Source organism: Streptosporangium sp. NPDC000095 (assembly GCF_042899335.1).
In the GTDB taxonomy this organism is placed as follows: domain Bacteria; phylum Actinomycetota; class Actinomycetes; order Streptosporangiales; family Streptosporangiaceae; genus Streptosporangium.
This window is the reverse complement of record NZ_JBIAZS010000014.1, coordinates 115344-171942: the sequence shown is the minus strand read 5'-3', so window position 1 is coordinate 171942 and position 56599 is coordinate 115344. Positions and strand designations below refer to the sequence as shown.

Genomic DNA, 56599 nt, shown 5'->3' with positions numbered 1-56599 from the left:
CGAGCCGGCCTGGAGGTCCCGCAGTTCCACCGAGTGGTCCTGCGCCCAGCGGAGCAGGGTGTGCAGGTCCTTCTGCAGGCCGAAGGTCTCGATCAGGAACGTGCCTTCGGCGTCGCGGGCGGCCTGCAGCGGGAGCGGCGCCTCGGGAAGGGTGTCCGGCAGGGAGAAGCGGATGGTGGATGGGAGGGTACGCGTCAGTTCGGAGACGGTCCCCTCCCGCTGAAGGGTGCCCTGGTGCATGAGGCCGATGCGGTCCGCGTACTGCTGCGCCTCTTCCAGGTAGTGCGTGGTGAGAACGATGGTGGCGCCGTCTTCGCGCAGCTTGCCGACGGTCTTCCACAGGTCGTCCCTGGACTGGATGTCCAGGCCGGTGGTGGGCTCGTCCAGGAAGATCAGCTCAGGCGTTCCGTACACGGCGGTGGCGAAGTCCAGGCGTCGCTTCTCGCCGCCGGAGAGCTGGGCCACCTTGGTGCCAGCCTTGCGGGTGAGGTTCACGACGCCGAGGACGCGTTCGACCGTGTCCGTGCGCCGGGTGAGTTTTCCGATCAGCCGGATCGACTCCCGCACCGTCAGGTCCGGGGAGAAGCCGCTTTCCTGCAGCATGATGCCCATCCTGGGCCGTACGGCGTTCCTGTCGCTCGGGCTCTGCCCGAAGACCCGCACGGTGCCCGAGGTGGCCCTGCGGTGGCCTTCGACGGTCTCCAGGGTCGAGGTCTTCCCCGCCCCGTTCGTGCCGAGCAGCGCGTAGAGCTCTCCCTGCCGTACCTGGAGGGAGAGGTCCTTCACGGCGTGGAAGTCGCCGTAGGCGAGATTCAGACGTTCAACGTCGATAACCGGTGTCGAGGACATGCGTCGATCTCACCAGCCGCCGCGCTCATCGGGCAGTGCGACCACGTCATGAGCTTGTCATGACATTTATCGGGTGAACGTATGACGTGGCGTCACTGTCGCCGCCCCGGAATGTCTTCCTATTGTGATCGATCGGATGCGGTAGGTTACGGATCATCGTTCGGGAAGTCCTCGTGCGGCATGTGGCAGGAGACGATGGTGGACGAGACCCTTCTGCAGGTCAGCCGGGGTGAAAGATTCGCCTTCGGCCGCAACTGGAAGGCCTTCGTCGATCTTGTCGACGAGAGTCGCGTCCAACGCGCGATCGACTCGCTGCGGGCGACCCTGGAGGTCGAGGATCTCGCCGGGCGCACCTTCCTCGACGTGGGCTGCGGCAGTGGCCTGTTCTCACTCGCCGCACATCGCCTCGGTGCCCGCGTGCACTCCTTCGACTCCGACGCCGAGGCGGTGGAGTCCGCCGTGCGGCTACGGCACGCCTTCGCTCCCGACGGCTCCGGGGCCGTTGAAGGGGGAGCGACCGACGCCCCGCGGATGACCGAACGGGAAGCGGCCGACGCCTCCCAGACGGCCGAGGAAAGAGATGCCTCCTGGACGATCGAGCGGGGGTCGATTCTGGACGGCGGTTACCTCGCGGGGCTGGGGACCTTCGACGTGGTGTACGTCTGGGGAGTCCTGCACCACACCGGGGCCATGTGGCGGGCCTTCGACGCCACCGTCGGGCTCGTCGCCCCCGGCGGGCTGCTGTTCGTCTCGCTCTACAACGACCAGGGCAGGCAGAGCCGGGTCTGGACCGCCGTGAAGCGGCGCTACAACCGGTCGGGGCCGGTGACCCGCTGCGCCCTGGTCGCCGGGAGCGCGGCGTACATCTACCGGGCCTGGCCCCTGATCAAGGTCGCGCGGCTGCTCCGTGGCCGGGCCGATCCCACGGCCCCCCAGCCGCGGGGCATGTCGCGCCGGCACGACATGCTCGACTGGGTGGGCGGGTACCCGTTCGAGGTCTCCAGGCCCGAGCAGGTTCTCGCCCGTGCCCGCGCGCACGATCTCAGTCTCCTGCTCCTCAAGACGTGCGCGGGCGGGCTCGGCTGCAACGAGTACCTGCTCAAGCGACCGGCCGAACCAGCGCGATCAGCCGTGTCAGCCGTGTGAGCCGTGTGAGCCGAATCAGCCTGATCAGGCGGGTCGCCCCCGATCGGGCGGATCAGCCGACGCGCAGGAGTCCGCGGACCCGGTGGGCGATCTCGCGCACCTCGGCGGCACCCGGGCTCAACCTCCGCAGGGGCACTCCCGCCGATCGCGCGAACCAGACCAGTTGGGTCGCGGCGAGGGCCGTGTAGGCGATCGTGGACGCCAGGGCGCACCCGGCGACACCCGCTTCGGGGACGAGCAGGACGTTCAGCACGAGGTTCGCCGACAGCGCCGCGCCGTACATCAGCGAGGTGGCGAGCGGCAGGTCGAGGCGGAGCAGGTAGGCCGCCGCCGGGGCCGCGACCGCGGCGACGGCCACGCCCGGTGCGAGCACCAGCATCGGGACGACGCACCCGGCGAAGGCCGGACCGGCCGCGGCGACCACCAGGAACGGCCCCGTCAGGCAGAGGAGGACGAGTGACGAGGCGGCGAGGACGGCGGTGATCCGGATCGTCCGCGCCGTGTACGCGGCGGACGCCTCCCGGCTCGACTCCATCTGCCGGGGCAGGGCGACCTGAACCACCGCGCCGGTCATCGCCCGCAGGAGTTCGGCCGGTGTCACTGCCATGGAGTAGATCCCCACCGAGGCGGGCGTGCTCATCGCGTTCAGGATGAGGACGTCGAGCCGCAGCAGCAGGAAATGACAGACGTACCCCGGGTGGTAGCGCAGCCCGCACGACAGCGTACGGGCGGCCAGCCGCCCCTCGCGCGGGCGGCGTACGGGCAGGGGCGGCAGCAGGAGCAGCAGGTTCACCACGAAGGAGAGGGCCCAGACGATCACTACTCCCTCCACGGTGAGCCATCCGGGAAATCCCAGGGCCGCCAGGGCGAAGCACTGCAGGGCGGCTCCGGCCAGCGAGCCCCGGTTGACGACCCCTGTGCGGGCGCGCAGGACGTGCACGTTGTTGACGTAGACGATCGTCGTCATGACGGGTACCGCGGCCAGCCCCCAGACCAGCGTGGAACGGTCGGCGCCGACGCCCGGCAGGGGCGCGACCGTGAGGAAGGCGATCCCCGCCACCACCGCCCCCACGGCGAGCCCCAGCCACGGGCAGTTCGCCGCGATCGCGGGCCGATTCTCCTCCCGCGTCCACAGCGCCGTCTGTGACTTCTCCACCGACAGGTTTCCCATCGCCGCCGCCGTGGTCGCGATGGTGACGATCACCCAGTAGGCGCCACGGTCCCCCGGCCCCAGGGCGCGGGCCACGATCACGCTGGTGAGTCCTCCGGCGACGGTGAGCGTGAGGTGGGTGAGGAGCAGGTGGGCCAGGCGGGTGGCGGTCGCGTCTCCGCCGCGCCCCGTCGCGACCGTGGCACTCACGTGAGCCGCGGTCGCCGATGACGGTCCTCGGCCGGTTGTGCAGTGGGTTGTACGGCGGGCCGCACGGCCGGTTGCACAGCCGATCGTGCGGCTGACGGTACGGCGGGCTGTTCGGTCGATCGTGAGGCCGGTTGTACAGCGGGTCTCACGACCGGCTGCCCGGCCGACCGTGCGGCAGGTCGCGCGACGGACTGTTCGATCGATCGTGCGACCGGTTGTACGGCGGGTTGTTCCGGCAGGTGGGTTCGGTGCCAGAGCTCGAACTGCAGCAGGGCCCAGATGCGCTTCGAGTGGTCCCGCCCTGCGGCGTGCTCGGCGAGCAGGCGGGCGACGACCTTCGGATCGAAGATCCCCCGGTCCCGGGCGGTGGCGTCGGTGAGCAGGTCGTGGGCGAGGGGACGCAGCCCGCTCCTGAGCCAGGAGGCGAGCGGCACCCCGAACCCCATTTTCGGGCGCCTCAGCAGGTGGGCGGGCAACCAGCCGGCGAGGGCGTGCTTGAGGAGGTACTTCGTCGTACCGCCACGGACCTTCAGCTCCCCCGGCAGGCCCGCGGCCCATTCCATCAGGACGTGGTCCAGGAAGGGGGAACGCGCCTCAAGCGAGTAGGCCATCGTGCTGATGTCGGTCTTCACCAGCAGGTCGCCGGGCAGGTAGGTGTTGACGTCGACGTCCATGGCCCGGGTGAGGTCACAGCCCGCCGAGGACTCCTCGAAGGCCCGCTCGATGATGTCGCCGCTGTGGACGCCCGCCACCAGGCCACGCTGCCACGGGGTGTAGACCTGCCGCTTCTGTTCCTCGGTGAAGTAGGACATCAGGCGTGTGTATCCGCCTGCCGTCGGCAGTCCGGCCAGTTCCATGCCCCACCCCGCCTTGCGGAGCATCGATCCCGGGCGCGACAGGGCCTGCACGCTCCTGCCCGCCGCACCCAGCAGCGGTGACGCCGCCGACGGCATCCGCAGCCGGGAGATCCACCGCAGCAGCGTGTAACGGCGGTAGCCGCCGAAGGACTCGTCCCCGCCGTCCCCGTTGAGCACCACCGTCACCTCCCGGCCGCTCAGCCGGGCGACGAGGAGGCTGGGAATCGCCGAGGAGTCGGCGAACGGCTCGTCGAAGTGCCAGGCCAGGGTGGGGAACACGTCCAGCGGGGCGTCGGAGAGGACAAGCTCGGAGTGGTCGGTGCCGTAGAGGGCGGACACCTCCCCGGCGTGCGCGCGCTCGTCGAAGGCGGCCTCCTCGAAGCCGACACAGAAGGTGCGGACCGGCCGCGAGGACTGCCGTGCCATCGCCGCGACGACCGCGGAGGAGTCGACGCCCCCCGACAGGAAGGCTCCGATCGGGCGCTCGCCGGTCATCCGCAGCCGGGTCGCCTCCAGCAGCAGCTCGCGGAGCCGTTCGGCCTCCTCCTCGACGGCCGCCACCGGGCGGGGAGTGGCGTCCAGCCGCCAGTAGCGGTCGACGCGCACTCGGCCTTCCTGCCACACCAGGGTCGAGCCCGGCGGGAGCTTGCCAATCTCCTCGAAGATCGACCAGGGGGCGGGCACGTACTGGAACGTCAGATAGTGGTGCAGGGCGACCGGATCGATCTCGCCGCGCCGGTTCGGGTCGCGGACCAGTGCCTTCAGCTCGGAGGCGAAACGCAGCGAGCCCGACCTCGTCTCCCAGTAGAGCGGCTTCTTGCCGACCCGGTCGCGGGCGAGCAGCAACCTTCGCCTGCGCCCGTCCCACAGGGCGAAGGCGAACATGCCGCGCAGGCGGTGAACGAGGGCGTCGCCGTGTTCCTCGTACAGGTGGACCAGGCACTCGGAGTCGCCGTTCGCGGCGAGGCGGTGTCCCTTGGCCAGCAACTCGGCCCGTAGCTCGGCGAAGTTGTAGATCTCGCCGTTGAACACCGCGACGACGTGGCCGTCCTCGCTGTAGACGGGCTGGTCGCCACCGGCCACGTCGACGACGGCGAGACGGCGCGTCCCGAGCACGACCGAGTGCTCCACGTGCATGCCGCTGCCGTCGGGACCGCGGTGCACGAGTGTCTCGCACATGTCGCGGACCGTGTCCGGGTCCACCCCGTCGGGGCAGACGGCACCGGCTATCGCGCACATCGCTCCTCCAGAAGGCGCCGGTACAGCGTCAGATGTCGGTCGATCATGGAGTCCACGCGGAGGTTGTCCAGTGCCCAGGCGCGGGCGGCGGCGCCGAGGGACGCTCCCAGGCGAGGGTCGCGCAGCACGCGCTCCAAGGCGTCGGCCAGTGCCCGGGGATCCTGCGGGGGGACCAGCAGCCCGCGCCCGTTCAGCAGCTCGCGGGTGCCGCCCACCGCGGTGGCGACGATCGGCCTGCCCGCCGCCATCGCCTCCATGACCGCGTTGCTCATCCCCTCCTGGAGCGAGGCGAGCACCACCACCGACGCCCGGCGCACCAGGGCCTGGACATCCCTGCGAAGGCCCAGGAGGCGCAGGTCCACCCCCAGGCTCTCCGCCTGCGGTGTCAGGGCGTCGCGCTCAGGTCCCTCTCCCGCGAGCACCAACGTGCACGGCGTACCCCGGGCCGCCAGCAGCGCCATCGCCTCGACGAGGTAGCGGTGGCCCTTGTACGTCAGCAGGTTGGCGACGCAGCACACGACCGGCAGGTCGGTCGCGACCGACGCGGGCGTGATGGGCAGGAAGGCCGACTCGGGGAGCCCGTTGTAGATCACGCTGATCTTCTCCGGGGCGAGACCCTCCACCCTCCTGGCGTCCTCCGCCACGGCCACGGCGTTGGCCACCACGTGCCGCGTCAGCCGGACGGCGAGGCGCTCCAGCGCGTGGACCCCGTACGGGAGCCTCTTGAAGAGGCTCAGGCTGCGTCGTCCCGCCACGATGACGGGGACCCGGGCGAGCCAGGCGATCGGCGTGCCGACCACATAGGCGTGGTACAGGAAGGCGTGGAGCACGTCCGGCCTGAGCCGCCGTACCAACCTGACGAGGCGTACCGCCGCGAGCAGGTTGCGGGGAAGGGCGGTGATTCCCGTCGACAACGCCGTGAACCCGGCGTTGTGCACGGGGACGCCGGCGCGTTCGAGCGCGTCACCGTACGGACCTCCCGAGTGCAGGGTGACCACGTCGACCTTCACGCCGTCGCGGGCCAGGCCCGTGGCCAGGAGGAAGATCTGCTTCTCGGTGCCGCCGACTCTCAACTGCCCGGCCAGCAGCAGGACGCGACGAAGCCCGCCGGATGCCGCCGCCCGGCCCGAGATCACCCCGCGGCTACTCTTCACGTTCGCGATCTTACGTTCGGTAATCGCCAGCGTAAGGGAGATCGCCGTGGCCGGTGAGCGTGTCGCGGCCCGGCGGGCGAGGCCGGTCGCCCCGTCCACCCTCCGCTGCGCCGCCGACAGGAACGCCGTATCCACGCCGCCGACAGGCGCGTCGTCGGTCCGGCCCACTCGGCCCGGCTACGCGACCCGCCGCCCCTGACCGTTCGGATCAGGTACGCGGTCCCGGGGCTCGGCGGAAGGCGAAGGGCTGGCTCTCACGGCCGGGGACGACGAACCAGCACTCGCCGGTGCCGTCGCCGTCGAGCAGCCGGAAGAAGGTGTCGACGACGGACGAGACGTCGAGGATCGGGAAGCCGAGTCCCTCCAGCACCGCCTTGCTCTCACCGAGGATCGCGGTGTCGGCGAAGGACGGGCAGAGCGCCTGCACCCTGATGCCGTGCGGCCGGAGGTCCTCGCCGAGCGAGCGGACGAGTCCGACGACGGCGTGCTTGTTGGCGGCGTAGACGGGGTCGGAGGGGATGCCGACGATGCCCGCCATGCTCGCGGTCGCCACGATCGTGCCGCCGCCCGACGCCCGCAGGGCGGGGATCGCGGCGTGCGCCCCGAAGACGACGCCGTCGAGGTTCACACCCATCGCGAGGCGGTAGCGCCGGATGTCGAAGTCCTCCCCCAGGCCGCAGCCCGAGGCGATGCCCGCGTTGAGGAAGGCGAGGTCGAGCCTGCCGTACCGCTCGACCGCGGTCGCCACCGCCGTCTCGTTGTCCTCCAGCCGGGACACGTCGCAGTGGACGTACGTCGCTCCCAGCTCGTCCGCGAGCCTGCCGCCCGCGACGTCGTCGATGTCGGCGAGGACGACGCGGGCACCGCCCTCGGCCAGCCGCCGGGCCACTCCCGCGCCGATGCCGTTGCCGCCGCCGGTGACGAGGGCGACCCTGCCCTTCAGCTCGTCGGCGCGGACCACGTTGAACGCCTCCGCCGGGCTCGCCTGGCTCCCCGTTCCCAGCCCACTGAGCAGCCCGCCCCCGGTGAGGCCGACCTTCGCACCCGCGCCCGCCTTCTCCGGGCCCCCCGCCCCCGTCCCCGCGACCTCCACGCTCGTGTTCTCCGTGTTCACAGGGGCGGCCCTCCGGTGGCGGCGTTGGTCGAACCCGTACTCCGGTACGCCGCGATCGTACGCTCGGCGACACGGTCAGGGGAGGTTCACGCGGGTGCGACGGGGCTCAGGCGCCTGCGTGGGCCGCCTGGAAGGCGCCTCCCGCCGCATAGGTGACCAGCGTGGTCAGCACCTCCTTGACCGAGTCGCGTCTGCGCACGTCACAGAGGATGATCGGTGCCACGCCGTCCAGGCCCAGTGCCCGCCGCACCTTGATCGGGTCGTGCCGGCGCGCGCCGTCGAAGCAGTTGACCGCGACGACGAACGGGAGCCCGCGCTGCTCGAAGTAGTCCACGGCGGGGAAACAGTCCTGCAGGCGGCGGGTGTCGGCGAGGACGACCGCGCCGAGGGCGCCGACGGACAGCTCGTCCCACATGAACCAGAACCTGTCCTGGCCCGGGGTGCCGAACAGGTAGAGCCAGAGCCCGTCGCGGATGGTGATCCGGCCGAAGTCCAGCGCGACGGTCGTGGTGATCTTTGACTCCACGCCCGCGGTGTCGTCCACGTGGATGCCGCGCTCGCTCAGCAGTTCCTCGGTGTGCAGAGGCCTGATCTCGCTGATCGTGCCGACCATGGTCGTCTTGCCGACCCCGAAACCACCGGCGACAAGGATCTTGATGGCCATCGCGGGGGTGTCGCCCGGGGGCATGCCCGGCTCAGAGGCCGCGTATTCCATGCAGCACTTCCCTGTAGATGCGTTCGTCGATCGTCTTCCCCATCGGCCGGGGCTTGTCGATGGTGACCAGGCCCTCGCGTCGCAGCTCGCTGAGGAGTACGCGGGTGATGTTGAGTGGCAGCTTGAGATGCGCGGCGACGTCGGCCACGGTGGTGGGCCGACGGCACGCGTGCAGCACGTTGAGGTGTTCGGGCATCAGCCCGACCGGCTCGAAGGGCATCTCGACGGTCGTGACGATGGCCACCAGGTCGAAGCTCTCCCCGACCGGGCGCGCCCTGCCTCCGGTCACCCCGAAGAGCCTGACCAGAGGCCCGGGATCCTCCCCCATCACGTCCTCGTACCGTTCCAAGCGGGCGCTGGGGCGGCTCCCCTCGGCTGAGCGGACAGGTGCTCGCCGACGCGCTTGACCAGCAGCGCCATCTCGTAGGTCACCATGCCCAGTTCGGCGTCGCCCGCGGCGAGTACGGCCAGCCTGGCTCCCTGTCCCGCCGCGGTGACGAACAGGAAACCCCCCTCCATCTCGATGATGGTCTGCCGTACGCCGCCGAGGCCGAAGTGCCGCCCCGCACCCAGCGCGAGGCTGTGGCTTCCCGCCGAGATGGCGGACAGGTGTTCGGCGTCCTCCCGGGTCAGCCCTCGGGAGCCGCCCATCGCCAGGCCGTCGGCGGACAGCACGATGGCGTGCCGGATACCGGTGACCCGCTGGGTCAGGTCGTCGAGCAACCAGCTCAGTTCAGATCTGGGGTCGGGCATCGGAGTGGCCGTCCTTTCGCTTCCACATGTCCGTTTCCTGCTCCGCATGGCTGCGGCCCTGCTGCCAGCCTCGCTGCATGGAGGACATGAGGTGTGAGAGCTCCTCGGGGGTTCGCGCGGTGGTGTCGCGCGCTTCGGGGGAGCGTGTCTGGCGGAGCTGGGGGGCCAGATTAGCCTGCCGTACCCGCATCGGCAGCCCGTCCAGGTCGTCGTCGGTGTCCGGGATGAAGACGGCCCGCCGCACCGGTATCGAGGCGGGGACATCGGGAGCCTCGCGCCGCTCCTGAGTGGGGAACCAGCTCGACGTGGTCTCGGGAGTGTGGGTCGTCCCGTGGTCCTGGGCGCCGGAGAGCGCCCTGGGCCAGTCTTCCGCTGCCGCGCTCAGCGCCCGTGCCGGTCCACCCGGGTGCGCGCCGTCCTGACGCGCCCGGTTCGGCATGGTCTCGGCGGCGAGCGACTCGCAGGTGGCGAGCAGGCTCTGCGGCAGCAACACGATCGCGGTGGTGCCGTCGTACGGCGAGGGGCGCAGTACGACCTTGATCCCGTGCCGGGCGGCGAGCCTGGCCACGACGAACAGGCCGAGCCTGTCGCTGTCCGCCAGGTCGAACTCCGGCGGGTCGGCGAGCTTGGCGTTGAGCTCGTCGAGGTTGGCCTGGCTCAGTCCCAGGCCGCGGTCCTCGACTTCCAGCGCGAAGCCGTTCGCCGCGACCATGCTCCGCACGTGGACCGCGGTGTTCGGCGGCGAGAAGGTGGTGGCGTTCTCCACCAGCTCGGCGATCAGGTGGATCACGTCGGTGACCGCGGCGCCGACCAGCAGCGGCGCGTGCGGCATGGGGAGCACGGTGACGCGGGTGTAGTCCTCGACCTCCAGGATGGCGCTGCGCACCACGTCGAAGATGGGCACCGGGTCACGCCACCTGCGGGACGGAGCCGCGTCGGACAGGATGATCAGGTTCTCCGCGTGCCGCCGCATGCGGGTGGTCAGGTGGTCGAGCTTGAAGAGATCCTCCAGGATCTCCGGTTCTTCGACGCGGCGCTCCATCGTGTCGAGGAGCGTGAGCTGGCGGTGCAGCAGCGCCTGGTTGCGCCAGGCGAGGTTCAGGAAGACCAGGCCGACGCCCTTGCGGAGCGTCGCCTGGCCGACCGCGGCCTCCACCGCGGTGCGTCGCACGGCGGAGAACGCGTGCACGACGCGGTCGACCTCGGCGGTCCTCGCGGGGGCGAGCTCGGGGGCCTCGATCGCCGGGTTCACGTCGTCGCCCCTGCGCAGCCGCTCCACCAGCCGGGGCAACCGCTCCTCGGCCAGTTCCACGGCGGACGCCTGGAGCCGCTTCAGCTCGGCGATCAGGGAGCGGCCGAACCGGTAGGAGGCGAGGATCGAGACGACGATCGCGAGCAGGCCCAGTCCCAGGATCAGCCCGATCCGCAGGTAGGTGTCGTTCCTGAGCGCCTCGCCCCTGGTCGCCGAGCGGGCGAACTCCCGCACGCTCTGCTTGTTGACGGCGACCAGAACGGCCTCGGCGTCACGCTTCCACTCGGCGGCGTCCAGCGGGGGCTTACCGGCGAGGTTCCACGAGAAGATCCTGTCCTCGCCCGCGGTGAACCGCTGGTAGGCGGGGCTCTGCAGGAAGGCCTCGTGATCCGCTTTCAGGTCCGGGCTCATGTCCCGCTCCGCGTAGACCAGGTAGTTTCTCCGGCTGGTCATCGCCGAGACGAAGGCCGCGTGTTCCGCGGGCGTCATCGCGCCGCGCTTCAGCGCCGCGGTGAGGACGGCGTGCTCCCTGCTCGCGAACTCGGCGGTGGTGCTGTAGGCGCCCATGCCGCGGACGTTACGGAATGCCTCCAGGTCCGCGATCGCGGTGGCGTCACCGATCTGCCGGTTGGCGGCGCCGACGAACTCGTTGTAGCCGTCGGTCACCTGGACGGGGCTGAGCGCACCGCGGTCGGTGAGGGTACGGACCTGGCTGAGCCCTTCCATCGCCGCGATCAACGCCCGGATGTCCGTCGGGGCGTTGTCGGGCTCGTATGCCTCGGCGGACGCGACCGCCTGGCGTACCCGGTCCAGTTGGACGTTCGTGACCCGCCGTTGCTTGGAGAGTGTCTCGTTCTGGGCGGTGGCGCCGGCCGACTCGGCGGAGATCTGACGCTCCCGCTGGATCTCGAAGATCAGCTGCCGGATCGGTTCTCCGATCACCTGCCAGCGGCTCTGGGTCTGGGCGATGCCGGCGACCTGCGCGACGGTCGAGTAGGCGACGAATCCCCACAGGACGATCAGCGAGAGGATGGGAAGGAGCAGGATCGCGAGGATCTTCGAGCGAATCGGAGGGGGGTTGCTCATTCGGACTTTCCAATCCGCGGTTCCTGCGCCTGGCCGGCGCCCGCAGGCCGAACGGGCCCCGCGGTCGCACGCCGCGACTGGTGCGTGTGTGATTCGACACACTATGCCCATGGGACTTATCACGCTTCAAGTCACCAGAGCGAAGATTGAATATCAATGTTCCGGGTGGGTAGGGCGGTTTTTTATCAATAAAAAGTGGGTTTCTGGCGATCGCCCAGCTCACACCGGGTGCGGACCGCGAGTGAGCACTCTCCGCCGTCACCACTGATCGAGACGGTTTCGTCACCATCCGCCGACGGACCGCCGGTCAGGCGCCGGGCCCCTCCACTCCCTCGCGCAGTGGCGACGGCGGATCCGTCGTCGCCCGGGGCGGTGCCGGCCCCTCCGTTCCCTGCGGAGTGCTCGACACCGGATCCGTCGTCTCCCGGGTCTGAGCCGACCCTCGCGGAGCGCCCGGCACCGGATCCGTCGTCTCCCGGGGCGGTGCCGGCGCCCTTCCGCTCCCTCGCGGAGTGCTCAGTCGTCGGCCCTGCGGGCGAGGATCGAGTGGATCTCGAAGGAGGGGGCGCTGAAGCCCGGAGCCGACATGACCTCCCGGACCTCCCTGAGCTGCCCCGAGGTCATCCCCGCCGCCATCAGGTGCTCCTCCAGATGGTGGCTGTTGCTGATCAGGAGGCCGAGCCCGGCGGACCCGCGCTCCCACACCTCGGTCCAGCGCACCTGGTCGATGTCGACCAGGCCCGCCGCCGCGATGTCCCGCGCGGCCACACTCCCCCAGGTCGGATCGCTACCCGCCGCGCCCAGGACCCGGGCCATGGCCGTGACGTAGATCCCGTACACCTCCCCTTCGCGCCCGCCGGAGGCTGGGGGCGCCACCCAGCGGGTGATGTCGATCTCGTCGAGCTGCAGCCGGCCGCCGGGCCGCAGCGCGGCGCGCAGGCGCCTCAGGACCTGGCGACGCTGCGGCAGGTGGCTGAGCACGAGCCGGGCGTGGATCAGGTCGAACGCGTCCTGTGGCAGCGGGTCGACGACGATGTCGTGGCGGGCCACGGTCAGCCCCGGTCTGGACGGGATCAGGCCGGGCTTGATGTCGGTCGCCAGCACGTGTCCACCCGGCGTCACCCGTTCGGCCAGCCAGAGGGCCACGCTGCCACCGCCCGCCCCGACCTCCAGGCACCTCCAGCCGGGCCCGACACCGGTCAGGGCGAGACGCTCGAACGTGAGCGGGTCGAGAAGCCGGGCGAGGTAGTGGTGCTGGTCGGACGAGTGGTCCCCGTCGTTGTCGAAGACGTAGTCGGACGCGATCGCCGAGTTCTGCCCGGTCATCTGGCCCCTTCCGAGAGCGGTCACCTCGTCCGCATGGTAAGTAGGTTGACACGGAAAGTGACAGGCATCCGGCCGGACCTGGCCGTCTTCTCTGGAGAACCTATCCCTCCGGCTACACTCTGTACGCATAAAGAACTTTTGTTCGATATATGAACGATGATGGGTCGTGAGACACAAGTCCCCCCGACACGCGCCGTCCTGACTCTTCCCGGGCGATCCCGAGTGATCCGGCGAAATACGGTGAGGTACCCCGGTGACGCCGGACATGAGGGGGCACCATGGCGACCGTCGCCGAGCAGTTCATCGAGGTTCTCCGCCAGGCCGGGGTGGAACGGATCTACGGGGTGGTGGGCGACAGCCTCAACCCGGTGGTCGACGCCATCAGGAAGGCCGGTGACATCGAGTGGATCCACGTGCAGAACGAGGAGGCCGGGGCGTTCGCCGCCTCGGCCGAAGCACAGGTCACCGGGCGCCTCGCGGTCTGCGCGGGCAGTTGCGGGCCCGGCAACACCCATCTGCTCCAGGGCCTCTACGACGCCCACCGCAGCGGTGCCCCGGTGCTCGCGATCGCCTCGCACATCCCCTCCGCGCAGATCGGCACGGGCTTCTTCCAGGAGACCCACCCCGGACGACTGTTCGTGGAGTGCAGCCACTTCTGCGACATGATCAGCACACCCGAGCAGATGCCCCGGGTGCTGCGCACCGCCGTACAGCAGGCGCTCGGCCTCGGTGGCGTCTCCGTCGTGGTGCTTCCCGGTGACGTGGCGGAACTGTCCGCCGCCCACCCCACCGGCGAGCACGACTTCCTGACCACGACCGGCACGGTCGTACCCCCCGCCGACCAGGTGGCCGAGCTGGCGGCGGCGCTGAACCGCGCCGAGAAGGTGATGCTGTTCTGCGGCGCGGGGACACGTCACGCCCGCGACGAGGTCATGGCGCTGGCCGGGCGCGTCCTGGCACCGGTCGGGCACGCGCTGCGCGGCAAGGAGTGGATCCAGTACGACAACCCGTACGACGTGGGGATGAGCGGGCTGCTCGGGTACGGCGCCTGCCACGAGGCGATGCACGACGCCGATCTGGTGGTGCTGGCCGGGACCGACTTCCCGTACGACGACTTCCTGCCGGGCGCGCGGACGATCCAGATCGACCACGACGCGGGGCGGCTGGGCCGCAGGACCCCGCTGGAGCTGGCCGTGCACGGCGACGTCGGCGCGACGATCCGCGCGGTGCTGCCCCATGTCACCCAGAAGACGGACCGCCGCCATCTCGACAAGACGCTGCGCAAGCACCTGAAGGTGCTGGAGAACGTCGTGGAGGCGTACACCCACGACATCGAGCACCACCTGCCGATCCACCCCGAGTACGTCGCGAACCTGATCGACGAACTGGCCGCGGACGACGCCGTGTTCACCGTGGACACCGGGATGTGCTGCGTCTGGGCCGCCCGTTACCTCAGCCCCAACGGGCGCCGCCGCGTGATCGGCTCGTTCGTGCACGGGAGCATGGCCAACGCGCTCCCGCAGGCCGTCGGCGCCCAGTTCGCGGACCGGCGCCGCCAGGTCGTCTCGCTCTCCGGGGACGGCGGGCTCGCCATGCTCCTCGGGGAGCTTCTCACCGTCCGGCAGCACGATCTGCCGGTGAAGACGGTGGTGTTCAACAACTCCTCGCTCGGCATGGTGAAGCTGGAGATGATGGTGGAGGGGATGCCCGACTTCGGCACCGACCACGCCCCCGTCGACTACGCGGCGATCGCCGGCGCGGCCGGGATCGGGGCGTTGCGGGTGGAGAATCCCTCGGACGTACGGGAGGCCCTCGCCACGGCCTTCTCGACCCCCGGCCCCTTCCTGCTGGATGTGGTCACCGACCCGGACGTGCTCGCCATGCCGCCGAGCGTCAGCGGAGCGCAGGTGAAGGGGTTCGCCCTCGCCGCGAGCAAGATCGTGCTCAACGGCGGGGTGGGACGCATGATCGACATGGCGAAGGCGAACCTGCGCAACATCCCCCGTCCATGAAACCGACGGGTCGGGACATCCGGCCACCATCGTTCCGAGACGAAACCGACGGGTCCGGCCGTCCGGTCACGATCGTTTTGAGATCCGGACCGACCCGAAACCGGCCCGAGGCGAGGCCGAAGCCTGGCCGACCCGGGACGATCCCGGTGGATCCACACCGGCTCGGGGTGGAATCGTCGGCGCAGAGGTTCAGAATGGGCGCCATGGACAACTGGCGTGAGGTCCGCGAGACGCTGCGCGAGTTCGCGTTGCGCCTGCCGGAGACCTACGAGGACCACCCCTGGGACGACACGGTCGTCAAAGTCAACAAGAAGATCTTTCTCTTCCTCGGCGTCGAAGAGCCGACCGAGAAATGGAGACCGAGAGTCGGGATGAAGCTGCCGGAGTCGAGCGGCCACGCGTTGGCGTTCGACGGCGTCAAACCATCCGGCTACGGACTGGCCAAAACGGGATGGGTCTCGATCTCCCTGATGAACGCGAGCGCGCTCCTGGAGACCGAGATACTCCTCGACTGGGTCGAGGAGAGCTACCGCGCCGTCGCTCCCAAGAGGCTCGTCGCCACGCTCGACGCGCCCTCACAGATCGGCGACGAACCGTCGCCCGTGGACGATCGATCACTGTAGTTCCCTTCCGTGCACCCTTTCCTTTTCCAGTGGACTTGGTCTCGGCGTGTCATCACATGGCCCTCACGTGAGGCTGTAAGCATCGTCACTGTCACGATGAAGCGGCTCGGCGCACCGGTAAAAACCGCATTCCGGTCAGTGGATTGATCGCGACCACAGACCGTGTCTCGAAGGGAATGGTGTCTCCATGCTCACTCCCCACCCTCAAAAAAGCGCCGCAACCATACGTAAACGACGGAAAGGGTACTGGCCGAAGAAAGGGTCGGCGATGCCGGCCCTCACCGGATTCCTCTGTCTGGCCCTCACGGTCACCGTGCCCTCCGCCCTCCCCGCACCCGCCGCCGCGTCCACGCTCGGCGACCCGTCACCCGACTCCAATTCGTCCGCGCTCGGCGACCCGTCCTCCGACTCGTCCGCGCTCGGCGACCCGTCACCCGGCTCCGACTCGTCCATCACGTCGACCAGCACCTCCACCAGCGCCTCCCCCTCCTCCAGAGACAGAGACACCGACAACGGGGTCGGCACCGGAACCGGCAACACCGCGACGGGCACGGAAACCGGAAACGACACCGACGGTCCCCGCCACACGCTTCTGGATCAGGCGCGCAAGAAATGCAGGCCGAGGTCCTTCTTCAGGTTCCACTCCTTCAGGCCGAGGAATTTCTTCGTTCCCCGCACGCGCTTCATCGACGGCCCCGGCGGCACGATGACGGTTTCCGTCACCCGGCAGCACCGTGTCTACGCCGAGATGGAGCTGGAAAGGGAAAAACTCAGCGAGATCGACAGGGGCGAGTTGATCCGCCAGTTAAGAAACATGGTCAGTCCGCTGCTCGCCGAGGAATACATCGTCGAGACCGGGCACCAATACTCGCAGGAGATCACCGCCGGCAAGTACGGAAACATGTGGTATCGCGTTTTCGGCTACCGGGTGGGATTCTCCGCGTGGCGCCAGATCTACACCTGCCGGGTGCGCAAGATCGCCGCCGGAGTGGCCAACGTCCCCGCGCGGGTGGAGGGCTGGAAATACTGGGAGACCAACCACCCGATGTACAAGGGACGCCGCCTGAGCAGGCGCTGAGCCTCCCGGTCCCCCGGCGGCGCGTTCCTTCCGGACTTCGGCCCGGCGACCGGTCCCGCTCAGCGTCCGAGAAACCGGGTGGCGTTGCCGCCGAGCAGCTTGGCGCGGGCGGTGTCGGAGAGAAACCCCGCCCGGCGGATCAGCGAGCCCACCGGTGACTCGCCCAGCGGGTAGGGGAAGTCGGAGCCGAGCATCACCCCGTCCTCTCCCATCGTGTCGACCAGCAGCCGCAGCGCCCGCTCGTCGAACACGACCGAGTCCACGCTGAACCGGTCGAGATAGTGCGACGGAGGAAACTCCGAGACCCCGACCAGGTCGTTGCGACGGTGCCAGGCGTTCTCGAAGCGGCCGAGCCAGAAGGCGAACGAGCCGCCGCCGTGCGCGAAGCACAGGCGCAGCGTCTTCGGCACCCGGTCGAGGACGCCGCCCAGGATCAGGGCGAGCACCGACAGGTGCGTCTCGGCGGGCATGCCGACCAGCCACTGCGCCATCCAGCGCTCCAGCCGGGGACCACCCCCCATGTCCCAGGGGTGGACGAAGACAGGTGCCCCCACCGAGGCGCAGTGCTGGAGGAACTGGACGATTCCCTCGTCGTCGAGGTCGCGGTCGCCAACGTGGTTGCCGATCTCGACGCCCGCGTGACCAGCGGCGAGGCACCGGTCCAGCTCGGCGCAGGCCAGGTCGGGATCCTGGAGCGGCACCTGGCAGAACGGCACCAGCCGCTCGGACGCGCAGATCTCCAGCGCCAGGTCGTTGAACACCCTCGCGACCCGTACGGCCTCGGCCGCCGGGCGCTCATAGGAGAAGAAGACCGGCGTCGGGGAGACGACCTGGACGTCCACCCCGTCGGCGTCCATCCGTTCCAGGCGGACCGAGGGACTCCAGCAGTCGTCGGCGATCCGGCGGAACTCCCGATCCCCGAGCAGGATCACGGCCTCCCGCTCGGAGTCGACCCTGAGCCGGGGCGCCCCCGGCCAGCCTAGATCGGGCCAGCCCTTGGGGACGTGGTGCGTGTGAACGTCGATGATCAACGACTATCCCTTGCCGGAGTGGACGGTGCCGCAGTTCCCGCAGGTACGCGCCTTCTCGTCGTCGTAGAACGCCTGGAAGATCGGCGGCAGGTCGGTCACGATGTCACGGACCTGGAGTTCCACCTCGTGGACCACACCGCTGCATTGCGGGCAGTACCAGAGGAACTTCTCCAGCACGCCCTCCGGCCTGATCCGCTCCACCACCAGACCGATCGACCCCTCCTCGGGGCGCTGCGGCGAGTGCGGCGTGTTCCCCGGGAGCAGCCACATCTGGCCCTCGCGCACGTGCACGGTCTCCGGCCCCTCGGGGGTCATGATGTTGACGTGCATGTTCCCGCGGATCTGGTAGAAGAGCTCCTCGTACGGGTCGATGTGGAAATCGGTCCGCGCGTTCGGCCCTCCGACGACCATGACGATGAAGTCGCCGGTGTTCTCGAAGACCATCTTGTTGCCCACCGGCGGCTTGAGCAGGTGGGCGTGCTCGTCGATCCACTTGGTGAGGTCGATGGGGGCGGTCATGGGCGAACCTCCGGTCGATGGGCCACGGCCTGAATCTCGATGAGCAGGTGCGGGTGGGGCAGTTGGTGGACGGCCACGGTGGTGCGTGCCGGGCCGGTCTCGTCGAAGTACTCCGCGTAGACCGCGTTGTATCCGCCGAAGTCATTGATGTTCACCAGGTAGGTGGTGATCTGCACGAGATCGCTCAGGTCGGCTCCCGCCGCCTTGAGGATGTCTCCGATGTTCTCTATCACCGCCCTGGTCTGCTCGGCGATGTCGAGCTTCACCGTGCCGAACTCGTCGACCTCGGCTCCCACGATCGTGTTGTCGGGCCTGCGTGAGCTGGTCCCGGACACGTACAGGAGGTCTCCCGCACGCTTGACGTGCGGAAACCTTCCTCGCGGCGTCGCCTTTCCCTCGACGACGAGCCCTTCGCTCATGATTCCTCCCCAGAAGTGCCCGGTCTCTCCGAAGCCCCCTGTACCCCGGAAACCCCCGGCGTCTCCGCCGAGGCCCCCGGCGTCGTCGGACCGGGTGCGGAGGCGGATTCGGACGCGGAGGCGGATTCGGACGCGGAGGCGGATTCCGACACGGAGGCGGTGAACGAGACCGAGCCCAGGTGCTGGATCTCGGCCCGCACCCGCGCACCGGGCACCAGCGGCTCGGCGGGCGTGGCGGCACCGGCGAGCAGGACCCAGCCCGGCTCCAGGACCATCCCCGCCTGGAGGGCGAGGCGCACGGCCTCGGCGAGTGCCCTGCGCGGGTCGCCCAGGATCGCGCCGGTCGATCCGGTCTGGACCACGCGCCCGTCGATCTCCAGGACGACGCCCAGGTTCCAGCGCGACGGGTCGTACGGCTGCCAGGGGCCGACGACGTATCCGGCGGCCGAGGTGTTATCGGCGATCACGTCGGGCAGCGAGAACCTGAAGTCCTCGTAGCGCGAGTCGATCACCTCGATACCGGCCGCGACGGCTGCGACGGCGCCCGGCGCGAGCGCGTCGCCCGGCGACGCGATGCGCCGGCCGATGAGGTAGACGACCTCCGGCTCCACCCTCGGATGGATGAATCCAGAAATATCCGCGTACGAGCCGTCGAGGATGGCCGACGACTCCGGCACCCGGCCGAAGATGACGTCGTGCACCCCCATCTGGCGGCGCTTACCCTCGCTGGTGAAGCCCAGCTTCACCCCGGCGAGCCGGTCCCCGCGCTCCAGGCGGAGCCGGATCAGCTCCTCCTGGACCCGGTAGGCGTCGGCCACGCCGTAGTCCTGCTCGGGCCTCGGCACCGCGCGACCGGTGCGGGCGGCCTCGTCCAGGACGGCGGCGAGCTTGTGCAGGTCGGTCACTGGGACACCATCTTTCTCGCGGCCGCCACTGCGGCGCTCGGTGAAGGGACTCGGCGGGAGCCGGGAGACGGTGACATCGCTACAGCGCTCGGTGAAAGGGCCCGGCAGGAGCCCGAGGACGGTGACACCACTACGACGCTCGACGAAAAGGCTCGGCGGGAGCCGGGGAGAGCCGGGGGACCGCCCGTGTCACGACGGCTCCCCGGTCCGTGCCAGGTCCAGCGCGATGTCCACGATCATGTCCTCCTGGCCGCCCACCATCCGGCGGCGGCCCACCTCGGTGAGGATGGTCCGGGTGTCGACCCCGTAGCGCGCCGAGGCCGCCTCCGCGTGCCGCAGGAAGCTGGAGTAGACCCCCGCGTAGCCGAGCGTCAGCGTCTCCCTGTCCACCCGGACCGGCCGGTCCTGCAGCGGCCTGACCAGATCGTCGGCCGCGTCCATCAGGGCGTGCAGGTCACAGCCGTGCTCCCAGCCCATCAGGTCGGCCACCGCGACGAACACCTCGATCGGGCAGTTGCCCGCCCCCGCGCCCATCCCCGCCAGGGAGGCGTCCACCCGGTAGGTGCCGTTCTCCACCGCGACGACCGAGTTGGCCACGCCGAGGCCCAGGTTGTGGTGGGCGTGGATGCCGATCTCCGTACCCTCGTCGAGCACCGAGCGGTAGGCCCTGACCCGCTCCCGCACCCCGTCCATGGTCAACCGGCCGCCGGAGTCGGTCACGTAGACGCAGTGGGCGCCGTACGACTCCATGAGCGCCGCCTGCCGCGCCAGTTCGTCGGCGGAGGTCATGTGGGACATCATCAGGAACCCGGCCACGTCCATCCCGAGCTCACGCGCGGTGGAGATGTGCTGGGCGGAGATGTCGGCCTCGGTGCAGTGGGTGGCGACCCTGACCGAGGTGACACCGAGGGCGTGCGCGCGCCTGAGGTCGTCGATGGTGCCGATGCCGGGCAGCAGCAGGGTGGTCAGCTTCGCCCGCCGTACGGCACCGGCGACCGCCTCGATCCACTCGTCGTCGGTGTGCGCGCCCGCGCCGTAGTTGAAACTGCCCCCGGAGAGGCCGTCGCCGTGCGCGATCTCGATCGCCGCCACCCCGGCGGCGTCGAGGGCCGCGGCGATCTCGGCGGCCTGGGCGACGGTGTAGCGGTGCCGGATGGCGTGCATGCCGTCCCGCAGTGTCACGTCCTGCACGTAGAGCTTCACGCGCCCACCTCCGCGTCCGTACGAGCGGCCAGGTCCGTGCGGTCCCGGTCTTGCGTGCGGCCCGCGTCCGCGGCCCGCTCCGTCACCTCGGCGAGCCGCTCGGCGGTGCGCAGCGCGGCGGAGGTCATGATGTCGAGGTTGCCGGCGTAGGCGGGCAGGTAGTGGGCGGCGCCCTCCACCTCCAGGAAGACGGTCACCTTCACGCCGCCGTCGCGGGTGCCGTCGGGGAGCGGCTCCCCAGCCGGGATCGTCTCAAGCTGTATGTCCTGTTTGAGGCGGTAGCCCGGCACGTAGTCGTTGACCCGCGCCACCATCTCCAGCACGGCGTCCTTCACCTCCGCCACGGTCGCCTCGTCGCACTCGTCCACCAGGCAGTAGACCGTGTCCCGCATGATCAGCGGCGGCTCCGCCGGGTTGAGGATGATGATCGCCTTGCCCCTCGCCGCCCCGCCGACCCGCTCGATCGCCCGGGAGGTCGTCTCGGTGAACTCGTCGATGTTGGCCCGCGTGCCGGGCCCCGCCGACCGGGAGGAGATGGAGGCGACGATCTCCGCGTACCGGACGGGCACCCGCGAGGCGACCGCCGCGACGATCGGGATGGTGGCCTGCCCGCCGCAGGTGACCATGTTGAGGTTCGGTTCGGTGAGGTGGTCCTCCAGGTTGACCGGAGGCACCACGTAGGGGCCGATCGCGGCGGGGGTGAGGTCGATGACGCGCTTGCCGTGCGCCCTGAGCACCCGGTCGTTGTGCCGGTGCGCCCCGGCCGAGGTCGCGTCGAGAACGACGTCCACCTCGGCGAACCCGGGCAGCGCGACCAGTCCTTCGACACCCTCGTGGGTGGTGGCGACCCCGCGGCGGCGGGCGCGGGCCAGTCCGTCGGAGTCGGGGTCGATGCCCGCCATCGCGACGACCTCGACCTTCTTCGACAGCAGTGCCTTGAACATCAGGTCGGTGCCGATGTTCCCCGAACCGATGATGGCGATCTTCACAACAGGCCTGCTTTCACACGTCGTACGAGTTCCCCTGGTCCTTCGAGCTCTCCGAACTCCCCGAACTCCCAGGGCTTGCCGGACTCCCCGAGCTCTCCGGGATTGCCGACTCCCCAGGACTTGCCGGGCTCCCCGGGCTTCACGAGCCGGTCCGGTTCGTGGGCTCTCGCGAGAAGGTCGTGGGCGGCGGGGTGGCGGCCGACTCCCGGCTGAGGGCGAGGTTCGTGGGCTCTCACGAGAGGTTCGTGGGCTCTCACGAGAAGACCGTCCTGACCGAGCCGAGGCCCTCGATGTGGGCCTCGAACACGTCGCCCGGCTCGACGCCGACCATCGGGCCGAGCGCGCCGGTGAGCACGACGTCCCCGGCGCGCAACGGGAAGTCCGTACCGCCCAGCGCGTCGGCGAGCCAGACCGCGGCGTTGAGCGGATGCCCCAGGCAGGCCGCGCCCACCCCGGTGGAGACCTCCTCGCCGTGCCGGTTCATGGTCATCCCGGCGAGGCGCAGGTCCAGGCCGCGCAGGCTCACCGGGGTGTTGCCGAGGACGAACGCGCCGCTGGAGGCGTTGTCGGCGATCGTGTCGACGAGGGCGATGTCCCATCCCGCGACGCGGCTGTCGACGATCTCGATCGCGGGCAGCGCGAAGTCGACCGCCCGGATGACGTCGGCGACCGTGAACGGGCCACCCTCCAGGTCGCTCCCGAGGACGAGCGCGACCTCCGCCTCGACCTTGGGCTGCAGGAAACGGCCGGTCGGCACGGGCAGGCCGTCGAGATAGGCCATGTCGGCGAAGAGCATCCCGAAGTCCGGCTGGTCCACGCCGAGCTGGCGCTGGACCGCGGCGGAGGTGAGCCCGATCTTCCTGCCGACCAGCCTCCTGCCCTCGTCCAGCGCCCGCCTGGTGTTGATCTCCTGTACGGCGTAGCCGGTCTCGGCGCTCCCGCTCGGCAGCATCTCGCGCACCGGGGCGCACGGCTTGCCGCTCCTGGCCGCGTCGAGCAACCGGTCGGCCGCCTCCACCCGCACGTCGGTGGCCTCGCTCCACTCAGTCATGTCCAGGCTCCAGCTTGATGGTGATCGTGGTGGGCTCGGAGTAGAAGTCCAGCGAGCGCGTGCCGCCCTCGCGGCCGATGCCGGACAGCTTCACCCCGCCGAAGGGGGTGCGCAGGTCGCGCAGGTACCAGGTGTTGACCCAGACCAGCCCGGCCTCCAGCGACCTGGCGACCCGGTGGGCCCGGCTCAGGTTGGAGGTCCAGACGGTCGCCGCCAGGCCGTACTCGCTGTCGTTGGCGAGCCCGACCGCCTCGGCCTCGGTGTCGAACGGGGCGATGTGGCAGACGGGGCCGAAGATCTCCTCCCGGTTCACCCGGGAGTCCGGCGGCAGGCCGGTCAGCACGGTCGGTTCGACGTAGTAGCCGCCGTCGCGGTCGTCGCCGAAACTCGGCACCCCGCCACCCGCGCGGATCTCGGCGCCCTCGTGCTTGGCCAGCTCGTAGTAGGAGAGCACCTTGTCCCGGTGCTCGGCGGAGATCATCGGCATCATCGTGGCGTCCTCGTCGGAGGGGCGGCCGAACCGCAGGTCACCGGCGCGCCTGGCCAGCCGTGCGGTGAACTCCTCGAAGACGGGCCGCTCCACGTAGAGCCGCTCGGTGCACAGGCAGACCTGGCCGCCGTTGGTGAAGACCGACCGCACGCTTCCCTCGACGGCCGCGTCCAGGTCGGCGTCGGCGAAGACCAGCCCGGCGTTCTTGCCGCCCAGCTCGAACGAGACGGGCTTGACCCGGTCCGCGACCGCCTTCATGATCGTCGATCCGGTACGGCTCTCGCCGGTGAAGGTGACCGCGTCCACGCCGGGATGCTCCACCAGGAACTGGCCGGTGGAACCACCGCCGAAGCCGTTCACGACGTTGAGGACACCGGGCGGCAGACCGATCGAGGCGGCGATCTCCGCGAGCACCGCGACCGAGCCCGGCGTGTGCTCCGAGGGCTTGACCACGACGGTGTTGCCCGCGACGAGCGCGGGACCGAGCTTCCAGGTCGCCAGCAGGAACGGCAGGTTCCACGGCACGATCACCGCGACCACGCCGAGTGACTTGCGCACGGTGTAGCTCAGCACGTCCGTGAGGTGGAACGCGTCCTCCGGGTGCTGGGCCGCGATCTCGGCGAACGACCGGAAGTTCGCGGCTCCGCGCGGGATGTCCAGGGTGCGGGTCTGGGTGATCGACTTCCCCGTGTCGGCGATCTCCGCCGCCACCAGGTCCTCGAACCGCTCCTCGATCGCGTCGGCGAGGCGGCGCATCCAGGTGGCGCGCTCCGCCACCGGCAGCGCGGCCCATCCGGGCAGGGCCTCGCGGGCCGCGGCGACCGCCCTGTCGACGACGTCCCGGTCCGCCTCGCGGACCTCGCGCACCGGCCGGCCGGTCACCGGGTCATGGGTGGCGAACGTCGCGCCCTCGGCGACCGGCACCCCACCGATGAAGTGGTTCACCTGGTCAGACAAGTCTGCTCCTCGGGAAGGTACTCCTTCAGGTCACTACGTACGGGTATAGGGCCGCAAACGGCCGTAGGCAAGAATGGGTTCCGTGAAACGGAACCCCGACCGTCTGTCTCTGCTGGAGAAATCCTGGCTCGTACTCGACGCGTTCCGCCCCACGGGAGGACCGCTGCGGCTGGCCGACGTCGCCGAGCGCTGCCACCTGCCCAAGACCACCGCCTTCCGGCTGCTCACCGAACTGACCGCGATCGGCGCGATCACCCGCCGCCCCGACGGCTACTATCTCGGCCGCCGCCTCTTCGAGCTCGGGAGCATCGTGCCCCTGGAGCGCGACCTGAGACACGCGGCGCTCCCCTTCATGCACGACCTTTACGAGGCGACCCACGAGACCGTCCACCTCGGTGTGCGCGACGGCCTCGACGTCGTCTACGTCGAGAAGATCCGCGGCCAGGAGACCTTCGCCCTGCCCTCGCGCGTCGGCGGGCGCCTCCCGCTGACGTGCACCGGGATCGGCAAGGCCCTGCTCGCCTACTCGGGGCCCGACCTGATCGACGAGGTCCTCGGCCGCCCGCTGCGCCGGTTGACCCCGCACTCGATCGTCGACCCCCGGCGCCTGGAGGAGGCGATCGGCGAGATCCAGGCGGCGGGGCTCGCCTACGAGCGGGAGGAGGCCCAGCTGGGCGGCGCCTGCATCGCGGCCCCGGTGTTCGGCGACGGCGTGGCCGTGGCCGCGCTCTCGGTCTCGGTGCCGCTGGCCCGCTTCCAGCCCACCCGGCTCGCCCCGGCCGTCAAGGCCGCAGCCCTGGGCATCTCCCGCGCCCTGGCCAGGACCATCTGACAGGCGGTCGGCCGCGCCGAGGAAGCCCTCGAACGGCCTCACGCCCGGAATGCGAGGAAGGCGGGAAGACTAGACTTGTCCATAAGGTGAGAAGGAAGCCCTCCCATGGCCTCGCGACCGCCACCGTATCAGGCGGGGATCAGCTCGTGCAGCGTCCCGGGCGTGATCACCCGCGACCCCTCGGGGAGATCGGCCGGCGCCTGCAAACCGATGTACGTGGTGTGCCCACCCGACGTCCCCTTCCGCCGCAGCAGGTCGACCAGATGGCGGACGCGCAGGTAGTCACGTTCGACGATCGAGCGCACCAGCAGGGAGGTCGTGACGCGGTTGCCCTCGACCTGGTTGAAGCCGGCGCGCCCCCTCAGATAGAGGTGCAGCCACTTCACCCGCCAGGCGCCGTCGTCGCCGCGCAGGAAGACGAGCGGCAGCGCGACCCGCCCCGCGCCTCGCAGGTCGGACTTCATGCGCACGGTACGCGGCTCGAACGGCCTGCCCTCCTGCTCGGCATCCCGGCTCATGTAGCCGAAGAACGCCTCCGCGGCCTCGTCGAACGCCTCTCCGTCGTAGATGTTCACCTGCGGAATGATGATCGACCGCTTCGCCTCGGCGAGACGGATGTCGATGAACTCGCTCGCGCCGTCGGAGGCGTCGGTGATGTCGCCGGAGTAAACGGCGAAACTGTTGCGGTACTCCGTCCACGAGATGTGCTCGGCGTCGCCGTAGGAGGCGTCCAGCATCAGGGCCGACAGGTCGTAGTCGGTGGACCGCTCGGCCTGCCGCCAGTGGACGAAGAACCGCAGCAGCTCCCCGTCCACCGCCGACAGCGAGCCCCGCGGCAACATGCCCAGCCCGGGCGCGACGGCCTTACCCGACAGCGGCAGGGCGACGTCGAGCACCTCGGGATCGACGACCAGCTCGCCGAGGTCGGGAAGCCGCCGGGTGATCTCCTCGTCCAGGATGGCCACCGCCCGCGACACGACGGTCTCCTCGATCGGAGCGCGGGCGTCGGACGCCGCCCACGCCCTGCCGTTCCGGTTGACGAAGACCCGCCCGGCCGCGGAGGCGAGCCGGTTCTGCAGGTGTTCGCGCAACGACAGCAGGACCCGGCCGGAAGCGCCCGCCACGGCCTTTTCCGCGGCGTCCAGCACGGCCGAGACCGAGGTGCCGGACCGCAGCAGGTGGTCCAGACGGCGCAGCAACGCGCCGGGCGCCCTCTCCAGAAGCTCGACCGCCTCTCCGGTACGGCCTGCCGACAGCGCCGCCTCCACCCGGCTGTCGAGACCGGGCGCCTCGCGTACGCCTCGGGCCACCTCGAAGACGTGTGCGGCGCGCGGGAACCGCGGATACTCGCCGGGGTGGAGTCGTTCGCCGAGCCGCTTCCACTGCTCCCGGTGCCTTGAGACGTCGCCGAGCCTGGCCGGGGTGGCGACCGTGTCCAGGGCCTGCAGGAGAGCCCTGCGCCGAGCCCGCGGGAACGAGAGGAACCTGGTGGGGGTGGCCAGTGTGACGTCGCCGCCGAAGAGTCCGCAGGCGAGCCGCAGCACGTCGGTCACCGTGTCGACGAGCAGCGGGCGACCCGCGACCAGACGCGCCTGGTTGATGATGGCGCGGTTCTCCCGCACCGGGATACGGTCGGGTTCCTCGGCGCAGAACTCGGCCAGCGACCGCAGCGCCGCCAGGTCCTCCTCCGCCGGCGGCACCTCCGCGCCCGCCAGCGAGAAGTACCACTCGCGCGCCTCCGACTCCAGGCTCGCGCCCAACTCCAGCACGGTCACCCGGTCGCCGGCCGACGCGACGAGCTCGGCGTGCGCGCCCAGCAGGTCGGCGTAGGTGTGCCGGTAGCCGCCGTAACCGGGCAGGGTGAGCAGGTTGAGCGCCGGCGAGTGCTGGACGGAGGCGTCGGCGACCGGGTCGAGCATGGCCTGACGCAGCAGCCCGGCCCAGAACTCCACGGTGTCGGGCACGTTCTTCGGGAAGTCGATGAAGTACGCGTTGTGCCGGACATGGTCGCCCACCAGGTGTCGTACCGCCGCCAGGACCCGCACGCCGAGATCGACCACCGTCTCCCCGGGCAGGCGGGCCAGGCGTTCGAGCAGGGCCGGCGAACACGTGAAGCCGACGCTCAGCAGAGCGGCGTCGAGTTGGCGTGCGGCCACCTCTCCCCAGCCCGGGGTGGAGGCGGCGGGAGCGTCGACGGGAACTCGAAGCCGCCTGGTGATGACGAGGCTTTCCAGGGTGTCCACAGGCGCACCTTATCGGCGGAACACGTCCATACTCGGCGGGTTTTCCGGGCCTGCGCGACCAACCATCCGTTCTCCGGCAAAGGGGCCGATTCGATACCGCACATCTGTCCGCGTTCGGCGGGTATACGGTTCGCCGACCGTTCGTCCGTCATACGCCGGAACACCGGCGGTCGACACGCCAGCAGGAGGATCCCGTGGAAGTTCGCACCGAGACGGTCACCGTCGCCGACGGCTCGTTCGACCTGCACCTGTGGCTTCCCCCGAGCGGCCGGGGCCCGGTCATCCTGCTGGTCCAGGAGATCTACGGGGTGGGACCGTACATCAGGAAGGTCGCCGAGGACCTGGCCGCGCTCGGCTACGTCGTCGGCGCGCCGGACCTGTTCTGGCGGATCCGGCCCAACTGGGTGTCCGGCCACGACGACGCGGGAACGGCCCTGTCGGTCGAGATGGTCTCCACGTTCGACGTCCCCCAGGGGGTGGCCGACTCCGCCGTCGCCCTGACGCACCTGCGGGAACTGCCCGAGGCCGAGGGCGGGGCCGGGGTGGTCGGGTTCTGCCTCGGGGGTTCCATCGGCTACCTGCTCGCGGCCACGGTCGAGGTGGACGCGGTCCTGTCGTTCTACGGGTCCGCCGTCCCCGACGCCTCGGGCATGCTGGAGAAGATCACCTGCCCGCTGCTGCTCGTCTTCGGCGGTTCCGACCCCTACATCCCTCGGGAGCGGGTCGCCGTGGTGGAGGAGGCCGCGTCCGGCCGGCCGAACGTCAGGGTGTACGTCGCCGAGGAGGCCGGGCACGCCTTCCACAACCACGAGGCCCCCCAGTTCTACGACCAGGAGGCCGCGCGGGCCGCCTGGGACCAGGCCGTGCACTTCCTCGGACGCAACCTCCCGTTGCCCGCCCTTCCTTGAGGCGCATACCGCGCGGGGAGCCCCCTCCCCTGAGGCGCATCACCCGGGCACATGCCGCCCCGGCCTCCCTTCCCCGGGGTGCCTCCTCGGCTCGGGGCCTACGTACGCGCGAACGCGCCGACGACCTCTCCTCGCGCCCGGGCACCCTTTCGCCGTTCGGGGAGCCGCTCACGGGGACGAGAACGCCCCTTGCCTGGAGGTCACCTTCTCGTAACCTCGAAGGCCGCCCGAGGGGACTCCGCGCACCCCATCATTTGTCTTGTGCACCAGGCGTGGCAGCAGTGGGGGAATGTCGTTCTGGCGGCCTTGCTCGCGGTCCCCGCGGTCGTCGTCGCCGTCCGCCTGCTCACCCTCCGCCGCACCCGCTCCGGCCACCCCTTCCCGGCGCGCACCGCCCTGGCCGACGTGGTCGCGGTGGCAGGGACCGCGCCCTGGATCTGGATGATCCTCACCCCCGGAGCGGGGATCTCCGGCGTCAGTCTCGTTCCGTTCTCGGATCTGTGGGCGACACTTCACGGACCGGGGCAGACGGCGTTCGTGCAGGTCGGGGGGAACCTCATGGTCTTCGCCGCGCTCGGGGCGATGCTTCCCGTCCGTTCGGCGCGGTTCGCCTCGCTCACCAGGATCGCGACCGTGGCGGCCGGGGCGTCGCTCACCGTGGAGGTCCTCCAGTACGCCCTGCGCCTGGGGCGGGTCAGCTCCGTCGACGACGTGATCCTCAACGCGGCGGGGGCCGTGCTGGCCGCGGCCGTCACGCGCCGATGGTGGGCCGTACGAATACCGGTCAGGACCGTTCCACGGTAACGGACCGGGAAAACTCTTTAAGATCGCCACACGGGCACGATCCTCCCAAAAGAAGCACGATACCAACCTCCGTATCTGTGCGATCGTGGACAAGGCGGGGCAAGTTCTCTGGAGACGCCAAACCCGGTTGGTGACAGAGGGTGATCGAACGTGCAGCATTCCCCGGTACCTCCCGAGCCCCCGATCTATCGGCGCATCGCCGACGGGCTTCGCGAAGCGATCCTGTCCGGCGATCTCCGAGACGGGGATCGGCTTCCGGGCGAGAACGCCCTGATGGCCAGTCACGGCATAGCCCGTGCCACCGCCAGGCAGGCCCTGTCCGTACTAATCAACGAAGGCCTCGCCGTCCCCAAGCGCGGCTCAGGGGTGTACGTCAGGCAGTTCCGCCCCATCAGGCGGCACGGCTCCCGGCGGCTCTCCCGTGACCATTGGGAGCGCGGTGAGGCGATCTGGGACTCCGACACCAGGGGGCGCCCCTACACCGTGGACCAGGTGGACATCGACCGGGAGACCGCCGAGGACGCCGTGGCCAGAGTGCTGGGCAGCTCCGAGGTGTGGGTCCGCAGGCGACGCTACTCGGTGGACGAGCGGCCGGTGCAACTGTCGGTCTCCCACTTCCCCGCCCTCCTGGTGGACGGAACCGCGATCACGAGAGAGGACACGGGCCCCGGAGGCGTCTACGCGCGCCTCGGCGAGCTCGGCCACGCCCCGGCGCACTTCACCGAGGAGATCAGGGCCCGCATGCCCCATCCCCACGAGACCGTCCAGCTCGACCTGCCCGCGGGCACCCCGGTCATCGTGATCGCCCGGGTCGCCCGCACCGTGGACGGCGTCGCCGTCGAGGTGAACGAGATGACTCTCGACGCCGCCTCTTACGTACTTCAATACGACTTCGACTCATAGATCAAGACCATCCGTCAACCGATAGGTTGACCTGTCCCCCGCGATCATTGATTTCTCTAGAGAAGTGCCTCACCGTCAGAGGTGGAGCGTCGCACAGACGGGCCTGGGCGCGGGGAAGGTGCACAGATGTCTCTCGACCGACATCTCGCTGAGATCGCCCGGGAGTTTCCCGACTGGACGATCTGGCGGAGCGACGCGGGTCGGTGGTGGGCAACCCGCCACCACCCGCTGACCTCCGCCCAGCGTGATGTCGGCTGCGCGATGACCATCGACGCGGACGATCCGGAAGGGCTGCGTGAGCAGCTACTCGACCAACGGGAACGTTCCGGCGACACCGAGCCGGAGACGGACCCCTGAAGACCGCCCGGTGCCGGGATGAGCGGATCCGATGCGGTCCCGGCGCCGGGCCCCCAATCGCGGAAGTCCCCGACCCGATCGGGGGCGGGGGCTTCCGCTTGATCCTCACCCCCGTCGGGACGGAGGCTTCCGCGAGTCTCCTCACCCGTCTGCACGGCCGTGCGAGCCCCTCATGGTCTTCGGGGCCGACGTCTCCACGGCCGTGCGGGTTCCCTCATGCCTCCGAGGGCGAGGGCTCTTACTTTCTTCTGGGGGTGGCGTACTTGTCCTCGTCCTTGCCGGCCTTCTCCGCGGCCGGACCGAGGTCGGTGTCGCCGGCGAGGTCGGTGTCGTCGTACACCTCGACGCGCGTCTCCTCGGCACGGTCCTCGTCCTTGCCACGCCGCTCGTCCGCGCCCCCGACGGTGTCGTCGTCCACGATCACGCGTACGGACTCCAGGTCGGGTGAGTCGAACCCGGCGTTCCGCCCGCTCATGGACGCGTCCCCGGATCCGGTGGGCCCGGCCTGTCCCGGCGACGCCTCCGCGTCGGAGGACGCGACGGCGTCCGCCGCGCCGAGTGTGCCGTGGACGTCGTCGGGCGTCTCCTCGGAGGCGGCCCCGGAGACGGCGTCAGGCCCCGTGGCGGGGGCGGCCAGCGCCGGCTGGACGCGGGCCGGGGGCAGCACGGAGCTCTCGTCGATCAGAGGTCCCGCCGAACTCTCACGGTGGAGCAGGTCGCCCAGGACGGTGCCCATCTCGTGCAGACGGCGCATGACCTCGTGGTGGGTGTCGGTGAGGTAGACGACCCGGCGGCCGGTGGTCTCGTCCAGGGCGGCGGCGCGCTGCTGTGCCGCCGACAGGGTGGAGTGCGCGTCGTTGTTGGCGGCGAGCACGGTCGCCTCCGCCTCGGCGCGGGCGGCGCTCAGCGTGGAGTCGGCCTCGGCGCGGGCCTCCTGGACCGTCCGCTCGGCCTCGTTCCGCGCCGAGGTGACCATCCGGTCGGCCTCGGTGCGGGCGCTGCGCAGGGTGTCCTCGGACTCGGCGCGGGCCGCGTTGAGCGTCTCCTCGGCGTCGTTGCCCGCCTGGGACAGCATCTGCTCGGCGGCCGCGGTGGCCTCGGCCACCCGGCGCTCGGCCTCCTGCTGCGCGGCGTTCAGGATGCCCTCGGCCCGATCCTGCGCGGAGGTGATCAGCCGCTCGGCCTCCATCGCCGCGTCGTCGCGGAGCTTGAGCGCCTCGGCCTCGGCGACCTGCTTCTTGGAGGTGGCCTCCTCCTCCCCGAGTTTCAGTATCTGGCTGAGCCGCTGGCCGAGCTCGTCGTAGTCCTGCGGGGCGTCGGAAAGCCTCTTGCGGGCCTCGGCCAGCTCGATCCGGCTCTGTTCGGCCTGGTCGATCGCGCGCCCGAGCCGCTCCTCCAGGTCGCGGATCTGGTGGCGGTGGCGGTCCATATAGTCGTGAACCTGACGACGGCTGTAGCCGCGCATGACGACCTCGAACGAGTCCTCATGCATCAGGTCGGGAAAGCTCTCGTGCTGGTTTGTCATAGCACTACCCGTGGAGGTTGTGTGGCGGAAAAGGAGACGTCAGGAGACGACTTTCCTGCTTACTGCCCAAGTCTGCAACCGGAACGCCCGACGTGCTTGCGGAAATACCGGACAGATCGACTCCTCGTAACATCGTTCACATGAACGTCACGCCCTACATCGCGGCCCTCGACGGCGACGCGATCCCGCAGATCCATCCGGACGCCTACATCGCCCCCGGAGCGGTGGTCGTCGGGAGGGTACGGCTGGGCCGTGCCGCGAACGTCTGGTACGGCTCGGTCCTGCGCGGCGACGACGAGGACGTCGAGGTCGGGGAGGAGTGCAACATCCAGGACCTGTGCTGCCTGCACGCCGATCCCGGTCAGCCCGCCGTACTGGAGCCCCGGGTGAGCCTCGGGCACAAGGCCATGGTGCACGGAGCCCATGTGGAGACCGGTGCGCTCGTGGGCATCGGCGCGATCGTGCTGGGCGGCGCCAGGGTCGGCGCGGGATCGCTGATCGCGGCGGGTGCCCTGGTGGCGCCGGGGAAGCGGATCCCCGCCGGGGTGCTCGTCTCGGGTGTCCCCGGAAAGATCGTCCGTGAGCTCACCGACGACGACCGCGCCCTGTTCGCCGGTACTCCGGCCGGCTACGTCGCCAAGGCGGCCCGCCACCGGGCCGCGACCCCCGTGCCACCGGCCTGACTCCCGCCCCGGGTCGTGGCGCACGCTCCCCGACACGGTGGCGGGGAGAGCCTTACGATCGTGCGAGGCCCGATCGGGGGATCGCGGGGCCTGGCAACGACCTTGACCGCTTGACCGAAGGGAGGCAGGGGCGTCCCGCCCATGGCACCAGGCTGTGGGTACTCGCCCCGGAATGCCGATGACCGGCATGTGGCAGTGGGATGGGTTCGACGCCGTCGAGAACGACGTGCGGACCATGGTCACCGACCCACGGTGGACGGCACTGCCGCCGCTCGCACGCGCCCAGGCCATCGCCCAGCGCACGCTGTCCACCCCGGACGGCGGGCGCTGGCTGTTCGGCGCCCACGCCCGCTGGTACCGCCAGGATCCCGCCGACGGCCGCTGGCACCTCACCGCTCCCCCCGCCGACCGGGACTTCCGCGCCGCGGCGCACGTGGTCAACGTCACCTCGATGATCATGCAGCACCTCATACCGACCGGCGCCGACTTCGCCGTCGACCGGGGGTCGGTCCAGGGGTTCGTCGGCCCCGACGTGCCGTACGAGATCACCGAGAGGGTCCGCGAGCTGGTGATCGCCCAGCGCGGCAGGCGCAGGGAGGACTTCCCCGTCACCGGGCCGTTCGCCGGACTCTTCGCCGGGGAGGTGGCCAGTCCCGTCGCCGCGATCTGGGGCACGCTCATGTGGTGCGCCTACGCCCCGGCCTTCGACGGCAACGAGGTGTTGCTGTCGATGTTCGGGGAGTTCCTGGCCCGCCCGCTGCCCGGCGACGAGTGGGTCCGCTGGCTGCCGCCCACCTCGCTGGACGACCTGGTCGCGCTCTACGGCGAGCGGGTCAGGGCCGGGCACCCCGAGGCGGGCCTGCGGCTGGTCGCGCTGATGGCCGACACCGCCGCCGTGGTGCGTGCGGATCCGAGGTTCAGGCCGAAGGCCGACGCCCTGCTGTCCATGATCGAGCCGTTGCTCCGCCGGGCCTGCCAGGATCCCGCCATCGCGCACCAGGGCGACGACGCGGTGCGGAACGCGTGGCTTTCCCGCTGCCCGCCCCACATGACGCTGCCCGACGACTCGCCGGGCGAGCACTTCCAGCACGCGCTCTACGACCTGGTCCAGTCGCTGGGGTTCCTCGCCCCGATGGGCGCCGACCCGCGGGCGGTGGCCGCCTCACTGCTCGCCGCCGACCTGTCGGGTGTCGCGCCCAGGGCGGCCGACCGTCTCTACCCGTGGCTGGATCCCGAGCTGCGGCACATCCTCCACGTGGTGCTCACCGACGCCTCGCATCCGCTGAGGGGATGCTGGCCGCGCTCGGGCGAGCTGCCTTCCGCGCTGCACCCGCCGGACCGTAACGCCGCCGCGGCTCTGCTCGGTGCCGCCTACGCCACGGGGCTCGCGTGGTGCCGCCTCACCGGGACCGAGATACCGGAGCGGGGATTCGCGACGGCCTCGGCGGTGGTGCACCGGCTGACGCACGAGCGCGACGATCCGGTCCCTCCTGTGTCAGGGACTTACCCCCGCCACTTCTGACCCACATCAGTATGCTTAAACCACAAATTCAGTTATTTCATCCTTACTCCCCCTATATCCTTCTAGCCCCCTGCGCATCGGACAATTAGCTGAATTGTGATCTCCTAAACGGGAAATGATCCTCCGTGAGGACGTGTCGGGCGGGGCGAGGAATGGTCCCGATGGGCCATGGGCACCGATGACCGCCCGCCGTAACCTCGAAGTGGGTGTGGGCTGCGGAAGGAAGGACGACGCGGTGGGGCACGACGACCTGGACTCTAGGGTCCACGACCGTGTCGCGTTGGACGAGATCGCGCTCTATGCCGAGGTGCTGTCCGCCGTCGCGATGAGCGAACGGCCCCTCACCTCGGTGGAGCTCGACAACGCGCTCGGATTGAGCGCTTCGGCTGTTTGCTGAGGCCTCGGGAAGAACCGTTTCCAAGACCTTGTCCCGGACCCTTCGACGGGGTCCGGGACGTGGTCGGAAAAGATAGTCATGTGACTAGTCACGAACGGACGAGACGGGCGATCGCGGCCGACGCCTCCTTGACCTTCTCCTCCGCCTCCGGCCCCCCGGCGCTGATGGCGTCGGCGACACAGTGCCCGATGTGGTCCTCCAGCAGGCCGAGCGCCACCGCCTGGAGCGCCCGCGTGGCGGCCGAGACCTGGGTCAGCACGTCGATGCAGTAGGCATCCTCTTCGACCATCCGCTGCAGGCCCCTGATCTGCCCCTCGACACGCCGCAACCGGGTCAGATAAGCCTGTTTGTCACCGCTGTACCCATGCATGTCCCAACGGTACCGGTGTCAGGCGCGGCGGGATGTCGCCGCGATCAGTTTCTCCCAGCGGTCGGCCACCGAGGACGCGCCGTGGCCCGCCGCGACCTCCAGCGCCCCCGCGGCCAGCTCCCTGCGCCGCCGCTCGTCGTCGATGAGCGCGAGCATCGCGGACGCGTACGCCTCGATCTCGTCCTCCCCCTCGGCGACCAGCACTCCGTTCCTGCCGTCGGCCACGAGCTCGCCCGGTCCACGGGGGCCGCCGAACGCGATCACCGGTACCCCGCTCGCCATCGCCTCGATCACGGCCATGCCGAGCACCTCCGTCCTGGAGGTGCTCGCCACGATCGACGCCTTGGCGAACTCGCCGGTGAGGTCGGAGGTCGTTCCCATGAAGTAGACGTGGTTGTGCAGGTCGAGGTCACCGACGAGGGCGCGCAGGCGCTTCTCCTCCGGGCCCCCGCCGTACAGGCGCAGCCGCCAGTCGGGGCGTTTGCCCGCGACGACGGCGAACGCGCGGATCAGCCGGTCGTGTGCCTTCGCCGGCACCAGACGCCCTCCGGCGGCGACGATGCGGTTGTCCATCCGCGAGCGCGGCCACGGCCCCGCGGGCAGCGCGTCGGGGATCACGTTGACCGGCACGTTCCCGCCCAGGAGGTGGTCCCACTCCTGTCGGCTCGTCTCGGTGGCGGTGGCGACCGCGTCCAGGCGCGGGTAGAACTTCCTGATCGGCCCCGGTACGGGCGGCCGGCCCCACTCCCGGGCGATCCGCGTGATGTCGCGCGGCGCGTGCCTGGCCACCTGGACGCTCAGCACCGGCCGTGTGCTGACGAGCACGTCGGCCCGCAGCCCGCGCAGCCGCCGCCAGAGGGCGACCTCGGTGCGCATCTGGCCTCGGGGAAGCAGGGATCTGCCTCCCGGCTGGGCGTCGACCACCCAGGAGAGCTTCACACCGGACGCCACGGGGAAGAACGGTTTCTCCCGCTGGCGGCGGACGCTGATGATCTCGACCTCGTGACGTTCTGCCAGCTCTCCCGCGAGGTTGACGATCGAGCGTACGTCACCGCGCATGCCGTAGACGGATGGGGTGAGCAGGCAGATCCTCACCCGCCGACCTCGATCCTGAGCTCGTCGTCCGCCGTGTAGCAGGGACGGATCGGCACCCCGTCGATCTGCGCGGCGGGGTAGTGCAGGCGGCGGCGCTTGCCGTCGACGTCGTCCAGCCGGGAGCCCAGCCGCAGCGGTGTGGCCACGCCGCGTACCTCCAGGGAGGGCTCCCAGGTGCCGGTCTGGTCGGGGGCGGCGGCGAGCACGTCGCACAGCGAGAGCGCCGCGTGGAAGCGCACGCCCTGGACCGTTGCAATGGAGGTCAGCTCGGCGTCGGGCCGGCTGCGGCGCAGGGCGAGCTTCGCCTCGTGCCTCGCCTCGTCGTCGTCGAGGCCGGTGAAGGCGAGCAGCCCGGTGACCTCGAAGCGCCCCTCCCTGAACCAGACGGAACGGACCTCCGCCGTCGGCCGGGCGTCGTCGATCTTCAGGGCGAGGAAGCCGTTGCGGGTCCGGTAGGCGCGGTAGGCCAGCGTGCGGCGGCTCAGCGCGTACGCCTCGAGATGGTCGAGGGAGAATCCGGGGTCGACGCTGCGCAGCCGCGTGCGCGCCTTGCCCTGTTGCAGGTAGGTGTCCCAGCGGCCGGGACCGAGGGCGAGCGGGGCGAGCGAGACCGCCAGCTCCGCCTTGCGCATCCGTGCGTCCGGAGTGCCCAGCGGCACCCGGCTCTCGACCGAGGTGGCCCGGTTACGCAGGACCAGTTCGGTGCCGTCGGCCAAGGGTTCGTCGACGGCCAGCCGAAGTGAGAGAACATCGGCCAGGGTAACCTCGGCATCGCTGACGACGGCTGGCATCGTCAAGCCCCCTCCCCGTTGAATGAGCTACGCGACGTTGAGGTTACCGTGATTTTCCCGTTATGTGGAGAAAGGTTTTCGGACCTTACATCCTTTTCACGATGACTTGACCCTATGTCAGAGGGAACATCGGGAAAATGTCCCCTCTGACGGATGACACACCCGCTGTCAGGGCGCCTCTACCGGCCGGCCTTTGATCGATTTGATCAGCAGCTGGGAGACGTCGACGACCTCCAGCGTCTCCTTGGCCTCGCCCGCGTTCTTCTTCTCGTTGATCGAGTCGCCGAGCATGACCAGGCAGAACGGGCACGCCGTGGAGATGGTGTCCGGCTCGGTGGTGAGCGCCTCGTCCACCCGCTCGGTGTTGATGCGCTTGCCGAGCCGCTCCTCCATCCACATCCGCGCGCCGCCGGCGCCGCAGCAGAAGCCGCGGTCCTTGTGGCGGTGCATCTCCTGGGTCTTCACGCCGGGCACCTTGGCCATGATGTCGCGGGGCTGGGAGTAGACCTTGTTGTGGCGGCCCAGGAAGCACGGGTCGTGGTAGGTGATCTTCTCCTCGATCGGCGTGATCGGGACCAGCCTGCCCTCGTCCACCAGCTTGGCGAGCAGCTGGGTGTGGTGCACCACCTCGTAGGTGCCGCCGAGCTGGGGATATTCGTTGGCGAGGGTGTTGAAGCAGTGCGGGCAGGTCGCGACGATCTTCTTGACCCCCGCCTCGTTCAGCGTCTCGATGTTCTGCTTGGCCAGCATGTCGAACAGATACTCCATGCCCAGGCGGCGCGCCGGGTCGCCGGTGCACGCCTCCATCGGGCCGAGCACCGCGAACTTCACCCCGGCGACGTGCAGCAGTTCCGCGACCGCCTTGGTGGTCTTCTTCGCCCGGTCCTCCAGCGCTCCGGCACAGCCGACCCAGAAGAGGTATTCGACATCTTCGCCCATTTTGTCATCGATGAGCGTGATCTCGATGGGGTCGACCTCGCGGCTCGCCAGCTCCTCGACCCAGTCGGCCCGCTTCATCTCGGACATCCCCCACGGGTTGCCCTTGTTCTCCAGGTTCTTGACCATGACGCCGGCCTCGGAGGGGAAGTTGGACTCCACCATCGCCTGGTAGCGGCGCATGTCGAGGATGTGGTCGATGTGCTCGATGTCGACCGGGCACTGCTCGACGCAGGCGCCGCAGTTGGTGCAGGACCACAGCACGTCGGGGTGGATCACGCCTTCCTCGCCCACCAGCGGCTTGTCCAGCAGGGCCAGCACGTCCTCGTGCAGGCCCGCGCGCTGCTCCCCGGTGGCCATCAGGTACGGGGCGACCTTGAAGGCGTGGTCGCGCTGCTCAAGGATGAGCATCTTCGGCGAGAGCGGCTTGTCGGTGTTCCAGGCCGGGCACTGGTCCTGGCAGCGTCCGCACTCGGTGCAGGTGTAGAAGTCGAGGAAGCCCTTCCAGGTGGTGTCCTCGATCTTGCCGCGGCCGAGCCGGTCGCCGTCGAGCTCCTCGTCCTCGAAGTCGACGAGCTTGCCGTCGATCCGCATCGGCTGGGCGGGGCCGTTGCCGTCGGGACGCCGGGAGAACGCCACGTTCAGCGGCGCGGTGAAGATGTGCAGGTGCTTGGAGTTCACCACGATCACGAGGAAGACCAGCATCACGCCGATGTGCAGGAGCAGCCCGACGTGTTCGAGCGTCTCGTTGGCCGAAGGGCCCAGCGGGCGCAGCAGGGCGGCGGTCGCCTCGGAGGCGAACGCTCCCGAGGCGTACGGCAGGTTGCCGGTGTTCGCCGCCGCGCCGCGGAAGAGGAGCATCGTCCAGATCACGTTGAAGATCATGAAGAGGACGAGCCAGGCACCGCCGAGGTGCGAGCCGAAGAACCGGGACCTGCGGCCCAGCTTCTTCGGCGAGTTCTTGATCCTGATGACCGCGAAGGCGATGAGTCCGAGCAGGGCCGCGACCGCGATGAAGTCCTGCAGGAAGCCCAGGATCGGCCACGTCCCGATGAGCGGGATGTGGAAGTCGGGGGTGCCGGTGACGGCCCCCTGGATCAGCGCGCCGTACGCCTCCAGATAGACGGTCGCCAGGATGAGGAACGCCCACATGACGAAGAAGTGCGCGACACCGGAGGCCGTCCACTTCAGCAGCTTCCGCTGCCCGAACACCTCGACCAGCTGGGCCTTGATCTCCTCACCCAGGTTGGCCCTGGCGTACTCGACGCGCTCGGGCGCGGGAGGCCCTACGGTGGCGAGGTTGTACAGGAACAACACGCGGCGCGCGGCGAGCGCGAGCGCGACGGCTGTCATGACCAGCCCGATGATCGCTACCCAGAGCACTGGTCCTCCCACAGACGGCGTTGGCTGCCAGCGTACGACCGCCGGTCATCCACGATGACAGAGGGTCCCCACAGATACTACCGATGAGTAACTTCTCTTCGCCGGGAGACCCCCGGTGACCGTCGTCACCCTACGGTCAACACCGTTCCCAGAACAATGCTCTGCATGCCTCCGAACGACATCGAAGTGACCTTCGAGCTTCATGGGGCTCGGCGGGCGCGGCCTGGACATCGGCAGGACGGGGACTCGGCGAGGCGTGCCGGCACCTCGGCCCGAATGGTGGGAATGTGGGAGATACGGCGGTATATAGCGGGAAGACCTCTATGGGCGCCCCCGGAGGGCGGGGAAGCCTATCGCGGCGGGTCGAGATAACCCTGGATCGTGGGTGTGAGCAATTTCACCAGCTCTTCAAGATCCACCGAGGCGAGCGGCTCCAGTTGGAGGACGTAGCGCATCAGGACCACGCCGAACATCTGCGCGAAGGCCGCCTCCATCCGGATCAGCGGGATGTCCAGGCTCTCCGCGACCCGGTTGAGCAGCGCGCGGGTCACGAACTCGCGGATCATGACGACCATCCGCTCGTTCGTCATCGCGGTGCGGGCCAGCGCCAGCACCGGCTGGCGCGCCCCGGCCTCCGAGGTGATCGTCAGGATGAGCCTGACCAGCCGCTCGCCGACCTCCTCGCGGGGTCCCGCCATGATCGCCGCGAGGACGTTCTCGGGGTTGATCGGCAGCTCCATCGCCTCGACGAACATCTTCTCCTTGCCGGAGAAGTAGTGGTGGACCAGCGCCGGGTCCACCTCCGCCCGCCGGGCGATGCCCCGGATGGTCGCCTTGTCGAACCCCTTCTCCGCGAAGGTCTCGCGCGCCGCCGCGAGGATCTGCCCTCGCGTGTCGGCCGAGCCCGGCCTGCGCCCCGGACGCCTTCTCCCCTCCGCCGGTCCGGCCGCGGACCTCTCCGCAGGTCCGTCCGTGGACCCGTTCGCGGGCGTGGCCGTTGACCTTCCAGAGGGACCGTTCGCGGGGGCGTCCGTCGACCTCTCCGAGGATCCGTTCGCGGGCGCGTCCACGGACCCGTCCGAGGAGCCGTTGGAGGGCCTGCCCGTGGTGCTCATGACAGGCCCACTCACGCGGGGGTGGAGGCCGCGAGGTGCAGCCGGGCGAACGCGAGCGCCTCCGCGAGGTCGTCGATCCGCTCGGAACGGCTGGCCGCCTTGCGCGTATTGATCTCCAGCACGACCAGCCCCGAATATCCGTTGCCCGCCATCCGCTCCAGGATCGGCGCGCACGGCTGGTTGCCCCGCCCGGGAACCAGGTGCTCGTCCTTGTTCGGCACCCCGACGCCGTCGGCCAGGTGCAGGTGGGCGAGCCGGTCGCCGAGCTTGGTGAACATCTCCAGGGCGTCGGACCCGGACACCGCCGTGTGCGACAGATCCAGCGTGACCTGCGGGAAGTCGTAGTCGACCGGATTCCAGTCGGGAGAGTAAGGGACGACCTCGTTGCCCCTCGCCCTCAGCGGGAACATGTTCTCCACCGCGAAGACCACGTCGGTCTCCTCACGCATCCTGGCCAGGCCGATCTCGAAGTCGCGCGCGTAGTCGCGCTGCCAGCGGAACGGCGGATGCACCACGACCGTCCTGGCACCGACCCGCTCGGCGGCACGCTGCGCGCGCTGGAGCTTGGCCCACGGGTCCTTGCCCCACACACGCTGCGTCACCAGCAGGCACGGTGCGTGAATGGCCAGGATCGGCAGGTGGTAGTGGTCCGACAGCCGCTCCAGGACATCGACGTCCTGGCTCACGGGGTCGGCGCCCACCATGATCTCCACACCGTCGTACCCCAGGCGCGCGGCCAGTTCGAAAGCGTCGGGAGTACGTTCGGGATACACCGACGCGGTGGACAGCGCGATCTTCGCGCTGGATACACGGACGCTCATACCGCTTCCTCGTCTCCGGCTCGGAGCGCACACTCGCGAACACCGCCGGGCCGACCGGCCCGATCGCTCACGTCGCTCACATTTGCCAGCCTAAGCGGGTCCGGAGGGCAGTGCTGTCCGCCACCACCGACACGGCCTAGATCACACCATTACGGTGAGGGCATGCCGAGGTTCTTGAGGGGCTCCATCCCCAGCCCCAACATCTGGAACACCCCCCAGATCTACGAGTTGGAAAACCGGGCGGTGGACCCCGAGGGACACGCCGAGGCGGCGATGTCGGCGATCCGGTCGTGGACCGGGGCGACGGTCCTCGACATCGGCTGCGGTACCGGCTACCACCTGCCCGCCCTCGCCTCGACCGCCACCCGGGTGATCGGCGTGGAGCCGCACGAGGACCTTGTCCTGCTGGCCAGGCGCCGCTGCCGCGCCCTGCGGAACGTCGAGATCCACACCGCCACCGCCCAGGCGATCCCGCTGCCCGACGCCTCCGTGGACGTGGCCGTCGCCCGCTGGGCGTACTTCTTCGGCCCCGGGTGCGAGCCGGGCCTGGCCGAACTCTCCCGGGTGATGCGGCGCGGCGGCGCGGCCTTCGTGATCGACATCGACACCACCCGCGGCGCCTTCGGCCGCTGGTTCGGCCAGTCCATCCCCGCCTACTCCGCCAGGTCCGTCGAGAACTTCTGGAGCCGCCAGGGCTGGCAGACGGACAAGCTCGATCTGCGCATGTCCTTCGAGCGCCGCGCCGACCTGGAGGCCGTGCTCCGCATCGAGTTCACCCCCGCGGTCGCCGACCTGGCCATCGCCGAGACCCCCGGCCTGGAGATCGCCTACCCCAACCTGCTGCGCTGGAAGCGGTTCTGAAACGGCGACGACCTCCGCGGGGCCGACCGGGAACAACGGGACGGGGCCTTGACCTTGACGTTGATGTCAAGGTCTATCGTCGTGCCGTGGGGAGGGCCGGATGCGGATCGGTGAGCTGGCGCGGCGGGCGGGTGTCAGCACCCGGGCACTGCGCTACTACGAGCAGCAGGGACTGATCACGGCCCGGCGCTCGGCCAACGGCTACCGGGAGTACGGGGAGGAGGATCTCAAGCTCGTCTCCGAGATCCGCTCGTTGCTCGCCGTCGGCTTCACCCTGGACGACGCCCGCCCGTTCGTCGCCTGCCTGCGGGCCGGTCACGAGTCAGGGGGGTCGTGCCCGGAGTCCGTCGCCGTCTACCAGCGCAAACTGGCGGAGATCGACGACGAGATCCGCACGCTTCTCACCCGGAGGGCGGAGGTGGCGGCGCAGCTGACCACCGCCTGCCCAGGATGCGTACTGAGGAAAGTGGGAAAATCATGATCACATTGACCGCGGAGAACTTCGACGAGCAGGTGCTGCGGAGCGACAAGCCCGTCCTGGTCGACTTCTGGGCCGAGTGGTGCGGGCCGTGCAAGATGATCGCGCCGATCCTCACGGAGATCGAGGCCGAGCTCGGCGACCGCGTCACGATCGCGAAGCTCAACGCCGACGACTACCCCGAGATCACCGCGAGGTACGGCGTCCTCGGCCTGCCGACGCTCAACCTCTACAAGGGCGGCGAGGTCGTGCAGCAGATCAAGGGCGCCAAGCCCAAGCGCCTGCTCCTCGCCGAGCTCGAAGGCCACATCTGAGGAAAGCGCGCTCCGTACCTCCCCGCGACTTTCACCCGGTACGGCACGCCGTACCGGGTGAAAGTTGTCGGGCTCTGCCGGTAACGTGCGGCCATGGCGAAGAAGGCTGGTGGCTACCGCTGTGCCGAGTGCGGGTGGCAGACGGCCAAATGGGTGGGGCGCTGCGGCGAGTGCCAGGCCTGGGGCACGGTCGAGGAGGAAACGGCTCCCGCGGGGGCACGCGTGGCCTCCGCCGGGGCGGTCTCGGCACCGGCGGTGCCGATCGGCCAGGTCAAGGCCGAGGTGGCGCACGCGCGCGGCACCGGTGTGCCCGAGCTCGACCGGGTCCTCGGCGGCGGTCTGGTTCCCGGAGCCGTCGTGCTGCTGGCCGGCGAGCCCGGCATCGGCAAGTCGACCCTCCTGCTGGAGGCGGCAGCCAAGATCGCCCGACAGCAGACGGTCCTCTACATCACGGGTGAGGAGTCGGCCGCCCAGGTGCGGATCAGGGCCGACCGGATCGGCGCGATCCAGGACCGCCTCTACCTCGCCGCCGAGACCGACCTGGGCGCGCTGGTGTCACATGTCGAGAAGGTCCAGCCCGACCTGCTCATCGTCGACTCGGTGCAGACGATCGGCTCCACCCAGGCGACGGGCGTGCCCGGCGGGGTGACCCAGGTCAGGGAGGTCGCGGGAAACCTGGTGCGGCTCGCCAAGGAGCGCGGCATGGCCACCGTGCTGGTCGGCCACGTCACCAAGGAGGGCTCGATCGCCGGTCCCCGCACCCTGGAGCACCTGGTCGACGTCGTGCTCCACTTCGAGGGCGACCGGCACTCCCGGCTCCGCCTCGTCCGTGCGATCAAGAACCGGTACGGCCCGGTGGACGAGGTCGGCTGCTTCGACCTCCACGAGAGCGGCATCGAGGGCATCACCGACGCCAGCGGCCTGTTCGTCTCCCACCGCACCGACCCGGTGCCCGGCACGTGCGTCACGGTCACCCTGGAGGGCACCCGGCCACTGCCCGCCGAGGTGCAGGCCCTGGTCGCGAGGACCGAGGCCCAGCAGCCGCGCCGATCCTCCTCCGGGCTCGACACCTACCGGGTCACGATGGTCCTCGCCGTGCTGGAGCGGCGGCTCAACGCCAAGCTGGGCGGATGCGACGTCTTCACCGCCACCGTCGGAGGGATCAAGCTCAGCGATCCCGCCGTGGACCTGTCGGTGATGCTCGCGGTCGCCAGCGCGGCGGGTGACAAGGCGCTCCCCTCCGGCCTGGTGGTGCTCGGTGAGGTGGGCCTGGCGGGAGAGCTGCGCCCGGTGCGCGACGTGCGGCGCCGCCTGTCGGAGGCCGCCCGGCTGGGCTTCACCCGCGCGCTCGTCCCCACCGGCTCCCTCGACACGGGCAAGAAGCGCAACGGCGACCACTCCCTGGTCCGCATGGCCGGACGCGGAGCGCCCTTCGCGCCCGGCTTCGACGTCGTCGAGGCGGAGAACGTCTGGGACGCCCTCACCCATGTCACCTGATACGCGCCACGGGCTCCAGGCGCGGCGCGGCCGGCGGCCCTGCGACGGTGCGACCGGTCACCGGCACCGCAAGGAACGCGGTCGGCGACCCCGCGACACCCGCCGCCACGAGATCCACGCGGGGCGCTCTCGACGGCTCCCCGACGCTCGCCATCACGAGATCCACGCGAGGCGCGCCCGGCGGCTCCCCGGCGCCCACGCCGGTGCGGCGCGTCACGGGCTCCGCACGGCGCGTGGCATCCACCGATTCCGGACCGCGCGGATCCTCCGCCGGTAAGCTTGAGCGCTATACGCAGACCACGGGGGTCATGTGCCAGCAAACTACAAAGGACTCGACGAACGTCGCAGAGCCGTCCTGGCCGCGGTCGCACCCGGCACCGCGCTGCGCGACGGACTGGAGCGCATTCTCCGCGGGCACACGGGTGGCCTGATCGTGCTGGGATACGACGGCACGGTCGAGGAGATATGCAGCGGCGGCTTCGAGCTGGACGTCGAGTTCTCCGCGACGCGGCTGCGCGAGCTGGCCAAGATGGACGGCGCGATCGTCCTCAACTCCGGCGATCTCAGGATCGTACGCGCGGCCGTGCACCTGATGCCCGATCCGTCCATTCCCACCGACGAGTCCGGCACCCGGCACCGCACCGCCCAGCGCGTGGCCCTGCAGACGTCACTGCCGGTCATCTCGCTCAGCAAGTCCATGCGGATCATCGCTCTTTACCTCGACGGCATCCGCTACGTGGTGGAGGAGTCGGCGGTCATCCTGTCCAAGTCCAACCAGGCCCTCGCCACGCTGGAGCGCTACAAGCTCCGCCTGGACGAGGTCTCCGGCACGCTCTCCGCGCTGGAGATCGAGGACCTGGTGACGGTCCGCGACATCGCGGTGGTCGCCCAGCGGCTGGAGATGGTCAGGCGCATCTCCGAGGAGATCGCGGGATACGTGGTCGAGCTCGGCACCGACGGCCGGCTGCTCTCCCTGCAGCTGGACGAGCTCGTCGCCGGCACGGAGAGCGACCGTGAGCTGATCGTGCGCGACTACCTGCCCGCGGCCGGCCGCCGCCCGCGCAAGTTCGCCGAGGCGTTGCACGAGCTCGACCAGCTCTCCTCCGCCGAGCTTCTCGACCTCTCGGTCGTCGCCCAGATCCTCGGCCACGCGGGCAACGACGCCCTGGAGACCCCGGTGAGCCCGCGGGGCTACCGCCTGCTGGCCAAGGTCCCGCGTCTGCCGAACACGGTGGTCGATCGCCTCGTCGACCACTTCGCCAGCCTGCAGAAGCTCCTCGCGGCCAGCATCGGCGAGCTCCAGGAGGTGGGCGGGGTGGGCGAGGCGAGGGCCCGCCACATCCGGGAGGGCCTCTCCCGGCTCGCGGAGTCGTCCATCCTGGAACGCTACGTCTGAGACCCCGGCGGGGCCGGGGTGAGCCCACGGCGTACCCGGTGTCCCGCCCTCTCGGATTCGACAGCCCCCAACGACCGCGAAAAGCGAGCCCAGGCCACCCACGATGATCCCCGAGGACGGCCTCAAGGTCCCGCCAGGCGGGAACCTCGACGGCTGAGGTCCCGCCGGACGGCAACCTCGACGGCCACCGAAGGTGGAAGACCGCCTGAGGTCTCGCCAGGCGGGAGACCCGACGGCTACCGAAGGTGGAAGACCGCCTTGCGGCTCTTCAGGCCGGGAGCGTGAACCACCGCGACGTAGGTGCCCGGCAGGGCGGCGGCGCGGTCGGCGGTGCAGTCGCCACCGGAGCGGCGGCGGTCCCACACCAGCTCCCTGACGTACGGGATGCCCCGGTCGAGTTCGCGGATCTTGACGGCGTCGCCGCCGACGCAGTCGGAGGACGACCACACGCGGTCGTTGCCGGAGGTGATGCGCATCTCCATCGCGCGCGGCCCGACGTCGATGGTGCACATCACCTTGCCGACGTTGACGAGGGTGAGGACGAAGCGCGGCTGGACTCCCGCCGGGTAGATCGTCCCCTTGCCCTCCATGCTCAGCACGAGCTGCGGGGAGACGCAGGCCTCGCCCGGCCGTCTGGGCCGCGCGGCCGCCTTCGGCGTGGGCGTCGGGCTCGCGGACGTCGAGGGGATGACCGTCATGGTCGGCAGGACGGCCGTCAGCGGGTCAGGTGTCTGCTGTCCGGCGGCCGAGGTGCTCCTCTCCCTGACGTCATCCGGCCCGCCCGTCGACGAGCAGGCCCACGCCACGACGGCGACCACCACGAGCACACCGACAAGCGCGGCTATCCGGCGCCGCCAGTAGACGTCGGCTCCGACGTCACCACGGAACGTGTCGGGATCCATACGCTCAGTATGGTTAGTCCTGGCGGACCACAGGAGACGACCCGCCGCTTCCGGCCTGTTTCGGCCGCAGGTCAATGGTCGGGGCGGGCATGGAGCAGGCACGGAACAGGCACGGAGCAGGCACAGCCAGGCGCGGACAGAAACCGCCAAGTGCAGACAGACGAAGCCGGGCCGAGGCGTCCGCGCCTGCCCGTGCCTGCCCGTGCCTGGCTGCGCCTGTCCGTGCCCGCACTATCGTCGAAAGGTGCCCGAGCCGAACCGCTTACTCGAACCCGTCCTCGACTGGTACGCCGGCAACGCCCGCGACCTTCCCTGGCGTACGCCCGGCGCCTCCCCCTGGTCGATCCTGGTCAGCGAGATCATGCTGCAGCAGACCCCGGTGGTCAGGGTGCTTCCCGTCTGGACCGAATGGATGGAGCGCTGGCCCACGCCCGCCTCCCTCGCCCGCGAGTCCCCCGGCGAGGCGGTACGCCACTGGGGCCGCCTCGGCTACCCCCGCCGGGCACTGAACCTGCACGCGTGCGCCCGCGCGATCACCGAACGGCACGGCGGAGAGGTCCCCACCGGCCACGACGCCCTGCTCGCGCTTCCCGGCGTCGGCGAGTACACCGCCGCCGCGGTCGCCAGCTTCGCCTTCAAGGGCCGCCACGCGGTTCTCGACACCAACGTGCGGCGGGTCCTGGCGCGGGCCGTCAGCGGGCAGGAGTATCCGCCCAAGGCCACCACGCCCCCGGAACGCAGGCTCGCCGCCTCCCTGCTCCCCGACGCCGACCGCGCACCCGTCTGGGCGGTCGCCGTGATGGAACTGGGCGCCCTGGTCTGCACCGCTCGCGCCGCCCGCTGCGCCGACTGCCCGATCAGCGACCTGTGCGCCTGGCGCCTCGCGGGCAAACCGGCCCACGACGGCCCGGCGCGCAAGGGCCAGACGTACGCGGGAACGGACCGCCAGTGCCGTGGCCGCCTCCTCGCGGTGCTGCGCCAGGCCCACGGCGCCGTCCCCAAGGACGCCCTCGACGTGGTCTGGGACGACGCCCCGCAACGCGAACGCGCCCTCGACGGCCTGATCGCGGACGGTCTGGCCGAGGTCCTCGACGACGGCACCTACCGCCTCCCGGGCTGAGTCACCAACCGGCGTAGTACGTCGAATCCACGTTTTCTCTCACCTGATCTTCGGCATCCCACATCCATCGGAGATTTTTGTGGACGCTCTCACCGTAAGAGCCCGTGAGCTGGCGGCGGCCGGAAGGCTACCCGCCTATGTGTACGACCTGGCCGCCCTGGACGCGCACGCGGCGGCGGTGCGGGCCGCGCTTCCGGGAGTCGAGCTGTACTACGCGGCGAAGGCCAATCCGGACCCGGAGTTGCTGCGGGTGCTGGCCCGGCACGTGGACGGGGTCGAGGTCGCCTCCGGTGGCGAGCTGGAGCATGTGCGGGGTGTGCTCCCCTCGGCCAGGATCGCGTTCGGCGGCCCCGGCAAGACCGACGACGAGCTCCGGCTCGCCCTCGATCACGGCGTCGAACGGCTGCACGTGGAAAGCCCGAACGAGTTGCGCCGCCTGATCGCCACCGGGCGGGAGGCCGACGTGCTGCTCCGCGCCAACCTGGCCCTCTCGCTGGGGGACGTGGCCCTGGCGATGGGCGGCGGCGCGACCCCCTTCGGCATGGACCCGGCCGGCGTCGAGGAGTGCCTCGCGCTCCTGGATCGCCAGGACGCGGTGCGCCTGCGCGGCGTTCACGCCCACCTGGCCAGCGGCCTGGACGCCCCGCGCATGCTGGAGGTCGCCGACGGCGTGCTCGGCTACGCCCGCGGTCTTGGCCTGACCGAGATCAACCTCGGTGGCGGCATGGCCGTCGACTACGCCGACCCCGGCGCCGTCTTCGACTGGGAGACCTACGGCAAAGGCCTGGCGGGGCTGCGCCGCCCCGGTGAGACGCTGCGCGTCGAGCCCGGCCGCTCCGTGTCGGTCTACTGCGGGCGGTACGTGACCCGTGTGTTGGACGTCAAGCGGGTCCACGGCGAGTTGTTCGCCATCGTGGCGGGTGGGACCCACCACATCCGCACGCCCGCGACCAAGGGCCACGACCAGCCGATGGTCATCGCCGAGGAGGGCGAGCCGGTCACGGTCGTCGGGCAGCTCTGCACTCCCAAGGACACCCTCGCGCGCCGGGTCCCGGCGGCTTTGGCGACCGGCGATCTGGTGCAGTTCCTGATGGCCGGCGCCTACGCCTGGAACATCTCCCACCACGATTTCCTGATGCACCCGCATCCGGAGTTCTCGTACGTCTGAGGTGTGCCGTCCCGACGCCGCGAAAGCCCTCGGCTCTTCCTGGAGCCGAGGGCTTCGACGATTTCCCGGTGATGAGCGCCGTGACACTTCCCGGTGATGGGCGCCGCGGCACGGAGAGATCAGGACACCTCTCTCGGAGCCGTCCGGCGCCGAGGGCGGTGAGTCCGCCCTCGACATCGACACGACAGGGCGTCGAGCGAGGCTCGACGGGGCGTCGGGCCGGGAAGGTCAGGCGGCGAGGCGCAGACCGAGGGCGGTGAGGCTGGTGCGGGCCCAGTCGAGCTCCTCGGCGATCACGTTGACCAGGGCACCGGGGCCCTTGCCCCGCAGGGGCACGGCCAGATCGTGGGTCTCCACCTCGATGTGGGCGGTGCCGTTCACCGCGCCGGAGAGCATCGCGGTGAGGGTGTCCTCCAGGACCGGGCGGGTGCTGGGCAGCTCCTGGCACGCGGCGGCCATGTGGTTGTGTACGTGGCCGAGCTTCACCACGGGGGCTCCGGTGTCCGCCAGGCCGCGCAGGGCGGCTCCCGGCTCCTCAGAGCCGCCCGCGAGATAGCAGGCGTCCAGGCAGATGCCCAGGTGCTCGGAGTCGATGCCGCCGACCCGGTCGAGGGCCTGCTTGGTGGTCTCCAGCACGCATCCGGGCCACGGCTCGAAACCGACCCTGATCGTCTTGCCGGTGACGCTGTACAGACCGCGCAGCTCGCGGGCGAGGCGCTCCATCCGTCGCGAGGCGATCGAGTGCAGGTCGGCGGGCCAGTCGCGGCGCCAGCCGATGGGGATGGTGGAGATGCTCCCGAAGCGGACGTCCTGCGGGAGCAGGAAGGCGAGGATCTTGGCCAGCGCCATCGTGTAGCGGTAACGCTCGGGCTTGGCCCAGTCGGGACCGGGGACCTCCTGGTTTCTGCCGCCGGTGCCGTTGAGGCTGACGACCTCCAGGCCGCGCTCCTCAAGGGATCGGCGCAGGCGCACCAGCTCGATCCTGTCGGAGGTGAGATGGTCGGCGACGCTCGGGGAGAGCCAGAGGCCGACCCCCATGCGCTCCACCCCGAGGCGCTTGCGCACCGGCACCGCGTACCGGGTGAGGTGCGCGATGAGGTTCTCCAGATCCTCGGCGGGGTGCACGCCCGCGTTGTAGGCCAGGTGAACGAGCGTCCCGTCCTCGTGCCGTAAACGCATGCGTGCCTCCAAAGCGTGCTTCCGTGTAAGCGTCCCCGATGACCCCCGCGCCGCTCGTCGACGGCGGCGCGAGCCGGAGCCCTCCCGGCCGGGAGTCCGGCCCGGTCGTCTGAAGCATCCCGCGCGGGCACCGATCTCCGCGTCACTCTCGGAGCTGATTCCTCGGTACGTCGCCGGGCTTACCTCGATACCGCTCTCACCGCAGCCGGTACTGCTTTCAGATCGTCCGGGTGAGAGTCACCGAACTCACTCTACAGAGTGTAGTACTACCTGTCGTGGCGAAATACCGTCTTAGATAACAAATGAGCAGACCCCGCCGTGAGTCTCCTCACGGCGGGGTCTGCTCATTCGGCCTGAATCAGGCCATGTCCGGCCTGCCCCGGTCCTGGATCGGCTACACGATGGCCGCGGCCGAGTCGGGGACCTGGGGAGACGGCGCGTTCTCACCGATGAAGGTGAACTTCGCGTTCTCCCCCTCGCCCTCGATCCCGATCTTCACGATCTGACCGGGACGGAGCTCCCCGTACAGGATCTTCTCGGACAGGATGTCCTCCAGCTCGCGCTGGATCGTACGGCGGAGCGGACGGGCGCCCATCACGGGGTCGTAGCCACGGTCGGCCAGCAGCTGCTTGGCCTCCTGCGTGAGCTCCATCCCCATGTCGCGGTCCTTCAGACGCAGGCTCACCTGGGCCAGCATCAGGTCGACGATGCGGATGATCTCCTTCGGCGTGAGCTGGTGGAAGACCACGATGTCGTCGACACGGTTGAGGAACTCCGGCCGGAAGTGCTGCTTGAGCTCCTCCTGGACCTTCGACTTCATCCGGTCGTAGTTGGACTCGGCGTCGTTGTTCTTCGCGAAGCCGACGCCCTGACCCTTGGAGATGTCTCGGGTGCCGAGGTTCGTCGTCATGATGATGACGGTGTTCTTGAAGTCGACCACCCGGCCCTGGGCGTCGGTCAGGCGACCGTCCTCCAGGATCTGCAGCAGCGAGTTGAAGATGTCGGGGTGGGCCTTCTCGATCTCGTCGAACAGAACGACCGAGAACGGCTTGCGCCGCACCTTCTCCGTCAGCTGACCGCCCTCCTCGTATCCGACATAGCCGGGAGGCGAGCCGAAGAGACGGGAGACGGTGTGCTTCTCCATGAACTCCGACATGTCCAGCATGATCAGCGCGTCCTCGTCCCCGAACAGGAACTCGGCCAGCGCCTTGGACAGCTCGGTCTTACCGACACCGGACGGACCGGCGAAGATGAACGAGCCACCCGGACGGCGCGGGTCCTTCAGACCGGCGCGCGTACGGCGGATCGAGCGGGACAGACCCTTGATGGCGTCGTCCTGGCCGATGATCCGCTTGTGGAGCTCGTCCTCCATGCGGAGCAGTCGCTGGGACTCCTCCTCGGTGAGCTTGAAGACCGGGATGCCGGTGGCGGTCGCCAGGACCTCCGCGATGAGCTCCTCGGTGACCTCGGCGACGACGTCCATGTCGCCGGCCTTCCACTCCTTCTCACGGCGCTCGCGCTTGAGCTGGAGCTGCTTCTCCTGGTCACGCAGCGCGGCGGCCTTCTCGAAGTCCTGCGCGTCGATCGCGGACTCCTTGTCGCGCCGCACGTTGGCGATCTTCTCGTCGTACTCGCGGAGGTCCGGCGGCGCGGTCATGCGGCGGATGCGCATGCGCGAGCCGGCCTCGTCGATGAGGTCGATCGCCTTGTCCGGCAGGAACCGGTCGCTGATGTAGCGATCGGCCAGCTGCGCGGCGGCCACCAGGGCGCCGTCCGTGATGGAGACGCGGTGGTGTGCCTCGTAACGGTCACGCAGGCCCTTGAGGATCTCGATCGTGTGGCTGAGGCTGGGCTCGGCCACCTGGATCGGCTGGAAGCGTCGCTCGAGCGCCGCGTCCTTCTCCAGGTGCTTGCGGTATTCGTCGAGGGTGGTGGCTCCGATGGTCTGCAGCTCGCCTCGGGCCAGCATCGGCTTCAGGATGCTGGCGGCGTCGATCGCGCCCTCGGCGGCACCCGCGCCGACGAGCGTGTGAAGCTCGTCGATGAACAGGATGATGTCGCCTCGGGTGCGGATCTCCTTGAGGACCTTCTTCAGCCGCTCCTCGAAGTCACCGCGGTAACGGGAACCGGCCACCAGGGCGCCCAGGTCGAGGGTGTAGAGCTGCTTGTCCTTGAGCGTCTCCGGCACCTCGCCCTTGACGATCTTCTGGGACAGGCCCTCCACGACGGCGGTCTTGCCGACGCCGGGCTCTCCCACCAGGACCGGGTTGTTCTTGGTCCTGCGGGACAGGACCTGCATGACCCGCTCGATCTCCTTCTCCCGGCCGATGACCGGGTCGAGCTTGCCCTCACGGGCGGCCTGGGTCAGGTTGCGTCCGAACTGGTCCAGCACAAGGGAGGTCGACGGTGCGGCCTCGGTCGGACCGCCCGCGGCGGCCGGCTCCTTGCCCTGGTAGCCGTGGAGCAACTGGATGACCTGCTGCCGGACCCGGTTGAGATCGGCTCCCAGCTTCACCAGCACCTGGGCGGCGACGCCCTCGCCCTCACGGATGAGGCCGAGCAGGATGTGCTCGGTGCCGATGTAGTTGTGTCCCAGTTGCAGGGCTTCGCGGAGCGACAGCTCAAGGACCTTCTTGGCACGCGGGGTGAACGGAATGTGCCCCGACGGCGCAGACTGACCCTGGCCGATGATCTCCTCGACCTGCTGACGCACACCTTCAAGACTGATGCCGAGGCTCTCCAGAGCCTTGGCGGCAACGCCTTCACCTTCATGGATCAAGCCAAGAAGAATGTGCTCCGTACCGATGTAGTTGTGGTTGAGCATCCGGGCCTCTTCTTGGGCCAGGACGACAACCCGCCGTGCGCGGTCGGTGAACCTCTCGAACATCTCGTCGCTCCTCACAGAGCGGTCAGGCAGGTCCGGGATATCCGAGCCCTGTCATCCCGCATGGTAGCCCCGACCCGGCGACCGCTCTATGCAGAAGACGTTCCCCGAGCGCAGGGCGTTCACCCTCCATCCAACTACTTATGGGGGGTGCGATGTTCCCGCTACGCCGCAAGCGAACGACGTTTGTCTTCCAGTAAAACGCATCATGCGGTCATGGCCGCCACCGGACCCCACCGTGACCGCCATAACCGCATGATTCACTCGATCTACTGAGCCGATCTAGTGAGCCTGCTCGTACTGCTCGACGATCTTCGAGGCGATCCGACCGCGCTCGCTGACATTGAGTCCGTGAGACTTCGCCCACGCCCGGATGTCGGCGCTCTTCTCTCGCGTGAGTGCCCGCGCTCCGCCTGCGCGGCGGCGGCGGGGAGCCAGGGCGCCGGAACGGCGGGCGCTCTGCACGAAAGGCGACAGGGAGTCGCGGAGCTTCTTCGCGTTAACGTCACTCAGGTCAATCTCATAGCTGGTGCCGTCAATCGCGAAGGCGACAGTCTCATTGGCCTCGCCCCCATCGAGGTCGTCGATGAGAATCTCCTGGATCTGCTTGGCCATCTACACAATCCTTTCGCGGAGTATTGTTTCATTCGCAAGCTAAACATATACCCGCGATCGAAGAGCGGCAATTCCAGGAGCTCGGCGATTCTCACAGGCAACCGAGACTCACCGGTCGAGCCTCCGGTGGATCAGCTCTTCTGCGACTCGGGGTCGGGCCGTTTTGCCGGACGTCGGCCGGCGGCTTCACTCCGAAGTAGCTTGACGACTCCGAAGATGAAGGCCCCGCCGACGACCGCCGGGGGTATCAACGCGGACAATACGTCGTACATTCGCCCTCGCTCCGCACCGTGGGTGGCTTTCTGGGGACCATGAAAATGTGGCGGCGGCTCTCCGGGCCTCGCGAGCGCACCCGATCGCTGGAACCGCCCATAGATGACCATAGCGCCACCGACCGGCGACACGCGCGCAGGGGCGACCATGCCGTCTTCCTCCAGCCTAATGCTTCTCTCCAGCTCTCTTACCGGTTGTGGTCGTAAAGGCACGAGGAAAAACCAGGTGGACGATCAGGTGATCATCATCGTCGCCGTAATACCAATGCCGCGCGGCTTCCGCGCCGCTGCGCCATCGACCTCCCGGCGACGAAGTCCCTGCTGAAGGGGGCTGTCCGCCGGGATGAACAACACCTTGCCATGGAGCCTGAGATCGCCGCCGACGACTTCATCGCGAGAATGCCCTCCGTCGACAGAACGCCCGGACGGGGAGCTGCTCGCTTCATCACCTCGGTGTGAACCGATGTGACACAAGTGTATGGAACAAGACGGATCTTCAACACTTTCTTGCCAAGAGTACGACCCACTCTGGCACGGAGTACATAGTCGTAGACCGTATAACCACCAAACACGATGCACTCCTCAGACAACCTCGCCAACACCGGGCGCCCCGATCCGGATCCGTAAGAAGGTCTTCACCGGCTGCCCCGAACACACGGCGGAAGGCGAAGAAGAGAATCCGACGCGAGGTCACCGAGGATGCCGGAGGCGCGCGGCGCCGACCATTCGGCGAGTAGTGCACGAACCCCCGACGGGGACGGATCCGGCATTGACCCCTCATAGGGCGCCCAGGGCGGACGTGAGCCCGTTGTGGGCAACGTACGCGAATATTCCGGCGAGCGGGTCGAGACTCGGTCATAACTTCCCCCGCGTTGCTCAGGGCGCGGCAAATGGTTTTGAGGCTTCCGCGCCCCGGCCCCCGAGACCCTTACGGACCCCTAAGGGCCCCCGTTTTCTCACCCGCGCACGAAAACGGGGCCGGCGGTTGAACCGCCGGCCCCGTTATTCAGGGGACTACTTGATCTTGACGACGACCGTCCCCGCCACCTTGTCGTGCAGGGCCTGCTGCAGCGGCTTGTCCCACAGCAGCCACAGGACGTTCACGAGGCTGAAGATGTTGAAGAGGAAGCCCACGAAGGGGATCCAGCTCAGGAACTGCGGGCCGAACATCACCCCGGCGCGCTTGACCGCCATGTCGGAGCCGAGCCCACCGGGCGGCAGGGCACTGCCGACCGGCACGACCTTGATGCCCATGACCATCTTGCCGACCGTCTGGCCGCCCCTGCTGAGCATGAGGAACTCGTAGGCCATGTAGATCGCCGCGCTGACCAACGCGATGAGGAGCCCGGCGAGGAAGGTCCCGCTCCCCTCCGTGATCGACGTGCCGTCGAAGGTGGGGGCGGTCACGAGCATCGCGGTCAGCACCAGGCTGATGATGACCCCCGGGATCGCCAGGATGATCCCGTCGACCAGCCTCGCCAGCAGACGCTGCCACCACTCCGCGAGCGGGGCGGGCGCCCCGGGAGGACCGCCGTACGGCTGGCCGTAGCCCTGCTGCCCGTAGCCGGGCTGCTGGCCGTAGCCCTGCTGGCCGTAGTCGGGCTGCTGGCCGTAACCCTGCTGGCCGTACTGCTGCCCGTAGTCCGGCTGCTGACCGTAGCCGGGCTGCTGGGCCCCCTGCTGGCCGTAGCCCGGCTGCTGGCCGTAAGCCTGCTGGCCGTAACCGGGCTGGGACTGCTGACCGTAGCCCGACTGCTCGTGGGACGCCTGCTGGCCGTAACCGGGCTGCTGCCCGTACGACCCCGTCCCGCCCTGCTGGCCGTACCCGCCGGTCCCGCCCTGCTGGCCATAACTGGGCTGCTGGCCGTAACCCTGCTGCTGGGACTGCTGGCCGTAGCCGGGCTGCTGCTGCCCGTACGACCCCGTCCCGCCCTGCTGGCCGTAACCCTGCTGCTGGGACTGCTGCCCGTAGTCGGGCTGCTGGCCGTAACCCTGCTGGCCGTAACCGGGCTGCTGGCCGTAGCCCTGCTGCCCGTAACCCTGGCCGTAGCCGGGCTGGCTCTGTCCTGGGCCGGTGTTCGGCTGTGAGGCCTCCGACCGATATCCCATGACCGTTACGTCGGGATCGAGTTCGCCAGCGGCTCGACCCGCGTTGTGCTGTCCGTAATCCGGGTGTCCCGACGGTGTGCGATCGCGGTCGGGATCATCCTGTGGATACGGCGGCTGTCCGGTGCTCACCGCGTCACCTCACTTAGACTGCGCATGTGGCAAATGTCAGACGCACATGCTTGCTGCTGCACAAGGTATCGACATAGGTATCGACAGTCACCTTTCCGATCAGTCAGCTCCAAAGTCATCACAGTCGGGCTCACGTGTCAGGTGGAGCAGCATCCGGGTGTTTCCCAAGGTGTTGGGCTTGACGTGCTCCAGATCGAGAAACTCCGCCACGCCCTCGTCGTAGGAGGCGAGAAGCTCCGCGTAGACCGCGGGAGCGACGGGCGTGCCCTGGATCTCGCGGAAACCGTGCCTGGCGAAGAAGTCGACCTCGAAGGTGAGGCAGAAGACCCGGCGCAGGCCCAGCTCCGCGGCCGTGCGAATGAGGGCGGAGACGATCCGGTGGCCGATTCCCATCCCGCGACGGGTCGGATCGACGGCCACGGTGCGGATCTCGGCCAGATCCTCCCAGAGGACGTGGAGAGCCCCGCAGCCGATGACCGCCCCCTCGGCGTCGGTGGCGACCCAGAACTCCTGAACGTCCTCGTACAGGGTGACGGTGGCCTTCTCCAGCAGGCGGGGGCCGACGCCGCCGTAGGTGTCGACGAGCCGCCTGATCGCGCGGACGTCCGGGGTCCGGGCACGACGGACCGAGACCTCGGCGGCCTTGGCGATCTCCGCGACCTCGGCCGCCGCGGGCAGGGGCGGGTCAGGCTCCGCCCCCTCGGGTCCCGCGCGTCGCTCCCCGCCGCCCGGGGTGCTCACGACCGGCACGGGAGAATGCTCAGCAAGCTGCTCCATGACCGTTCAGCGTACGTCCTCACCGGTCTTCAATTACGGCTCCTCCTTAACTCGCGGCACACCCCCCTCACATGACCGCCGGTAA

Annotated in this window: 53 protein-coding genes (1 of these 53 running past the window's edge); 20 read left to right on the top strand and 33 right to left on the bottom strand. The window is 69.7% G+C overall.

Going from position 1 to position 56599, the window contains the following annotated elements:
- A protein-coding gene (locus ACFY3V_RS28555) for an ABC transporter ATP-binding protein (RefSeq protein WP_389777804.1) crosses the window boundary here: on the bottom strand, window positions 1–849 show its 5' portion. The gene continues 42 nt to the left of window position 1, outside the view; the window shows 849 of its 891 coding nt (coding positions 1–849); the start codon lies at window positions 847–849; the stop codon falls past the left edge of the window.
- A 198-nt stretch (window positions 850–1047) separates the two neighbouring features.
- On the opposite strand from ACFY3V_RS28555, the gene ACFY3V_RS28550 reads away from it, so the two are divergent.
- Window positions 1048–1995, top strand: coding sequence for a methyltransferase domain-containing protein (locus ACFY3V_RS28550; protein WP_362897901.1), 948 nt, complete (start codon window positions 1048–1050; stop codon window positions 1993–1995).
- Between the two features lie 52 nt (window positions 1996–2047).
- Here ACFY3V_RS28550 and ACFY3V_RS28545 read toward each other — a convergent pair whose 3' ends face one another.
- Genes ACFY3V_RS28545 through ACFY3V_RS28535 form a run of 3 tightly spaced genes read right to left on the bottom strand, consistent with a single transcriptional unit; the run spans window position 2048 to window position 6605 of the window.
- Complete coding sequence (locus ACFY3V_RS28545; RefSeq protein ID WP_362897903.1) at window positions 2048–3355, bottom strand: polysaccharide biosynthesis C-terminal domain-containing protein; 1308 nt, start codon at window positions 3353–3355, stop codon at window positions 2048–2050.
- A complete protein-coding gene (gene asnB / locus ACFY3V_RS28540; protein WP_389777801.1) occupies window positions 3352–5451 on the bottom strand; it encodes an asparagine synthase (glutamine-hydrolyzing) in 2100 nt (699 codons plus the stop codon). Before asnB ends, ACFY3V_RS28545 begins: the two co-directional genes overlap by 4 nt.
- Window positions 5439–6605 (bottom strand): glycosyltransferase, encoded by a 1167-nt coding sequence (locus tag ACFY3V_RS28535; RefSeq protein WP_389777799.1) that lies wholly within the window; start codon window positions 6603–6605, stop codon window positions 5439–5441. The genes asnB and ACFY3V_RS28535 overlap by 13 nt, the downstream gene beginning before the upstream one ends.
- A gap of 46 nt (window positions 6606–6651) precedes the next feature.
- On the opposite strand from ACFY3V_RS28535, the gene ACFY3V_RS28530 reads away from it, so the two are divergent.
- Window positions 6652–6804 carry a hypothetical protein gene (locus ACFY3V_RS28530; protein ID WP_362897909.1) on the top strand — a complete coding sequence of 51 codons (153 nt, stop codon included), beginning with the start codon at window positions 6652–6654 and terminating at the stop codon, window positions 6802–6804.
- 9 nt (window positions 6805–6813) lie between these two features.
- Here ACFY3V_RS28530 and ACFY3V_RS28525 read toward each other — a convergent pair whose 3' ends face one another.
- From ACFY3V_RS28525 to ACFY3V_RS28500, 6 genes are all read right to left on the bottom strand, one after another.
- On the bottom strand, window positions 6814–7719 hold the full coding sequence (locus tag ACFY3V_RS28525) for an SDR family oxidoreductase (RefSeq protein ID WP_389777796.1): 906 nt from the start codon (window positions 7717–7719) through the stop codon (window positions 6814–6816).
- 106 nt (window positions 7720–7825) lie between these two features.
- Window positions 7826–8434, bottom strand: coding sequence for an ATP/GTP-binding protein (locus ACFY3V_RS28520; RefSeq protein WP_350941467.1), 609 nt, complete (start codon window positions 8432–8434; stop codon window positions 7826–7828).
- On the bottom strand, window positions 8415–8762 hold the full coding sequence (locus tag ACFY3V_RS28515) for a DUF742 domain-containing protein (protein ID WP_350941469.1): 348 nt from the start codon (window positions 8760–8762) through the stop codon (window positions 8415–8417). Before ACFY3V_RS28515 ends, ACFY3V_RS28520 begins: the two co-directional genes overlap by 20 nt.
- The gene (locus ACFY3V_RS28510; protein ID WP_350941470.1) at window positions 8762–9187 is read right to left on the bottom strand and encodes a roadblock/LC7 domain-containing protein; all 426 of its coding nucleotides are present in this window, start codon (window positions 9185–9187) and stop codon (window positions 8762–8764) included. The genes ACFY3V_RS28515 and ACFY3V_RS28510 overlap by 1 nt, the downstream gene beginning before the upstream one ends.
- On the bottom strand, window positions 9168–11525 hold the full coding sequence (locus ACFY3V_RS28505) for a nitrate- and nitrite sensing domain-containing protein (protein ID WP_389777793.1): 2358 nt from the start codon (window positions 11523–11525) through the stop codon (window positions 9168–9170). The genes ACFY3V_RS28510 and ACFY3V_RS28505 overlap by 20 nt, the downstream gene beginning before the upstream one ends.
- Window positions 11526–12041: 516 nt before the next feature.
- Window positions 12042–12851, bottom strand: coding sequence for a class I SAM-dependent methyltransferase (locus ACFY3V_RS28500; protein ID WP_389777791.1), 810 nt, complete (start codon window positions 12849–12851; stop codon window positions 12042–12044).
- A gap of 278 nt (window positions 12852–13129) precedes the next feature.
- Here ACFY3V_RS28500 and ACFY3V_RS28495 point away from each other — a divergent pair, with 278 nt between their 5' ends.
- The 3 genes from ACFY3V_RS28495 (at window position 13130) to ACFY3V_RS28485 (ending at window position 16564) form a co-directional block, all read left to right on the top strand.
- Entirely contained in the window at window positions 13130–14863 is a 1734-nt protein-coding gene (locus tag ACFY3V_RS28495) for a pyruvate dehydrogenase (RefSeq protein ID WP_389777789.1), read from the top strand.
- Between the two features lie 203 nt (window positions 14864–15066).
- Window positions 15067–15486 carry an MmcQ/YjbR family DNA-binding protein gene (locus ACFY3V_RS28490; RefSeq protein ID WP_362897920.1) on the top strand — a complete coding sequence of 140 codons (420 nt, stop codon included), beginning with the start codon at window positions 15067–15069 and terminating at the stop codon, window positions 15484–15486.
- Window positions 15487–15754: 268 nt separating this feature from the next.
- Window positions 15755–16564 carry a hypothetical protein gene (locus tag ACFY3V_RS28485; RefSeq protein WP_362897922.1) on the top strand — a complete coding sequence of 270 codons (810 nt, stop codon included), beginning with the start codon at window positions 15755–15757 and terminating at the stop codon, window positions 16562–16564.
- A gap of 59 nt (window positions 16565–16623) precedes the next feature.
- Here the strand turns inward: ACFY3V_RS28485 and ACFY3V_RS28480 are convergent, their stop codons facing one another.
- The 9 genes from ACFY3V_RS28480 to ACFY3V_RS28440 form a co-directional block, all read right to left on the bottom strand.
- On the bottom strand, window positions 16624–17595 hold the full coding sequence (locus ACFY3V_RS28480; RefSeq protein WP_389777786.1) for an amidohydrolase family protein: 972 nt from the start codon (window positions 17593–17595) through the stop codon (window positions 16624–16626).
- 3 nt (window positions 17596–17598) lie between these two features.
- Window positions 17599–18114: a 3-hydroxyanthranilate 3,4-dioxygenase gene (locus ACFY3V_RS28475; RefSeq protein WP_389777784.1), complete on the bottom strand. Its 516-nt coding sequence runs from the start codon at window positions 18112–18114 to the stop codon at window positions 17599–17601.
- Window positions 18111–18533, bottom strand: a complete 423-nt coding sequence (locus ACFY3V_RS28470) for a RidA family protein (protein ID WP_350941483.1) — start codon at window positions 18531–18533, stop codon at window positions 18111–18113. Before ACFY3V_RS28470 ends, ACFY3V_RS28475 begins: the two co-directional genes overlap by 4 nt.
- Window positions 18530–19438: a 2-keto-4-pentenoate hydratase gene (locus ACFY3V_RS28465; protein WP_389777781.1), complete on the bottom strand. Its 909-nt coding sequence runs from the start codon at window positions 19436–19438 to the stop codon at window positions 18530–18532. Before ACFY3V_RS28465 ends, ACFY3V_RS28470 begins: the two co-directional genes overlap by 4 nt.
- 189 nt (window positions 19439–19627) lie before the next feature.
- A complete protein-coding gene (gene dmpG / locus ACFY3V_RS28460; protein WP_350941487.1) occupies window positions 19628–20641 on the bottom strand; it encodes a 4-hydroxy-2-oxovalerate aldolase in 1014 nt (337 codons plus the stop codon).
- Window positions 20638–21630, bottom strand: a complete 993-nt coding sequence (locus ACFY3V_RS28455) for an acetaldehyde dehydrogenase (acetylating) (RefSeq protein ID WP_362897932.1) — start codon at window positions 21628–21630, stop codon at window positions 20638–20640. The genes dmpG and ACFY3V_RS28455 overlap by 4 nt, the downstream gene beginning before the upstream one ends.
- The gene (locus tag ACFY3V_RS28450; protein ID WP_362897934.1) at window positions 21627–21866 is read right to left on the bottom strand and encodes a hypothetical protein; all 240 of its coding nucleotides are present in this window, start codon (window positions 21864–21866) and stop codon (window positions 21627–21629) included. The genes ACFY3V_RS28455 and ACFY3V_RS28450 overlap by 4 nt, the downstream gene beginning before the upstream one ends.
- Before the next feature lie 17 nt (window positions 21867–21883).
- Window positions 21884–22681 (bottom strand): fumarylacetoacetate hydrolase family protein, encoded by a 798-nt coding sequence (locus ACFY3V_RS28445; protein WP_350941492.1) that lies wholly within the window; start codon window positions 22679–22681, stop codon window positions 21884–21886.
- Window positions 22674–24128: a 2-hydroxymuconic semialdehyde dehydrogenase gene (locus ACFY3V_RS28440; RefSeq protein ID WP_389777778.1), complete on the bottom strand. Its 1455-nt coding sequence runs from the start codon at window positions 24126–24128 to the stop codon at window positions 22674–22676. The genes ACFY3V_RS28445 and ACFY3V_RS28440 overlap by 8 nt, the downstream gene beginning before the upstream one ends.
- Before the next feature lie 73 nt (window positions 24129–24201).
- On the opposite strand from ACFY3V_RS28440, the gene ACFY3V_RS28435 reads away from it, so the two are divergent.
- Entirely contained in the window at window positions 24202–24960 is a 759-nt protein-coding gene (locus ACFY3V_RS28435) for an IclR family transcriptional regulator (protein ID WP_362897939.1), read from the top strand.
- A 128-nt stretch (window positions 24961–25088) separates the two neighbouring features.
- Here ACFY3V_RS28435 and ACFY3V_RS28430 read toward each other — a convergent pair whose 3' ends face one another.
- The gene (locus tag ACFY3V_RS28430; RefSeq protein WP_389777775.1) at window positions 25089–27203 is read right to left on the bottom strand and encodes a TerD family protein; all 2115 of its coding nucleotides are present in this window, start codon (window positions 27201–27203) and stop codon (window positions 25089–25091) included.
- Window positions 27204–27397: 194 nt separating this feature from the next.
- Between ACFY3V_RS28430 and ACFY3V_RS28425 the strand changes: the two genes are divergently transcribed.
- The 4 genes from ACFY3V_RS28425 to ACFY3V_RS28410 all read left to right on the top strand — a co-directional run bounded on the left by ACFY3V_RS28425 (window position 27398) and on the right by ACFY3V_RS28410 (window position 30175).
- Window positions 27398–28111, top strand: coding sequence for a dienelactone hydrolase family protein (locus ACFY3V_RS28425; protein ID WP_389777773.1), 714 nt, complete (start codon window positions 27398–27400; stop codon window positions 28109–28111).
- 261 nt (window positions 28112–28372) lie between these two features.
- A complete protein-coding gene (locus tag ACFY3V_RS28420; RefSeq protein WP_362897945.1) occupies window positions 28373–28915 on the top strand; it encodes a VanZ family protein in 543 nt (180 codons plus the stop codon).
- A 150-nt stretch (window positions 28916–29065) separates the two neighbouring features.
- Complete coding sequence (locus ACFY3V_RS28415; protein ID WP_350941500.1) at window positions 29066–29818, top strand: GntR family transcriptional regulator; 753 nt, start codon at window positions 29066–29068, stop codon at window positions 29816–29818.
- Window positions 29819–29944: 126 nt separating this feature from the next.
- Window positions 29945–30175: a hypothetical protein gene (locus ACFY3V_RS28410; RefSeq protein ID WP_350941501.1), complete on the top strand. Its 231-nt coding sequence runs from the start codon at window positions 29945–29947 to the stop codon at window positions 30173–30175.
- A 238-nt stretch (window positions 30176–30413) separates the two neighbouring features.
- On the opposite strand, the gene ACFY3V_RS28405 is transcribed toward ACFY3V_RS28410, so the two are convergent.
- Window positions 30414–31700 (bottom strand): hypothetical protein, encoded by a 1287-nt coding sequence (locus ACFY3V_RS28405; RefSeq protein ID WP_389777770.1) that lies wholly within the window; start codon window positions 31698–31700, stop codon window positions 30414–30416.
- Between the two features lie 140 nt (window positions 31701–31840).
- Here ACFY3V_RS28405 and ACFY3V_RS28400 point away from each other — a divergent pair, with 140 nt between their 5' ends.
- The 3 genes from ACFY3V_RS28400 to ACFY3V_RS28390 all read left to right on the top strand — a co-directional run bounded on the left by ACFY3V_RS28400 (window position 31841) and on the right by ACFY3V_RS28390 (window position 34302).
- Window positions 31841–32383, top strand: a complete 543-nt coding sequence (locus ACFY3V_RS28400) for a gamma carbonic anhydrase family protein (RefSeq protein ID WP_350941505.1) — start codon at window positions 31841–31843, stop codon at window positions 32381–32383.
- Between the two features lie 178 nt (window positions 32384–32561).
- Window positions 32562–33905 (top strand): hypothetical protein, encoded by a 1344-nt coding sequence (locus ACFY3V_RS28395; protein WP_362897950.1) that lies wholly within the window; start codon window positions 32562–32564, stop codon window positions 33903–33905.
- A gap of 178 nt (window positions 33906–34083) precedes the next feature.
- Complete coding sequence (locus ACFY3V_RS28390) at window positions 34084–34302, top strand: hypothetical protein (protein WP_362764670.1); 219 nt, start codon at window positions 34084–34086, stop codon at window positions 34300–34302.
- 88 nt (window positions 34303–34390) lie between these two features.
- Here ACFY3V_RS28390 and ACFY3V_RS28385 read toward each other — a convergent pair whose 3' ends face one another.
- From ACFY3V_RS28385 to ACFY3V_RS28360, 6 genes are all read right to left on the bottom strand, one after another.
- A complete protein-coding gene (locus tag ACFY3V_RS28385; protein ID WP_350941509.1) occupies window positions 34391–34672 on the bottom strand; it encodes a metal-sensitive transcriptional regulator in 282 nt (93 codons plus the stop codon).
- A gap of 18 nt (window positions 34673–34690) precedes the next feature.
- Window positions 34691–35767 carry a glycosyltransferase gene (locus ACFY3V_RS28380; RefSeq protein ID WP_350941510.1) on the bottom strand — a complete coding sequence of 359 codons (1077 nt, stop codon included), beginning with the start codon at window positions 35765–35767 and terminating at the stop codon, window positions 34691–34693.
- Window positions 35764–36558: a hypothetical protein gene (locus tag ACFY3V_RS28375; RefSeq protein ID WP_350943515.1), complete on the bottom strand. Its 795-nt coding sequence runs from the start codon at window positions 36556–36558 to the stop codon at window positions 35764–35766. Before ACFY3V_RS28375 ends, ACFY3V_RS28380 begins: the two co-directional genes overlap by 4 nt.
- A 168-nt stretch (window positions 36559–36726) precedes the next feature.
- Entirely contained in the window at window positions 36727–38877 is a 2151-nt protein-coding gene (locus ACFY3V_RS28370) for a heterodisulfide reductase-related iron-sulfur binding cluster (protein ID WP_362897953.1), read from the bottom strand.
- A 350-nt stretch (window positions 38878–39227) separates the two neighbouring features.
- Window positions 39228–39992, bottom strand: coding sequence for a TetR family transcriptional regulator (locus ACFY3V_RS28365; RefSeq protein ID WP_389777766.1), 765 nt, complete (start codon window positions 39990–39992; stop codon window positions 39228–39230).
- An 11-nt stretch (window positions 39993–40003) separates the two neighbouring features.
- Window positions 40004–40813 carry a sugar phosphate isomerase/epimerase gene (locus tag ACFY3V_RS28360; RefSeq protein ID WP_350941514.1) on the bottom strand — a complete coding sequence of 270 codons (810 nt, stop codon included), beginning with the start codon at window positions 40811–40813 and terminating at the stop codon, window positions 40004–40006.
- Window positions 40814–40975: 162 nt separating this feature from the next.
- Here ACFY3V_RS28360 and ACFY3V_RS28355 point away from each other — a divergent pair, with 162 nt between their 5' ends.
- The 5 genes from ACFY3V_RS28355 to disA all read left to right on the top strand — a co-directional run bounded on the left by ACFY3V_RS28355 (window position 40976) and on the right by disA (window position 45359).
- The gene (locus ACFY3V_RS28355; protein WP_362897957.1) at window positions 40976–41674 is read left to right on the top strand and encodes a class I SAM-dependent methyltransferase; all 699 of its coding nucleotides are present in this window, start codon (window positions 40976–40978) and stop codon (window positions 41672–41674) included.
- A 100-nt stretch (window positions 41675–41774) separates the two neighbouring features.
- Window positions 41775–42155 (top strand): MerR family transcriptional regulator, encoded by a 381-nt coding sequence (locus ACFY3V_RS28350; protein ID WP_362897959.1) that lies wholly within the window; start codon window positions 41775–41777, stop codon window positions 42153–42155.
- Window positions 42152–42466: a thioredoxin gene (gene trxA, locus ACFY3V_RS28345; protein WP_350941517.1), complete on the top strand. Its 315-nt coding sequence runs from the start codon at window positions 42152–42154 to the stop codon at window positions 42464–42466. The genes ACFY3V_RS28350 and trxA overlap by 4 nt, the downstream gene beginning before the upstream one ends.
- Before the next feature lie 93 nt (window positions 42467–42559).
- Window positions 42560–43963: a DNA repair protein RadA gene (gene radA, locus ACFY3V_RS28340; RefSeq protein ID WP_350941518.1), complete on the top strand. Its 1404-nt coding sequence runs from the start codon at window positions 42560–42562 to the stop codon at window positions 43961–43963.
- A gap of 310 nt (window positions 43964–44273) precedes the next feature.
- On the top strand, window positions 44274–45359 hold the full coding sequence (gene disA / locus ACFY3V_RS28335; protein WP_362897966.1) for a DNA integrity scanning diadenylate cyclase DisA: 1086 nt from the start codon (window positions 44274–44276) through the stop codon (window positions 45357–45359).
- Between the two features lie 236 nt (window positions 45360–45595).
- Here disA and ACFY3V_RS28330 read toward each other — a convergent pair whose 3' ends face one another.
- On the bottom strand, window positions 45596–46261 hold the full coding sequence (locus ACFY3V_RS28330; protein WP_389777761.1) for a hypothetical protein: 666 nt from the start codon (window positions 46259–46261) through the stop codon (window positions 45596–45598).
- Window positions 46262–46505: 244 nt separating this feature from the next.
- Between ACFY3V_RS28330 and ACFY3V_RS28325 the strand changes: the two genes are divergently transcribed.
- The gene (locus tag ACFY3V_RS28325) at window positions 46506–47381 is read left to right on the top strand and encodes an A/G-specific adenine glycosylase (RefSeq protein ID WP_350941521.1); all 876 of its coding nucleotides are present in this window, start codon (window positions 46506–46508) and stop codon (window positions 47379–47381) included.
- A gap of 79 nt (window positions 47382–47460) precedes the next feature.
- Window positions 47461–48549 (top strand): alanine racemase, encoded by a 1089-nt coding sequence (locus ACFY3V_RS28320; protein ID WP_389777758.1) that lies wholly within the window; start codon window positions 47461–47463, stop codon window positions 48547–48549.
- A gap of 228 nt (window positions 48550–48777) precedes the next feature.
- Here the strand turns inward: ACFY3V_RS28320 and ACFY3V_RS28315 are convergent, their stop codons facing one another.
- From ACFY3V_RS28315 to ACFY3V_RS28295, 5 genes are all read right to left on the bottom strand, one after another.
- Window positions 48778–49728, bottom strand: a complete 951-nt coding sequence (locus tag ACFY3V_RS28315) for a TIM barrel protein (protein ID WP_362897973.1) — start codon at window positions 49726–49728, stop codon at window positions 48778–48780.
- A 394-nt stretch (window positions 49729–50122) separates the two neighbouring features.
- The gene (locus tag ACFY3V_RS28310) at window positions 50123–52615 is read right to left on the bottom strand and encodes an ATP-dependent Clp protease ATP-binding subunit (protein ID WP_350941525.1); all 2493 of its coding nucleotides are present in this window, start codon (window positions 52613–52615) and stop codon (window positions 50123–50125) included.
- A gap of 279 nt (window positions 52616–52894) precedes the next feature.
- Window positions 52895–53227 carry an Lsr2 family protein gene (locus ACFY3V_RS28305; RefSeq protein WP_350941526.1) on the bottom strand — a complete coding sequence of 111 codons (333 nt, stop codon included), beginning with the start codon at window positions 53225–53227 and terminating at the stop codon, window positions 52895–52897.
- Between the two features lie 1286 nt (window positions 53228–54513).
- Window positions 54514–55608 carry an RDD family protein gene (locus ACFY3V_RS28300; RefSeq protein ID WP_389777755.1) on the bottom strand — a complete coding sequence of 365 codons (1095 nt, stop codon included), beginning with the start codon at window positions 55606–55608 and terminating at the stop codon, window positions 54514–54516.
- A gap of 228 nt (window positions 55609–55836) precedes the next feature.
- On the bottom strand, window positions 55837–56514 hold the full coding sequence (locus ACFY3V_RS28295) for an amino-acid N-acetyltransferase (protein WP_389777753.1): 678 nt from the start codon (window positions 56512–56514) through the stop codon (window positions 55837–55839).
- Window positions 56515–56599: the final 85 nt, after the last annotated feature.

Coding starts and splice junctions, on each gene's coding strand:
- ACFY3V_RS28505 (WP_389777793.1), bottom strand. CDS start 11,525: ATGAGCAACCCCCCTCCGATTCGCTCGAAGATCCTCGCGATCCTGCTC.
- ACFY3V_RS28295 (WP_389777753.1), bottom strand. CDS start 56,514: ATGGAGCAGCTTGCTGAGCATTCTCCCGTGCCGGTCGTGAGCACCCCG.
- ACFY3V_RS28360 (WP_350941514.1), bottom strand. CDS start 40,813: ATGAGCGTCCGTGTATCCAGCGCGAAGATCGCGCTGTCCACCGCGTCG.
- ACFY3V_RS28375 (WP_350943515.1), bottom strand. CDS start 36,558: ATGCCAGCCGTCGTCAGCGATGCCGAGGTTACCCTGGCCGATGTTCTC.
- ACFY3V_RS28520 (WP_350941467.1), bottom strand. CDS start 8,434: ATGGAATACGCGGCCTCTGAGCCGGGCATGCCCCCGGGCGACACCCCC.
- asnB (WP_389777801.1), bottom strand. CDS start 5,451: ATGTGCGCGATAGCCGGTGCCGTCTGCCCCGACGGGGTGGACCCGGAC.
- ACFY3V_RS28405 (WP_389777770.1), bottom strand. CDS start 31,700: ATGACAAACCAGCACGAGAGCTTTCCCGACCTGATGCATGAGGACTCG.
- ACFY3V_RS28305 (WP_350941526.1), bottom strand. CDS start 53,227: ATGGCCAAGCAGATCCAGGAGATTCTCATCGACGACCTCGATGGGGGC.
- ACFY3V_RS28300 (WP_389777755.1), bottom strand. CDS start 55,608: ATGGGATATCGGTCGGAGGCCTCACAGCCGAACACCGGCCCAGGACAG.
- ACFY3V_RS28510 (WP_350941470.1), bottom strand. CDS start 9,187: ATGCCCGACCCCAGATCTGAACTGAGCTGGTTGCTCGACGACCTGACC.
- ACFY3V_RS28330 (WP_389777761.1), bottom strand. CDS start 46,261: ATGGATCCCGACACGTTCCGTGGTGACGTCGGAGCCGACGTCTACTGG.
- ACFY3V_RS28470 (WP_350941483.1), bottom strand. CDS start 18,533: ATGAGCGAAGGGCTCGTCGTCGAGGGAAAGGCGACGCCGCGAGGAAGG.
- ACFY3V_RS28385 (WP_350941509.1), bottom strand. CDS start 34,672: ATGCATGGGTACAGCGGTGACAAACAGGCTTATCTGACCCGGTTGCGG.
- ACFY3V_RS28310 (WP_350941525.1), bottom strand. CDS start 52,615: ATGTTCGAGAGGTTCACCGACCGCGCACGGCGGGTTGTCGTCCTGGCC.
- ACFY3V_RS28365 (WP_389777766.1), bottom strand. CDS start 39,992: ATGAGCACCACGGGCAGGCCCTCCAACGGCTCCTCGGACGGGTCCGTG.
- ACFY3V_RS28515 (WP_350941469.1), bottom strand. CDS start 8,762: ATGGGGGAGGATCCCGGGCCTCTGGTCAGGCTCTTCGGGGTGACCGGA.
- trxA (WP_350941517.1), top strand. CDS start 42,152: ATGATCACATTGACCGCGGAGAACTTCGACGAGCAGGTGCTGCGGAGC.
- ACFY3V_RS28435 (WP_362897939.1), top strand. CDS start 24,202: ATGGGTTCCGTGAAACGGAACCCCGACCGTCTGTCTCTGCTGGAGAAA.
- ACFY3V_RS28410 (WP_350941501.1), top strand. CDS start 29,945: ATGTCTCTCGACCGACATCTCGCTGAGATCGCCCGGGAGTTTCCCGAC.
- ACFY3V_RS28395 (WP_362897950.1), top strand. CDS start 32,562: ATGACCGGCATGTGGCAGTGGGATGGGTTCGACGCCGTCGAGAACGAC.
- ACFY3V_RS28445 (WP_350941492.1), bottom strand. CDS start 22,681: ATGACTGAGTGGAGCGAGGCCACCGACGTGCGGGTGGAGGCGGCCGAC.
- ACFY3V_RS28485 (WP_362897922.1), top strand. CDS start 15,755: ATGCCGGCCCTCACCGGATTCCTCTGTCTGGCCCTCACGGTCACCGTG.
- ACFY3V_RS28500 (WP_389777791.1), bottom strand. CDS start 12,851: ATGACCGGGCAGAACTCGGCGATCGCGTCCGACTACGTCTTCGACAAC.
- ACFY3V_RS28400 (WP_350941505.1), top strand. CDS start 31,841: ATGAACGTCACGCCCTACATCGCGGCCCTCGACGGCGACGCGATCCCG.
- ACFY3V_RS28390 (WP_362764670.1), top strand. CDS start 34,084: ATGACCGCCCGCCGTAACCTCGAAGTGGGTGTGGGCTGCGGAAGGAAG.
- ACFY3V_RS28495 (WP_389777789.1), top strand. CDS start 13,130: ATGGCGACCGTCGCCGAGCAGTTCATCGAGGTTCTCCGCCAGGCCGGG.
- ACFY3V_RS28355 (WP_362897957.1), top strand. CDS start 40,976: ATGCCGAGGTTCTTGAGGGGCTCCATCCCCAGCCCCAACATCTGGAAC.
- ACFY3V_RS28475 (WP_389777784.1), bottom strand. CDS start 18,114: ATGACCGCCCCCATCGACCTCACCAAGTGGATCGACGAGCACGCCCAC.
- ACFY3V_RS28490 (WP_362897920.1), top strand. CDS start 15,067: ATGGACAACTGGCGTGAGGTCCGCGAGACGCTGCGCGAGTTCGCGTTG.
- ACFY3V_RS28350 (WP_362897959.1), top strand. CDS start 41,775: ATGCGGATCGGTGAGCTGGCGCGGCGGGCGGGTGTCAGCACCCGGGCA.
- ACFY3V_RS28315 (WP_362897973.1), bottom strand. CDS start 49,728: ATGCGTTTACGGCACGAGGACGGGACGCTCGTTCACCTGGCCTACAAC.
- radA (WP_350941518.1), top strand. CDS start 42,560: ATGGCGAAGAAGGCTGGTGGCTACCGCTGTGCCGAGTGCGGGTGGCAG.